Annotated in this window: 51 protein-coding genes; 13 read left to right on the top strand and 38 right to left on the bottom strand. The window is 72.6% G+C overall.

From position 1 onward, the window contains the following. Positions 1–94: 94 nt before the first annotated feature. Genes ACLQ21_RS01125 through pdhA form a run of 8 tightly spaced genes read right to left on the bottom strand, consistent with a single transcriptional unit; the run spans position 95 to position 9872 of the window. Positions 95–1264, bottom strand: a complete 1170-nt coding sequence (locus tag ACLQ21_RS01125; RefSeq protein WP_425661391.1) for an acyl-CoA dehydrogenase family protein — start codon at positions 1262–1264, stop codon at positions 95–97. A 50-nt stretch (positions 1265–1314) separates the two neighbouring features. Beyond that, the gene (locus ACLQ21_RS01120) at positions 1315–2142 is read right to left on the bottom strand and encodes an HpcH/HpaI aldolase/citrate lyase family protein (protein WP_425661389.1); all 828 of its coding nucleotides are present in this window, start codon (positions 2140–2142) and stop codon (positions 1315–1317) included. 26 nt (positions 2143–2168) lie between these two features. Further along, on the bottom strand, positions 2169–2672 hold the full coding sequence (locus ACLQ21_RS01115) for a MaoC family dehydratase (RefSeq protein WP_425660609.1): 504 nt from the start codon (positions 2670–2672) through the stop codon (positions 2169–2171). Next, positions 2669–4669, bottom strand: coding sequence for an acetyl/propionyl/methylcrotonyl-CoA carboxylase subunit alpha (locus ACLQ21_RS01110; protein WP_425660607.1), 2001 nt, complete (start codon positions 4667–4669; stop codon positions 2669–2671). The genes ACLQ21_RS01115 and ACLQ21_RS01110 overlap by 4 nt, the downstream gene beginning before the upstream one ends. After that, on the bottom strand, positions 4669–6378 hold the full coding sequence (locus ACLQ21_RS01105; protein WP_425660605.1) for a carboxyl transferase domain-containing protein: 1710 nt from the start codon (positions 6376–6378) through the stop codon (positions 4669–4671). Before ACLQ21_RS01105 ends, ACLQ21_RS01110 begins: the two co-directional genes overlap by 1 nt. 4 nt (positions 6379–6382) lie before the next feature. Next, positions 6383–7729 (bottom strand): dihydrolipoamide acetyltransferase family protein, encoded by a 1347-nt coding sequence (locus tag ACLQ21_RS01100; protein ID WP_425660604.1) that lies wholly within the window; start codon positions 7727–7729, stop codon positions 6383–6385. Beyond that, complete coding sequence (locus ACLQ21_RS01095; RefSeq protein ID WP_425660602.1) at positions 7726–8757, bottom strand: alpha-ketoacid dehydrogenase subunit beta; 1032 nt, start codon at positions 8755–8757, stop codon at positions 7726–7728. The genes ACLQ21_RS01100 and ACLQ21_RS01095 overlap by 4 nt, the downstream gene beginning before the upstream one ends. Continuing rightward, the gene (gene pdhA / locus ACLQ21_RS01090) at positions 8754–9872 is read right to left on the bottom strand and encodes a pyruvate dehydrogenase (acetyl-transferring) E1 component subunit alpha (protein ID WP_425660600.1); all 1119 of its coding nucleotides are present in this window, start codon (positions 9870–9872) and stop codon (positions 8754–8756) included. The genes ACLQ21_RS01095 and pdhA overlap by 4 nt, the downstream gene beginning before the upstream one ends. 175 nt (positions 9873–10047) lie before the next feature. Between pdhA and ACLQ21_RS01085 the strand changes: the two genes are divergently transcribed. Continuing rightward, the gene (locus ACLQ21_RS01085) at positions 10048–10521 is read left to right on the top strand and encodes an Lrp/AsnC family transcriptional regulator (protein ID WP_425660598.1); all 474 of its coding nucleotides are present in this window, start codon (positions 10048–10050) and stop codon (positions 10519–10521) included. A 100-nt stretch (positions 10522–10621) separates the two neighbouring features. Here ACLQ21_RS01085 and ACLQ21_RS01080 read toward each other — a convergent pair whose 3' ends face one another. Beyond that, positions 10622–11164 carry a cyclodeaminase/cyclohydrolase family protein gene (locus ACLQ21_RS01080; protein ID WP_425660596.1) on the bottom strand — a complete coding sequence of 181 codons (543 nt, stop codon included), beginning with the start codon at positions 11162–11164 and terminating at the stop codon, positions 10622–10624. 72 nt (positions 11165–11236) lie between these two features. Between ACLQ21_RS01080 and ACLQ21_RS01075 the strand changes: the two genes are divergently transcribed. Continuing rightward, positions 11237–12112, top strand: coding sequence for a VOC family protein (locus ACLQ21_RS01075; RefSeq protein WP_425660594.1), 876 nt, complete (start codon positions 11237–11239; stop codon positions 12110–12112). 187 nt (positions 12113–12299) lie between these two features. On the opposite strand, the gene ACLQ21_RS01070 is transcribed toward ACLQ21_RS01075, so the two are convergent. The 5 genes from ACLQ21_RS01070 to ACLQ21_RS01050 all read right to left on the bottom strand — a co-directional run bounded on the left by ACLQ21_RS01070 (position 12300) and on the right by ACLQ21_RS01050 (position 16811). Continuing rightward, positions 12300–12566 carry a hypothetical protein gene (locus ACLQ21_RS01070; protein WP_425660592.1) on the bottom strand — a complete coding sequence of 89 codons (267 nt, stop codon included), beginning with the start codon at positions 12564–12566 and terminating at the stop codon, positions 12300–12302. Positions 12567–12612: 46 nt separating this feature from the next. Further along, on the bottom strand, positions 12613–12963 hold the full coding sequence (locus ACLQ21_RS01065; RefSeq protein WP_425660590.1) for an MmcQ/YjbR family DNA-binding protein: 351 nt from the start codon (positions 12961–12963) through the stop codon (positions 12613–12615). 204 nt (positions 12964–13167) lie between these two features. Then, positions 13168–14712 carry an APC family permease gene (locus ACLQ21_RS01060; protein ID WP_425660588.1) on the bottom strand — a complete coding sequence of 515 codons (1545 nt, stop codon included), beginning with the start codon at positions 14710–14712 and terminating at the stop codon, positions 13168–13170. A gap of 26 nt (positions 14713–14738) precedes the next feature. Beyond that, positions 14739–16100 carry a flavin monoamine oxidase family protein gene (locus ACLQ21_RS01055; protein ID WP_425660586.1) on the bottom strand — a complete coding sequence of 454 codons (1362 nt, stop codon included), beginning with the start codon at positions 16098–16100 and terminating at the stop codon, positions 14739–14741. 93 nt (positions 16101–16193) lie between these two features. Beyond that, complete coding sequence (locus tag ACLQ21_RS01050; protein WP_425660584.1) at positions 16194–16811, bottom strand: TetR/AcrR family transcriptional regulator; 618 nt, start codon at positions 16809–16811, stop codon at positions 16194–16196. An 84-nt stretch (positions 16812–16895) separates the two neighbouring features. Between ACLQ21_RS01050 and ACLQ21_RS01045 the strand changes: the two genes are divergently transcribed. Together ACLQ21_RS01045 and ACLQ21_RS01040 are read left to right on the top strand one after the other, a co-directional pair. Next, the gene (locus ACLQ21_RS01045; RefSeq protein WP_425660582.1) at positions 16896–17921 is read left to right on the top strand and encodes an agmatine deiminase family protein; all 1026 of its coding nucleotides are present in this window, start codon (positions 16896–16898) and stop codon (positions 17919–17921) included. Continuing rightward, a complete protein-coding gene (locus tag ACLQ21_RS01040) occupies positions 17918–19837 on the top strand; it encodes an amidase (RefSeq protein ID WP_425660580.1) in 1920 nt (639 codons plus the stop codon). The genes ACLQ21_RS01045 and ACLQ21_RS01040 overlap by 4 nt, the downstream gene beginning before the upstream one ends. A gap of 9 nt (positions 19838–19846) precedes the next feature. Here the strand turns inward: ACLQ21_RS01040 and rsfS are convergent, their stop codons facing one another. The 10 genes from rsfS to rplU form a co-directional block, all read right to left on the bottom strand. Next, positions 19847–20233, bottom strand: a complete 387-nt coding sequence (gene rsfS, locus ACLQ21_RS01035; RefSeq protein ID WP_425660578.1) for a ribosome silencing factor — start codon at positions 20231–20233, stop codon at positions 19847–19849. A gap of 31 nt (positions 20234–20264) precedes the next feature. Next, entirely contained in the window at positions 20265–21374 is a 1110-nt protein-coding gene (locus tag ACLQ21_RS01030; RefSeq protein ID WP_425660576.1) for a hypothetical protein, read from the bottom strand. Continuing rightward, complete coding sequence (gene nadD, locus ACLQ21_RS01025; RefSeq protein WP_425661387.1) at positions 21371–21976, bottom strand: nicotinate-nucleotide adenylyltransferase; 606 nt, start codon at positions 21974–21976, stop codon at positions 21371–21373. The genes ACLQ21_RS01030 and nadD overlap by 4 nt, the downstream gene beginning before the upstream one ends. Position 21977: 1 nt before the next feature. After that, complete coding sequence (locus ACLQ21_RS01020; protein ID WP_425660574.1) at positions 21978–22157, bottom strand: hypothetical protein; 180 nt, start codon at positions 22155–22157, stop codon at positions 21978–21980. A 36-nt stretch (positions 22158–22193) separates the two neighbouring features. Then, entirely contained in the window at positions 22194–23447 is a 1254-nt protein-coding gene (locus ACLQ21_RS01015) for a glutamate-5-semialdehyde dehydrogenase (protein WP_425660572.1), read from the bottom strand. Positions 23448–23573: 126 nt separating this feature from the next. After that, the gene (locus ACLQ21_RS01010) at positions 23574–23984 is read right to left on the bottom strand and encodes a GNAT family acetyltransferase (RefSeq protein WP_425660570.1); all 411 of its coding nucleotides are present in this window, start codon (positions 23982–23984) and stop codon (positions 23574–23576) included. Next, positions 23981–24763, bottom strand: coding sequence for a glutamate 5-kinase (gene proB / locus ACLQ21_RS01005; protein ID WP_425660568.1), 783 nt, complete (start codon positions 24761–24763; stop codon positions 23981–23983). The genes ACLQ21_RS01010 and proB overlap by 4 nt, the downstream gene beginning before the upstream one ends. Beyond that, entirely contained in the window at positions 24760–26292 is a 1533-nt protein-coding gene (gene obgE / locus ACLQ21_RS01000; RefSeq protein ID WP_425660566.1) for a GTPase ObgE, read from the bottom strand. Before obgE ends, proB begins: the two co-directional genes overlap by 4 nt. Before the next feature lie 69 nt (positions 26293–26361). After that, on the bottom strand, positions 26362–26616 hold the full coding sequence (gene rpmA / locus ACLQ21_RS00995) for a 50S ribosomal protein L27 (protein WP_128189736.1): 255 nt from the start codon (positions 26614–26616) through the stop codon (positions 26362–26364). 12 nt (positions 26617–26628) lie between these two features. Beyond that, positions 26629–26937: a 50S ribosomal protein L21 gene (gene rplU / locus ACLQ21_RS00990; protein ID WP_425660564.1), complete on the bottom strand. Its 309-nt coding sequence runs from the start codon at positions 26935–26937 to the stop codon at positions 26629–26631. A gap of 156 nt (positions 26938–27093) precedes the next feature. Here rplU and ACLQ21_RS00985 point away from each other — a divergent pair, with 156 nt between their 5' ends. Then, complete coding sequence (locus tag ACLQ21_RS00985; protein ID WP_425660562.1) at positions 27094–27369, top strand: DUF4031 domain-containing protein; 276 nt, start codon at positions 27094–27096, stop codon at positions 27367–27369. A gap of 194 nt (positions 27370–27563) precedes the next feature. Here ACLQ21_RS00985 and ACLQ21_RS00980 read toward each other — a convergent pair whose 3' ends face one another. Then, a complete protein-coding gene (locus ACLQ21_RS00980; RefSeq protein WP_425660560.1) occupies positions 27564–30230 on the bottom strand; it encodes an Rne/Rng family ribonuclease in 2667 nt (888 codons plus the stop codon). Between the two features lie 188 nt (positions 30231–30418). Next, positions 30419–31102, bottom strand: coding sequence for a leucine efflux protein LeuE (gene leuE / locus ACLQ21_RS00975; protein WP_425660559.1), 684 nt, complete (start codon positions 31100–31102; stop codon positions 30419–30421). Positions 31103–31177: 75 nt separating this feature from the next. On the opposite strand from leuE, the gene ACLQ21_RS00970 reads away from it, so the two are divergent. After that, on the top strand, positions 31178–31795 hold the full coding sequence (locus tag ACLQ21_RS00970) for a vitamin K epoxide reductase family protein (protein WP_425660557.1): 618 nt from the start codon (positions 31178–31180) through the stop codon (positions 31793–31795). 84 nt (positions 31796–31879) lie between these two features. Here ACLQ21_RS00970 and ndk read toward each other — a convergent pair whose 3' ends face one another. From ndk to ACLQ21_RS00935, 7 genes are all read right to left on the bottom strand, one after another. After that, a complete protein-coding gene (ndk, locus tag ACLQ21_RS00965; protein ID WP_425660555.1) occupies positions 31880–32290 on the bottom strand; it encodes a nucleoside-diphosphate kinase in 411 nt (136 codons plus the stop codon). Positions 32291–32698: 408 nt separating this feature from the next. Continuing rightward, the gene (locus ACLQ21_RS00960; protein ID WP_425660553.1) at positions 32699–33076 is read right to left on the bottom strand and encodes a DUF4233 domain-containing protein; all 378 of its coding nucleotides are present in this window, start codon (positions 33074–33076) and stop codon (positions 32699–32701) included. Further along, positions 33073–34542, bottom strand: a complete 1470-nt coding sequence (locus ACLQ21_RS00955; RefSeq protein ID WP_425660551.1) for a bifunctional folylpolyglutamate synthase/dihydrofolate synthase — start codon at positions 34540–34542, stop codon at positions 33073–33075. The genes ACLQ21_RS00960 and ACLQ21_RS00955 overlap by 4 nt, the downstream gene beginning before the upstream one ends. Beyond that, entirely contained in the window at positions 34539–37868 is a 3330-nt protein-coding gene (gene ileS / locus ACLQ21_RS00950) for an isoleucine--tRNA ligase (RefSeq protein WP_425660550.1), read from the bottom strand. Before ileS ends, ACLQ21_RS00955 begins: the two co-directional genes overlap by 4 nt. A 196-nt stretch (positions 37869–38064) precedes the next feature. After that, on the bottom strand, positions 38065–38895 hold the full coding sequence (locus tag ACLQ21_RS00945; RefSeq protein ID WP_425660548.1) for a hypothetical protein: 831 nt from the start codon (positions 38893–38895) through the stop codon (positions 38065–38067). Beyond that, a complete protein-coding gene (locus ACLQ21_RS00940) occupies positions 38892–39584 on the bottom strand; it encodes a LuxR C-terminal-related transcriptional regulator (RefSeq protein ID WP_425660546.1) in 693 nt (230 codons plus the stop codon). Before ACLQ21_RS00940 ends, ACLQ21_RS00945 begins: the two co-directional genes overlap by 4 nt. Continuing rightward, on the bottom strand, positions 39572–40873 hold the full coding sequence (locus tag ACLQ21_RS00935) for a sensor histidine kinase (RefSeq protein WP_425660544.1): 1302 nt from the start codon (positions 40871–40873) through the stop codon (positions 39572–39574). The genes ACLQ21_RS00940 and ACLQ21_RS00935 overlap by 13 nt, the downstream gene beginning before the upstream one ends. Before the next feature lie 204 nt (positions 40874–41077). Between ACLQ21_RS00935 and ACLQ21_RS00930 the strand changes: the two genes are divergently transcribed. Both ACLQ21_RS00930 and ACLQ21_RS00925 read left to right on the top strand, forming a co-directional pair. After that, the gene (locus tag ACLQ21_RS00930) at positions 41078–41548 is read left to right on the top strand and encodes a hypothetical protein (protein WP_425660542.1); all 471 of its coding nucleotides are present in this window, start codon (positions 41078–41080) and stop codon (positions 41546–41548) included. After that, positions 41545–42399: an aminotransferase class IV gene (locus ACLQ21_RS00925; protein WP_425660540.1), complete on the top strand. Its 855-nt coding sequence runs from the start codon at positions 41545–41547 to the stop codon at positions 42397–42399. Before ACLQ21_RS00930 ends, ACLQ21_RS00925 begins: the two co-directional genes overlap by 4 nt. 39 nt (positions 42400–42438) lie before the next feature. Here ACLQ21_RS00925 and ACLQ21_RS00920 read toward each other — a convergent pair whose 3' ends face one another. Both ACLQ21_RS00920 and ACLQ21_RS00915 read right to left on the bottom strand, forming a co-directional pair. Next, positions 42439–43335 carry a hypothetical protein gene (locus tag ACLQ21_RS00920; protein WP_425660538.1) on the bottom strand — a complete coding sequence of 299 codons (897 nt, stop codon included), beginning with the start codon at positions 43333–43335 and terminating at the stop codon, positions 42439–42441. Positions 43336–43371: 36 nt separating this feature from the next. After that, positions 43372–43974, bottom strand: coding sequence for a TetR/AcrR family transcriptional regulator (locus ACLQ21_RS00915; protein WP_425660536.1), 603 nt, complete (start codon positions 43972–43974; stop codon positions 43372–43374). A gap of 77 nt (positions 43975–44051) precedes the next feature. On the opposite strand from ACLQ21_RS00915, the gene ACLQ21_RS00910 reads away from it, so the two are divergent. After that, positions 44052–45389, top strand: coding sequence for an MFS transporter (locus tag ACLQ21_RS00910; RefSeq protein ID WP_425660534.1), 1338 nt, complete (start codon positions 44052–44054; stop codon positions 45387–45389). 6 nt (positions 45390–45395) lie between these two features. Here the strand turns inward: ACLQ21_RS00910 and ACLQ21_RS00905 are convergent, their stop codons facing one another. Continuing rightward, the gene (locus ACLQ21_RS00905) at positions 45396–45719 is read right to left on the bottom strand and encodes a GNAT family N-acetyltransferase (protein WP_425660532.1); all 324 of its coding nucleotides are present in this window, start codon (positions 45717–45719) and stop codon (positions 45396–45398) included. Between the two features lie 79 nt (positions 45720–45798). Here ACLQ21_RS00905 and ACLQ21_RS00900 point away from each other — a divergent pair, with 79 nt between their 5' ends. Further along, positions 45799–46425, top strand: a complete 627-nt coding sequence (locus ACLQ21_RS00900) for an IMPACT family protein (RefSeq protein WP_425660530.1) — start codon at positions 45799–45801, stop codon at positions 46423–46425. Between the two features lie 7 nt (positions 46426–46432). Here the strand turns inward: ACLQ21_RS00900 and ACLQ21_RS00895 are convergent, their stop codons facing one another. After that, positions 46433–47218 carry a fructosamine kinase family protein gene (locus ACLQ21_RS00895; RefSeq protein WP_425660528.1) on the bottom strand — a complete coding sequence of 262 codons (786 nt, stop codon included), beginning with the start codon at positions 47216–47218 and terminating at the stop codon, positions 46433–46435. Between the two features lie 57 nt (positions 47219–47275). On the opposite strand from ACLQ21_RS00895, the gene ACLQ21_RS00890 reads away from it, so the two are divergent. From ACLQ21_RS00890 to ACLQ21_RS00880, 3 genes are all read left to right on the top strand, one after another. Beyond that, complete coding sequence (locus ACLQ21_RS00890) at positions 47276–47446, top strand: hypothetical protein (RefSeq protein ID WP_425660526.1); 171 nt, start codon at positions 47276–47278, stop codon at positions 47444–47446. Positions 47447–47551: 105 nt separating this feature from the next. Continuing rightward, the gene (gene valS / locus ACLQ21_RS00885) at positions 47552–50158 is read left to right on the top strand and encodes a valine--tRNA ligase (RefSeq protein WP_425660524.1); all 2607 of its coding nucleotides are present in this window, start codon (positions 47552–47554) and stop codon (positions 50156–50158) included. Further along, on the top strand, positions 50158–50388 hold the full coding sequence (locus ACLQ21_RS00880) for a hypothetical protein (RefSeq protein WP_425660522.1): 231 nt from the start codon (positions 50158–50160) through the stop codon (positions 50386–50388). Before valS ends, ACLQ21_RS00880 begins: the two co-directional genes overlap by 1 nt. 123 nt (positions 50389–50511) lie before the next feature. Here the strand turns inward: ACLQ21_RS00880 and ACLQ21_RS00875 are convergent, their stop codons facing one another. After that, the gene (locus tag ACLQ21_RS00875; RefSeq protein WP_425660520.1) at positions 50512–51306 is read right to left on the bottom strand and encodes a class I SAM-dependent methyltransferase; all 795 of its coding nucleotides are present in this window, start codon (positions 51304–51306) and stop codon (positions 50512–50514) included. Positions 51307–51445: the final 139 nt, after the last annotated feature.

Raw genomic sequence — 51445 nt, 5'->3', positions numbered from 1 at the left:
CCACCCCCCGTCCGCGGGGCGGGGCGGCCCCCCTGGGGGGGGTGCGGGGCGGTTGACCCCCACCCGGGGCCGCCAACCCTCAACCGGGGGCGGGTCAGCCGCCGAACGACTTCTCGAAGCCGAGCGCGCGGGCGATGATCGCCAGCTGCACCTCGGTCGATCCCTCGCCGAGCGTCAGGATGCGGCAGTCGCGCAGGTGCCGCGCCACGACGTTCTTGTTCATGAAGCCCTCGCCGCCCCAGATCTGCGTCGCGTCGTTCGCGTTCGCGACCGCGGCCTCCGAGCCGATGAGCTTGGCGAGCGACGCCTGCTCGGTGAAGGGCAGGCCCTGGTCGATGCGGCGTGCCGCGTCGTGCATCACGGCACGGGCGGCGTGCACGCGGGAGCGCATCCGCGCGATCGTGAATGCGATGTGCTGGTTGTCGCCGATGGGCCGACCGAAGACGACGCGCGTCTTCGCCCGCTCGATCGCTTGCTCGAGGCAGCCCTGCGCGGCGCCGACGCACAGCGCGGCGAACGCGACGCGGCCCTCGTCGAGCACCGACAGGAAGTTCGAGAATCCCTTGCCGCGCTCCCCCAGCAGGTTCCGCTCGGGCACTCGCACGTTGTCGAAGACGAGCGGATGCGTGTCGGACGTGTTCCAGCCGATCTTGTCGTAGGCGGGCAGCGCGGTGAAGCCGTCGATGGGCGTCGGCACGATGATCGTCGACAGCTCCGGCTTCTCGCGGCCGTCCCTGCCGACCTTGCGGCCCGTGACGCACGTGACCGTGACGACCGACGTGATGGGCGTGCCGGAGTTGGTGATGTACTGCTTCGTGCCGTCGATGCGCCACCAGCCGTCCTCGAGCACGGCCGTGGTCTGCGTCGCACCGGCGTCGCTGCCGGCCTGCGCCTCGGTGAGGCCGAAGGCGGCGAGCGCCTCGCCGCGCGCGAGCGCCGGCAGGTAGGTGCGCTTCTGCTCCTCGGTGCCGAAGCGCAGGATCGGCATGGCGCCGAGCCCGAGGCCGGCCTCGAGCGTGACGGCGATCGACTGGTCGACGCGCCCGAGCTGCTCGACGGCGACGCAGAGCGACATGTAGTCCTTGCCCTGCCCGCCGTACTCGGTGGGGATCGGCAGGCCGAACAGGCCCATCCTGCCCATCTGCGCGATGATCTCCATCGGCAGCCGGCGTGCGGTGTCGTACTCGTAGCTCGCGGGTGCGACGACCTCGTCGGCGAAGCGGCGCACGGTGCGCGCGAGCTCCTGGTGCTCCGCGCTCAGCATCTCGGTGCCGTCGACGACTTCGTCGACAGCGGGGTTCATGGCCGTGGTGGTCATCGGGTGCTCCCATTCGTGGTGGTGGATGCCCTCTCGACGACGCTTCTGGCGTGCCGGAGGATCGGTTCGTCGACCATGCGTCCCTCGAAGGAGAAGACGCCGGGGTTCTGCAGCGCCGCCGCAAGGATGCGGCGCGCGAGCTCGAGCTCGTCGTCCGTCGGCGCGAACGCCTGACGGTAGGGCTCGACGTGGTTGGGGTGGATGGCCGCCTTGGCGCCGAAGCCGGACGCCGCGGCGTCGACCGCCTCGGCGTGCGCTCCCGCGAGGTCGGCGATGTCGGTGCGGATGGCGTCGACCGCGGTGACGCCGTAGGCGCCCGCGGCGAGCAGGATCCGGCTGCGGGCGTGCGCGGCGACGTCGCGGTACGCGCCCGTCTCGTCGCGGCTCGACGTGCCGCCGAGCGAGGCGACGAGGTCCTCGGCGCCCCACATGATGCCGACGACCGCGTCGTGGGCCACAAGCGCCTCGGCGGCGAGCACGCCTCGGGCCGTCTCGCACAGCACGACGACGCGCGCGTCGGGCACGGCTGCGAGCACCCAGTCGACCTCGTCGACCGATTCTGCCTTCGCGAGCATGACGGTGCGGAACCGCGAGGCGGCGACCGCGGCGAGGTCGGCGTCGAAGCCCTCAGTGGATGCGGCGCTCACCCGCACGATCGTGCGAGCGGCGTCGAGGCGGGCGCCCACGACCGCCTCGCGGGCGGCGTCCTTCGCGTCGGGCCCCACGGCATCCTCGAGGTCGAGGATCACGGCATCGGCGCGGTCCGCGGCCTTCTGGAAGCGATCCGGCCGGTCGCCGGGGCAGAACAGCAGCGCCGGGCCCATGCCCAGCTGCTTCGCTCCCGCGGCGCTCACTGCTCCCCCTCGGGCGCGCTCTGCATGAGCACCTTCCGCACGGCGCGTGCGACGACGTCACCGTGCTGGTTGCGGGCGAGGTGCTCGAACGTCGCGATCCCCTGCCCCGGCCGCGACTTCGACGGCCGCTTCTCGAGCACGCGCGTCTCGCAGTAGATCGTGTCGCCGTGCCGCACGGGCGCGGGGAAGGTGATGTCGCTGAAGCCGAGGTTGGCGACGATCGTGCCGAGCGTCAGCTGGCCGACCGAGAGCCCGACCATGGTGGCGAGCGTGTGCATCGAGTTCATGAGCGGCTCGCCGAACTCGGTCGTCTCGCTGTACGCGCGATCCAGGTGCAGCGGCTGCGCGTTCATCGTGAGGGTCGTGAACAGCACGTTGTCGGTCTCGGTCATGGTGCGGCCGGGTCGGTGCTCGTAGACGACATGCTCCTCGAGCTCGTCGAACCACAGCCCGCGCTGCGTCACCCGGCGCTCCGTCACGGTCTCCGGCGTCTCGCTCATGCTGCTGCCTCCTCGGGGGTCACGGTTGCGAGCTCCTGCCCGCGCGTCACCTGCTCGCCGACCACGGCGTGCAGGCGCACGGTGCCGGCGACAGGCGCACGCAGCACGTGCTCCATCTTCATGGCCTCGACGCTCACGATCGCCTGGCCTTCGGTCACCGTGTCGCCGTCGGCGGCGTGCGCCGCCACGACGGTGCCCGGCATCGGGGATGCGAGGGTCGGCTCGGCGGCGGCACGGCCGCGGCGAGTGCGCGGCGGCGCTTCGACGAGCCAGTCGCCGTCGGGCGTCCACACCCACGTCCCATCGCCCTCAGCGGCGACCGGCACGCCCGTCGGCAGCTGCTCGAAGCGTTGCACCGTGCCGTCGGCGCGACGGACGAAGATGTCGACCTCGCGCGCCGCGGCGACACCAGGACTGGAGTCCCAGTGGTACGGCTGGTCCTCGGTGGCGCGGAGCACCTGCACCTCGGCGATGCCGTCGGCGTCGCGGAACCGCGCGCGGCGTCCGACCGCACCGCTCATCCGCCAGCCGTCGGGCGCCCACGCGCCGACCGCAGGCGGCACGCCTCGCTGCTGCGCCGCCGCGATCGCCAGCGCCTCCGCCGGCAGCTGCGCGCCCGCGATCCGTTCGCCCTCGCGGTCGATGAAGCCGGTGTCGAGGTCGCCCGCGCGCACGCTCGGCTCGTCGAGCAGCGCTCGGAGGAAGCCGCGGTTCGTCGTGACGCCGAGCACGCTCGTCTCGCGCAGCGCGTCGCGGAGCCGCTCGATCGCCTCGGCACGGTCGCCGCCGTGCGCGATGACCTTGGCGATCATCGGGTCGTAGCTCGAGCCGACGGTCGTGCCGTGCTCGACACCCGCGTCGACCCGCACGTGCCGGCCCGCTGGCCAGCGGAGATCGAGCACGGTGCCGCCGGTCGGCAGGAAGCCGGCCGCCGGGTCCTCGGCGTAGATGCGTGCCTCGATCGCGTGACCGGTGAGCGTCACGTCGTCCTGCGCGATCGCGAGCGGCTCCCCCGCGGCGATCCGCAGCTGCTGCTCGACGAGGTCGACGCCGGTGACCATCTCAGTGACGGGGTGCTCGACCTGTAGACGCGTGTTCATCTCCATGAAGAACGGCTCGTCGGGCCGGTCGGCGGCGACGATGAACTCCACGGTGCCGGCTCCGACGTAGCCCACCGACCGGGCCGTCTCGACGGCGGCGGAGCCGATGGACGCGCGCTGCGCCTCAGTGAGCAGCGGGCTCGGCGCCTCCTCGATGACCTTCTGGTGGCGACGCTGCAGCGAGCACTCGCGCTCGCCGAGGTGGATGACGTTGCCGTGCGTGTCGGCGAGCACCTGCACCTCGATGTGGCGCGGGTTGGTCACGAACCGCTCGATGAAGAGGGTGTCGTCGCCGAACGACGACTTCGCCTCGCGGCGGGCTGCCGCGAGGGCCGACGCCAGCTGCGCCGCCTCGTCGACGCGGTACATGCCCTTGCCGCCGCCGCCGGCGGCGGGCTTGATGAGCACGGGGAAACCGACCTGCTCGGCGCCGGCGATGAGCGCCGCGTCGTCGAGGCCGGGCTCGGCGATGCCCGGCACGGTGGCCACGCCGCGCGACTCGACCGCGTGCCGCGCCGAGATCTTGTCGCCCATCGTCTCGATCGCGGAGGCGGGCGGTCCGATGAACACGACCCCGGCATCCGCGCACGCCTGCGCGAACGCCGCGTTCTCGGAGAGGAACCCGTAGCCCGGGTGGATCGCCTGCGCGCCCGTGGCTCGCGCCGCCTCGATGACCTTCTCGATCGACAGGTACGTGTCGCGCAGCGGACCGGTGCCCAGCGAGATGACCTCGTCGAAGTGCGCGGGGTGCGGTGAGGGGTCGTCCTCGGCGCGCACGGCGACCGAGCGGATGCCGAGGTCACGGAGGGTGCGTGCGACGCGAATCGCGATCTCGCCGCGGTTGGCGACGAGCACGGTGTGGAACATGTCGGTGTCGAGCGTGTCGGGCATCTGCATCACATCCTGAAGACGCCGAAGCGTGGCTCGGGCAGCGGCACGGCGGTGACGACGTCGAGCGCCATGCCGAGGACGCGGCGGGTGTCTGCGGGGTCGATCACGCCGTCGTCCCAGAGGCGGGCCGACGCGTAGTAGGGGTTGCCCTGCCGCTCGTACTGCTCGCGCACGGGTCGCTCGAAGTCGGCCTGCGCGTCCGCCGACCACTCGTCGCCCGCGCCTTCGATCTGCTCGCGCTTGACGGTGGAGAGCACGGATGCGGCCTGCGGCCCGCCCATGACGCTCACGCGCGCGTTCGGCCAGAGCCAGAGGAACCTGGGGTCGTAGGCGCGGCCGCACATCGAGTAGGTGCCGGCGCCGAACGAGCCGCCCACCACGACGGTCAGCTTGGGCACTCGCGTCGTCGCGACCGCGGTCACCATCTTCGCGCCGTGCTTGGCGATGCCGCCGCGCTCGGCCTCCGAGCCGACCATGAAGCCGGTGATGTTCTGCAGGAAGACGAGCGGCACGCCCCGCTGGTCGCACAGCTCGATGAAGTGCGCGCCCTTCATGGCCGACTCCGAGAAGAGCACGCCGTTGTTGGCGATGATGCCGACGGTGTGGCCGTGCAGCTCGGCGAAGCCGGTGACGAGCGTCTCGCCGTAGCCGGACTTGAACTCGTGGAACTCGCTGCGGTCGACGATGCGGGCGATGATCTCGCGCGCGTCGTAGGGCGTCTGCAGGTCGGGCGGGATGGCGTCGTAGAGCGTCGCCGGGTCGACCGCGGGCGCGAGCTCGTCGTCGTCGTCCGCGGCGTCGAGCGGCACGTACGATCCCGTCCCGAACACACGGGTGCCGAACGACCGCGTCGGCGCCGGTACGGCGCCCGGCAGGGCGCGGTCGGTGTCGGGCAGGGCCGCCACCATGTCGCGCACGATCTCGAGCGCGTGCTCGTCGTCGTCGGCGAGGTGGTCGACGACGCCCGAGACCTCGGCGTGCAGCTGGCCGCCGCCGAGCGACTCCGCGTCGATGACCTCGCCGGTCGCGGCCTTCACGAGCGGCGGGCCGCCGAGGAAGATCGTGCCCTGCTCGCGCACGATCACCGTCTCGTCGCTCATGGCCGGCACGTACGCGCCGCCCGCGGTCGACGAGCCCATGACCGCCGCGAGCTGCGGGATGCCGAGGGCGGAGAGCTGCGCCTGGTTGAAGAAGATGCGGCCGAAGTGCTCGCGGTCGGGGAAGACCTCGTCCTGCATGGGCAGGAACGCGCCGCCCGAGTCGACGAGCGCGATGCACGGGAGGCGGTTCTCGCGCGCGATCTGCTGCGCGCGCAGGTGCTTCTTCACGGTGAGCGGGAAGTACGTGCCGCCCTTGACGGTCGCGTCGTTCGCGATCACCATCACGTGCCGGCCGTGCACGAGGCCGATCCCCGCCACGACGCCAGCAGAGGGCGCATCCTGACCACCGGTGCCGTCGACGTCCTTGCCGTAGACGCCCCACGCCGCGAGCGGCGCGACCTCGAGGAACGGGCTGCCTGGGTCGAGCAGCGTGTCGATGCGGTCGCGCGCGAGCAGCTTGCCGCGCGCGACGTGCCGCTCGCGCGACGACTCCGGTCCGCCGAGCGCGACGCGGTCGAGCCGCTCGCGCAGCTCCTCGACGAGCGCTTCCATCGCGGCGCGGTTGCTGCGGGCGGCCTCGCTGGCGGGATCGACGTGGGTGGTCAGGGCGTGCATGCCCCTACCGTGCCAGTGCCAGGCTGGGACGCTCGAGCACCGCGGCGACATCGGCGAGGAAGCCGGCCGCCTCGCGTCCGTCGAGCACCCGGTGGTCGAACGACACGGTCACGGTGCACACGTCGCGCAGCGCCACCTCGCCCTCGTGCGCCCAGGGCATCTTCCGCACCGCACCGAGCGCGAGGATGACCGACTCGCCGGGGTTCAGGATCGGGATGCCGCCGTCGACGCCGAAGACGCCGACGTTCGAGACGGTGATGTTCGACGAGGTGAGCTCGGCCATCGACAGCGAGCCCTCACGGGCGCGCGTCGCGCGGTCCTTGATCGCGGCGGTGAGCGCGACGGCATCCATCGTCTCCGCCTCGTCGACCGACGCGACCACGAGGCCGCGGTCGGTCGAGACGGCGATGCCGAGGTTGACGTGCGCGAACCGCTCGAGCTCGTTGGAGTCGGCGTGGAACGACGCGGTCACGTCGGGCCAGCGCTTGGCGGCGAGCAGGATCGCCCGGCACGCGAGCGCGAGGAACGACGCATCGCCCGAGCGGGCGAGCGCGAGCGTCTCGGTGACGTCGATCTGGTGCCAGGTGGCGGCGTGCGGCACGGTGAGCGCCGACTGCGTCATGGCGGCGGCGGTGTGCTTGCGCAGCCCCGTCACCTTCTCGCGCGTCGACGCAGGAGCCGCTGCCGGGGATGCAGCACTGCCGAATGCAGCACTGCCGGATGCGGTGGCGTGCGACTCGAGGTCGGCGCGCGTCACGAGGCCGTCGGCCCGCGACGGGCGCACCGACTGCAGGTCGATGCCGCGGTCCTTCGCGAGCTTGCGGACGGGCGGCATGGCGTGGTTGGTGCGCGCGGTCGCCCGCTCGGTGCCGGTCCGTTCTGGGCGCTGGAAGGGCTCGACGTCCCAGGTGCGCTTCGCGCGCACGGGCTTGCCACCATGGACGGTGATGGAGCCGACGAGCACCGAGACCTTCTCGGGCTTCGCCTCCGGCTCGACGGCCGTGGGCGTCTCCTCGATCGTGTCCTCGGGCGTGGCCACGGGCCCGGCCTCGGGCGACGGCGCGTCCTCCGACGACGTCTCGGGTGCCGGCGCATCCGCACGCGTGCTCTCGGAACCGGCGACGTCGAACTCGATGAGCGGCGCGCCGACGGCGACGGTCTCGCCCTCGGCCGCGTGCAGCTTCGTGATGACGCCCTCGTAGGGACTCGGCAGCTCGACGACGGCCTTCGCGGTCTCGATGTCGGCGAGCGGCTGGTTGAGCTCGACGGTGTCGCCCTCGGCGACGCGCCAGGCGACGACCTCGCTCTCGGTGAGGCCCTCGCCGAGGTCGGGCAGCAGGAACGTCTTCATCGGGCGGCTCCGGTCGTTGCGAGGGAGGTGTCGAGCTCGTCGCGCGAGCTGCGGCGGCCGAGCGTGCGGTCGACGGCGTCGAGGATGCGGTCGAGGCTCGGCAGGTAGTCGTGCTCGATCGCGGACGGCGGGTAGGGGGTGTCGTAGCCGGTGACGCGCTCGGGGGCGGCCTCGAGGCTCGAGAAGGCGCGCTCGACCACCGAGGTGATGAGCTCGCTCGAGACGGAGACCTCGCCGGGCGCCTCGTGGGCGACGACGAGCCGGCCGGTGCGGCGCACCGACTCGACCACGGTGTCGACGTCGAGCGGCGAGATCGAGCGCAGGTCGATGACCTCGATCTCGATGCCCTCATCGGCGGCGGCGATCGCGGCGCGCAGCGCCGTCTCGACCGTCGGGCCGTACGCGGCGACCGTGACGTCGCGGCCGGCGGCGACGACGTTCGCGGTGTCGAGGTCGCGCACGATCGAGCGGTCGACCTCGCCCTTCGTGTAGTACTTGCCCTTCGGCTCGAAGAACAGCACCGGGTCGTCGCTCGCGATCGCGGCGCGCAGCGTCGAGTACGCCTCCTGCGGCGTCGACGCGGTCACGACGCGGAGTCCCGCGGTGTGGGCGAAGTACGCCTCGGGCGACTCGGAGTGGTGCTCGACCGAGCCGATGGCGCCGCCGAACGGCACGCGGATCGTGAGCGGCACCTTGACGCGCCCCTTGGAGCGGAAGTGCAGCTTGGCGACCTGCGCGACGATCTGGTCGAACGCGGGGTAGATGAAGCCGTCGAACTGGATCTCGGCGACGACGCGGAAGCCGCGGTAGCCCATGCCGATCGCGGTGCCGATGATCGCCGACTCCGCCAGCGGCGCGTCCATGACGCGCTCCTCGCCGAAGCGGGCCTGCAGGCCGTCGGTGACGCGGAAGACGCCGCCGAGCTTGCCGATGTCCTCGCCCATCAGCAGCACGCGGTCGTCGCCCTCGAGCGAGTCGGCGAGCGCGGCGTTGACGGCCTTCGCGAGCGTGAGCGTCTCGGTGGTCATCGCTTCCCCTCGATGGATGCGGCGAACGCGCGGCGCTCCGCCTGCTGGCGCTGGATGCGCTTCGTCGGCTGGTCGTAGACGTGCTCGAAGATGGCGTCGGCGCTCGGCGCCTCGGCGTGCTCGGCGGCGGCGCGGAGCTCCTTCGCGAGCTCGTCGGCGCGGATCTTCGCCTCGGCGCGGACGGCGTCCATGTTGGCGCCCATCCGCTCGAGGGCGCGCTCGACGCGATCGATCGGGTCCTTCGCGGTCCACTCCTCGAGCTCTGCCTCGTCGCGGTAGCGCTTCGGGTCGTCGGTCGTGGTGTGCGGTCCGCGGCGGTAGGTGACGGCCTCGATGAACGTCGGGCCGCCGCCGGAGCGGGCGCGGTCGAAGGCGATGCGGGCGGCGGCGTGCATGGCGAGCACGTCGTTGCCGTCGACGCGCATCGACGGGATGCCGAAGCCGGTCGGGCGCAGCGCGAGCGGCGCGCTCGACTGCACGCGCACGGGCTCCGAGATGGCGTACTGGTTGTTCTGGCACAGGAAGACGACCGGGGCCTGGAACGCCGACGCCCACACGAGCGCCTCGCTCACGTCGCCCTCGCTCGTGGCACCGTCGCCGAAGCAGGCGAGCGCGACATCGTCGGAGCGGTCGAGCTTGGAGGCCATCGCGAAGCCGGTGGCGTGCAGGCTCTGCGCGCCGATGATGATCTGCGCCGGCGCCATGTTGATCTCGTGCGGGTCCCAGCCGGCGTGGGCGTACGCCTTCCACACGTGCGCGAACTCGGCGAGGTCGACGCCCTTCAGCAGCGCGAACGCGTGCTCGCGGTAGGAGCCGAACACCCAGTCGTCCTGTCGCAGCGCACGGGCCGGTCCGACCTGCGCGGCCTCCTGGCCGAGCAGCGGCGGCCACAGCACGAGGTGGCCCTGGCGGGTGAGGGCGAACGCCTCGGTGTCGAGGCGGCGCACGCGCACCATGTCGACGTAGAGGTTCGTGAGCGCCGACTCGTCGATGTCTGTCAGGTACGGGTCGAGCAGCTCGCTCGGCAGCCTGCTGCCGTCGAGGTCGAGCACGCGCAGCGGGCAGTCGATGCCGACGGCGAGCTCGGGGTCGGGGGCTGGCACGGTGATCGACACGATCGAACCTCCTTGTTCGAAGCGCCTCTTGAGCGCCGGTCGGCTCCGACGGACGGGTGCATCCGCAGAGCGTGGCTCGACGCTACCCCCGGGACGCAGTTCGCGCAATCAGCGACACGCATGCTGCGCGCCACGCCCATTCCGTGGCGCACGGCGCTGCGCTAGATTGCGCATCATGCGCATCGTCGATGACACCGACCGGAAGATCCTGCTCGAGCTGACGCGGCATCCCCGGATCACGAACGCGGCGATCGCCGAGCAGCTCGGCCTCGCCCGCAACACCGTGCAGTCGCGCGTCGCGGCGCTCGAGGCGTCGGATGCGCTGCAGGGCTTCGATCGCCGGTTCCACGCGGCGGCGCTCGGCTACCCGCTCACCGTGTTCATGGCGACGCACGTCGACCAGCCGCGCATCGACGGCGTCGTCGAGCAGCTGCGCGAGATCCCGGAGGTCGTGCAGGCGTTCGGCCTGTCGGGGCAGGCCGACGTGCTCGTGCGCGCGGTGTGCCGCGACGCGGAGGACCTCTATCGCGTGAACAAGCTCGTGCTCGCGTGCGACGGCGTCGTGCGCACCGAGACGTGGCTGTCGATGGGCGAGCTCATCCCCTTCCGCCTCGCGCCCGTGCTCGAGCGCGACCTGCAGTCGCGCTGACGCCGGCCGGGCCTCGCGCGAGCGGTCAGCGGACCCGAGATCGGCGGCCGGACCCTCGATCGGGGGTGCGCGTGCTGATCAGGGGTCCGCGAAGCGCGCGCTATCGGTCGAGCTGCGCCTGCAGTGCGCCGAGGCGCTGCCGGAGGCGAGCGGCGCCTGCCGCGCCCTGCTCCTCGAGCGTCGCGACGTTGAGCGCTGCCGCGCGCAGCGCCGCGCTGCCAGCGCCCCGCAGCAGGTCGCCGGCGGCGAGCGCGTCGCTCACGAGCTCGCGCTTCACGAGCGGCTCCGACGCCTCGGCGAGCTCGATCGCCGCGACGAGCGCCTCCGCCAGCTCGAGCGGCACGTCGGCCGCCGCCACCGTCGCCGCCTCGACGTCCCCGTCCGAGCCGCGCGCGTCGATGACCGCCGCGAACGCCTCGGCGTCACGGTCTGCGGCGGCGACCACCCGCTCGACGAGCGCCTCTCCCCTGCTGCGCAGCGCAGCGCATCCCTCGTCATCGGTGATCGTCAGCGCCTTCAGCACGAGTGCGATGCCGAACGCACCGGCGACCGCCGCGGCAGCGCCGCTGCCGGGCGTCGGCTCGGTCGACGACGTGCGGAGCAGCAGCTCGTCAGCCCGCGACGACCACACGCTCTCGCTCACGGTGCGTGAGCCTACCCGTGCGGGCCGAGCGTGGGCTCGGAATGCTCCCGACATCCGGACGTTGCATCTCGTATGACGACGATCGACCTGCTGCCCGACGCCACCGACATGGGCCCCGTGATGCTCAAGACCGCCGAGCTCGCACGGCTGGTGCACTGGTACACCGCCGGCGTGGGTCTCGAGCGCATCGCCGAGCGACCGGGCATCGTCGAGCTGGGCGTCGATGGCCGAACGATCCTCGTGCTCGAGGAGGCGCCCGACCTGCGCGGGCCGAACCCCGCCGACGCGGGCCTCTTCCACACGGCGATCCTCTACCCGACCCACGCGGCCCTCGCCGCAGCGGTCGTGCGCATGACCCAACTGCCGGATATCCAGTTCGCCGGCACCGGCGACCACCACGTCTCCGAGGCGTTCTACTTCGCCGACCCCGACGGCAACGGCGTCGAGCTCTACGTCGATCGGCCCCGCGACCAGTGGGTGTGGCAGGACGGGCACGTCTACATGACCACGGAGTTCATCGACCCGAACCGCTTCGTCAACGAGCACCTCGACCGCGGCACCTTCGGCCAGTCCTCCATCGCGCCCGTCGACGCCAAGGTCGGCCACGTGCACCTGCAGGTCGGCGACGTCGCGACCGCCCGCGCCTTCTACGTCGACGCGCTCGGCTTCGCGGAGACGACCTCGCTCGGCAACACTGCACTGTTCGTGAGCGCCGGTGGCTACCACCACCACATGGCGATGAACGTGTGGAACTCGCGAGGCGCCGGCCGTCGCGCCGACACGCTCGGCCTCGGCCGCGTCGAGATCCGGGTGCCCGACGCGGAGGCGCTCGGCGCCGCGCGCGAGCGCCTCACGGCGCGCGGCATCCCGGTCGCCGACGACGGCCAGAGCCTGCGCTTCGACGACCCGTGGGCGAACCTCATCACGCTCACCCCGGCGTCCGCCTAGCTCCCCTCATCCGCTCGTCGAGTAGCAGCCGAAGGCCGCGTATCGAGACGAGGCCGCACCCGCTCGTCGGATAGCAGCCGAAGACCGCGTATCGAGACGACCCCGCACCCGCTCGTCGAGTCGCTGCCGAAGGCCGCGTATCGAGACGACGTGCCCCAGAGGTCTCGATACGCGCGGCTCCGCCGTGCTACTCGACCAGCGGGGTGAAGGCCGCGTATCGAGACGACGCCCCACCGCTCGTCGAGTAGCTGCCGAAGGCCGCGTATCGAGACGACGCCCCACCGCTCGTCGAGTAGCTACCGAAGGCCGCGTATCGAGACGACGCCTCACCGCTCGTCGAGTAGCTCGGCCCGCTCGCAGTCGCGCTGGCGACGGCGCTCATGAGCGCGATCTGGGTCTCGGTCGTGCTGTGGACGGGCAGCGTCCGCTTCGACGAGCCCTGGGCGAACGCCATCAGGCTGACCCGACTGCCGCCGCGCAGCCGACCGCCTGGCCGCACGTCAGCGCTCGCCCGGCTGCCCGCTGACGAGATCGTACGAGCCGACCACCAGCGCTTCCACCAGGGACGCAGTGATGCCCTTGCCTGCGCCGACGCTCACCCAGTGGCGCTTGTCGAGGTAGCGGCCCGGCGTGATGGTGTCGTGGTCGTGGACGAGCGCGTCGGCATGATGCGGGTCGGCCTTGACCGTGATGATCTGCTCATCGGGGTCCTCGGTGACGATGAGGAACACCCTTCCGCGAGACTTGTACGCCCTGAGGCGCGGCGTGAACGGATACCCGGCTTCGGTGCCCTCGAGACCGGCCGCGGTGTCGCGGGCGATCCTCTGGATGCTGTCGCCGTCGATGCTCATCGCAGCGCGCGGCTCACTGCCTGCTGGCTCCGGCCATCCATGGGCAGGGTCCTTCCTCTCCGCGGCCGGCGACGTGCCGCAGACACGTACTCTCGCACGCACTCCTGATGGCAGCGTTCCGATACGAGGGGCGAAAGGCCGGTTGGCGACGTCAGGCCCGGTCCCCTCGGACTGGGCCTGACGCATCCGTGCACGGCTCAGCCGCTACTTGATGAACAGCGCCTTCGTGTCGAGGTCGCCCTTGTTGAAGCCCATCGGCAGCACCTCGCCGCGGAAGAACGCCGGGCGCAGCCTCCGCATGATGAGCATGAGCACGACGCCCAGCAGCAGCATGCCGATGCCGAGGATGCCCACGAGGCCGACGCCGCCGATCTCGGAACCCGAGCCGTAGGCCGGGTCGAGGCTGTCGATGAGCGTCTGCACGAAGAGCACGACGAGCATGACGCCACCGATGAGCGGGCTGAGCAGCTGGACGAGGAACGCCTTGACCGACGACGTGGACGTCTTCCGGAAGTACCAGACCGCGCTCAGCGCCGTGATGCCGTAGTAGAAGCAGACCATCATGCCGAGCGCCGTGATGGTGTCCCAGAGCACGTTCTCGCTCACGAATCGCATGACCGCGTAGAACCCGCTCGCCACGAGCGCAGCCACGATCGCGGCGAAGCCCGGCGTGCGGAACTTCGGGTGGACCGACGCGAACCGCGCAGGCACGGCGCCGTAGTGCCCCATCGCGAGCAGCGTCCTTGCGGGTGAGAGCGCGGTCGACTGCAGCGACGCCGCCGACGACGACAGCACCGCGAGCGAGATGAGCCAGGCGAGCGGGCCCATGATCGGGTCGGACAGGAAGAACAGCACGTTGTCCTGGATGTCGGGGTTGCCGAGACCGAGCCCGGTCTCGCCGTTGCCCGCGAAGACGAGCAGCGCGACCGCGAGCAGCAGGTAGAGGCCCAGCACGATGAGGATCGTGATCGCGGCGGCGCGACCGGGCGTGCGAGCCGGATCCTTCGCCTCCTCGTTCATGGTGAGCACGACGTCCCAGCCCCAGAAGATGAAGATCGACAGCGACAGGCCGGCGATCGCCGCGCTCACCGAGGGCGCCTGCAGCACGTCGAACCATGAGACGTCGATCGGTGTGTACGAGACCGCCTCGCCCGACGTCGCGCGCACGAGCGCGGTCACGCCGAAGACGACGAGCACGAGCAGCTGGAAGGCCACGAGGCCGAGCTGCAGGCGCTGGGTGGTCTCGATGTCGCGGTACGAGATGAACGTCGCCGCAGCCATGAACGCGAGGCAGGTGATGACGTTGATGAACGGGTTCGCCGCGAGCTCAGCGATGCTCTGGTTCCCGGTGATCTGCGCGAGCAGCAGGAAGAGGAAGTCGACCGCGATGCCGGCGAGGTTCGAGAGCACCAGCACGGTCGCGATCACGAGGCCCCAGCCGGCCATCCAGCCGACGTAGGGGCCGAAGGCGCGAGTCGCCCACGTGAACGACGTGCCGGCGTCGGGCATCGCGCGGTTGAGCTCGCGGTAGCCGAACGCGACCAGCAGCATCGGCACGAAGCCGAGCAGGATGATCGCCGGCACCTGCACGCCCACGGCGCTCACGGTCGGCCCGATCGCTGCCGTGAACGTGTAGGCCGGCGCGATCGTCGACACGCCGATCACCACCGCGCCGAGCACCCCGACGGTGCCGGGCGCGAGGCCCTTCGACGAGACCGCGGTCTCGCGCGTGCTGGTTGCAGTCACCATTGACTCCTCTGTCTGTTCTTGCTCGGTCAGGCGCCGCGCGCCTGGATGATCTCGTCGGCCGCAGCCCAGCCCCGTCGGATGGCGCCGTCGACGTGCTGGTAGCCCTCCGCCGCGATGTCGCTGCAGGCCCAGTGGAGCGGCCCGAGCGGCTCGCGCTGCATCGCCCCGTAGCGGGAGAGCCCGCCGATGTCGAAGCTGCCCGCGTACGCGCCGCGGGTCCACTCCTCCGCACCCCAGTCGGAGAGGAAGAAGACCTCGGGCTCGAGCGCGCGCGGACCGAAGTAGATCGCCAGCTGCTCGAGGATCGCCGCGCGCTGGGCGTCCGGACCGAGCCGGAACGAGGCATCCGCGTTGAGGTCGGAGATGAACGCGACGAGCGTGCCCTTGGCGTCCTCGTGGTTCGTGTTGTCGTAGACCTCGTGCACGGGGCTGTGCGGGGCGAAGACGGTGCCGGAGAGGCCGTCCTCGCGCCAGAACGGCGTGTCGTAGACCGCGTGCACCTTGATGACGAGGCCCAGCGAGACGTGCTGGTGCATCTGCTGGTGCAGCCTCGGCAGCGGCGGCTGGAAGTCGATGCGCGTGTAGAGGTTCGGCGGCACCGCGACGATCGCGCGGGTCGCGCGCACGACGACGTCGCCGTCCGCGTGCGCGACGACGCCATCGGCCGTGTGCTCGAGGCGCCGCACGGGCGCGTTCACGATCACCGAATCCCCCAGTCGCTCGGCGAGCCGCAGCGAGACCTGCTGCATGCCGCCGACGACCCGGCGGTCGAGGATGAAGTCCTCGTCGACGAGGTTCGCGAACCCGCCAGCGGAGGCCGCCATGAGCAGCGCCTGCAGCAGGCTGAACGAGTGGGCGGGCTTCGTCAGCATCGCCTCTGCCACGTAGATCGAGACGATCTCGCACGCGGATTCGTCGTCCGACTGGGAGCGGAGCCAGTGGTGCCAGGAGATCGCGTCGTACTCCGTGGCCTTCGGATGCGCCCACGGCGCCTGGGCGCCGACCTCGGTGGCGAGGGTGTCGAGGATCCCGATGAGGCGCTCGATCTCGGCCTCGGTCTGCGCACCGGCGGGGAAGATCTCACCGGTGTAGCGGTGCCGCTGCCCCTCGCGGTCGACGTAGATGCTCTCGCCGGAGCGGTAGCGCTCGAAGGTCTCGAGACCGAGCTGCTCGAGCGTCTCGAGCAGCGCCTCCTGGTCGGGCGAGACCCACTGGCCGCCGATCTCGAGCATCGCGCCGTCGATCTCGCGCGTCCAGGTGCGGCCGCCGACACGGTCGCGCGCCTCGAGCACCGTGACCGTCAGGCCGGCGTCGACGAGGCGGGTCGCGGCGCTCAGGCCAGCGGCTCCCGCGCCGATCACGACCACGTCGCAGGTGTGTTCCACCATGGTGTGCATCCCTCCGTCGCCGGCACTGCTCTGCGCCGTGCCAGCGACTATCGCACACTATTGGCCAGTTGATCAATAGGCGGTGGGCGCCAGCTATGGAGACAGGGTTTCGGCGGGGATGCCGAGGAGGCCGGCGACGGTCCGCATCACGTACTGCACGGTCTCCTCCTCGTACCCGGCCCACACGGCGGATTGCGCGCTCAGCCCATCAGTCGCGCCCACGACGAAGCGCGCGAGCGCGAGCGGGTCGGGTGCGCTGAACGCGCCGGACGCGTGGCCGTGCGCGAAGACCCCCGCGACGAAGTCCTCCCACGCGCGCGCCTCCGCGACGAGCGTCGACGCGAGCTCGTCGTTGCGTCGCGACAGGCTCCAGCCGTCGAGCCAGACGAGCGCGACGTCGCGGCGGTAGTCGCGGATCAGCCCATGCAGCAGCGCGAGCACCCGCTCGATGTCGCCGCCCTCGACCGCCTCGACGCTCGCCCGGACGCTCTCGAGCTCCTCGCTCGCGATGTCGTGGAAGATCTCGGCGACGAGCAGCTCCATGCGATTCACGTAGTGCGTGACGAGCGCGGGCGCGACGCCCACCCGCTCGGCGACGGCGCGCTGCGTGACGGCGCTCAGGCCGGATTCGAGCGCGATCGACCGCGCCGCGCCGTACACGTCGGCACGGCGCTCGTCGGGGCTCTTCCGCACGCGCTTGCTGGTGGTCATTGCTTCCTCGCCGGATCCACAGTAACTTGTCGATCCAGGTTATTGACCAAATGGTCAATACGTAGGCACGACGATGAGGTCCCGATGTCCTGGAGCATGCCAGTCGAGTCCGCTCCCCAGGAGCGCCTGTGGATGGCCTTCCCGCACGGCCCCAATGCCGGCGACTCGCCCGCCGAGGCCGCGGCGGCCCATGAGGCGTGGGCGGCTGTCGCGAACACCGCGAGCGACTTCGAGCCCGTCACGATGATCGTCGACCCGGCCGAGCTGGATGTCGCGCGCCGATCGCTCTCGAGCGCCGTGACGGTGGTCGAGGCGCCCCTCGACGACGCGTGGATGCGCGACATCGGCCCGACCTTCGTGCTCGACGACGAAGGCAGGCTCGGGGCTGTCGATTGGATCTTCAACGGCTGGGGCGCGCAGGACTGGGCGAGCTGGGAGCACGACGCGCAGATCGGGTCGATCGTCGCGGACCTCGCGGGCGCCACCCGCATCCCCTCCGAGCTCGTGAACGAGGGGGGCGGCTTCCACGTCGACGGTCTCGGCACGGTGCTGCTCACCGAGACGGTGCAGCGCGACCCGGGCAGGAACCCGGGCATCTCCCGGGCAGAGGTGGAGGCCGAGCTCGCGCGCACGATCGGCGCGACGCATCCGATCTGGCTTCCCCGCGGGCTCACGCGCGACTACGAGCGCTACGGCACGCGCGGCCACGTCGACATCGTCGCCTCGCTCGTCGGCGACGGCCGCGTGCTGCTGCACGTGCAGAGCTCCTCAGATCACCCCGACCACGCCGTCTCTCGCGAGATCGAGCGGGTGCTCGCCGACGCGGTCGACGCGAGCGGCGCCTCGCTCGAGGTAGTGCCGCTCGCGGCGCCGGCGACGCTCCGCGACGATGAGGGCTGGGTGGACTGGTCGTACGTCAACCACGTGATCGTCAACGACGGGATCATCGTGTGCGGCTTCGGCGATCCCGCCGCCGACCAGGCGGCGCGCGAGGTGCTCGAGTCCGTCTACCCGGGCCGCACGGCCGTGACGGTCGATGCCCGCGAGATCTTCGCGCGCGGCGGCGGCATCCACTGCATCACGCAGCAGCAGCCCCGGAGCAGCCGATGACCGGGCTCGTGGAGGCGAGCGTGCGCTCGCTGCGGACCGAGCTCGACGCGGGCCGCACGACCGCGACCGAGCTCGCTGCGCTCACGCTCGCCCGGATCGCCGCGTATGACGTGGCGGGCCCGCGCCTCAACGCGGTACCCGTGCTCGCGCCCGACATCTTCGCGGCGGCGGCGGCGGCCGACGAGCGGATCCGCGCCGGCCGGCCCGCGAGCCCGCTCGACGGCATCCCCTTCACCGCGAAGGAGAGCTATTCGGCGAAGGGCATGACGGTCTCGGCCGGCAGCCCCGCCTTCGAGCATCTCGTCGCCGGCGAGGACGCGTTCGCCGTCGAGCGGATGCGCGAGGCCGGTGCCGTGCTCATCGGGCTGACGACGATGCCCCCGATGGCGAACGGCGGCATGCAGCGGGGGCTGCGCGGCCGCGCCGAGAGTCCCTACAGCGCGGACTGGCTCACGAGCGCCTTCGGCTCGGGCTCGTCGAACGGCTCGGGCAGCGCGACCGGCGCCTCCATCGGCGTGATCGGGCTCGGCGAGGAGACGTGGTCGTCGGGCAGGGCGCCCGCGAGCTGCAACGCGCTGTGCGCCTACACGCCCTCGCGCGGCCTCATCTCGATGCGCGGCAACTGGGCGCTCGTGCCGACCATGGATGTCGTCGTGCCGCACACCCGGTCGATGGCCGACCTGCTCGACGCGCTCGATGTGCTCGTCGTCCCCGACGCGCGCACCGACGGCGACTTCTGGCGGCAGCAGCCGTGGCTTCAGCTGCCGAGCGTGCAGGATGTGCGGCCCACGTCGTTCGCCGCGCTCGAGCCCGCGCCGCTCGAGGGCCTCAGGATCGCGGTGCCGCGCATGTACATCGGGGCCGACGACGGCATCCGCTCCCCCATCGCCACGCGGGCGAGCGTGCTCGAGCTGTGGCGGGCGATGGCCGACGACCTCCGCGCCGCGGGTGCCACCGTCGTCGAGACCGACCTGCCGCTCGTCTCGAACTACGAGGGCGACCGCGACGGCGCGCCCGACATCCTGAGCCGCGGCATCGTGCCGCCGCGGTTCATCGAGAGCGAGCTGCGGGAGCTCGCCGTGTGGGCGTGGGAGGGCTTCCTGCAGCGCAACGGCGATCCCGCGCTGCTCCACCTCCGCGACGTCGACGGCGACCGCATCTTCCCGCATCCGCCCGGCACGCTCCCCGACCGCTTCGAGCGCGACTCCCCCGCCTTCGAGCCCGCCGCGCGCATCCAGCTGGCCGAGTTCCCGTCGCTGCCCGTCCCTCGGCTCGAGGAGATCCCGGCGATGGCCGAGGGTCTCGCGGGGCTCGAGCAGACCCGCCGCCTCGACTGGGACGACTGGCTCGACGAGCACGGCATCGACGTCGTCGTGATGCCGACGCTCGCGGATGTCGGCCCGGCGGACGCCGACACGGATCCGGCCTCCGCGCGGCTCGCGTGGCGCAACGGCACGTGGGTGGCCAACGGCAACCTCGTGTGGCGCCACTTCGGCATCCCCACGGTCACGGTGCCGATGGGCACGATGGTCGACATCGGCATGCCCGTCGGGCTGACGATCGCCGGGCGGGTCTACGACGACGAGCGCCTGCTGCGGATCGGGCTGGCGATCGAGGCCCAGCGCGCGCGGCGGACCGCGCCTTCGCGGACGCCCGAGCTGCCGGCGACGCGCTGGACCCCGCTGGGCGCAGCGCACTCCGGTGCGCCGAGCATCGAGCTGCGCGTCACCCGCGACGGCGACGCGCTGACCATCACGGGTCGGGCCGACGGCGACGCCGTCGCGCTCTGGATCGACGGGGCGCAGCCGCAGCTCACCGTCGACGGCGACCGGTTCTCCGCTCGCGCGAGCGGCAGCATGGTGGTCGCGCTCGCGCGCAGCGCCGACGGCGACGCCGGGGCGTTCGCGAAGGCGTGACCCGTCGGGTCAGTCGACGATCGTGGCGCTCGGCGCCTCGGGCAGCTGCAGGTCGATGACGCCCGCATCGCGCCAGAGCCGCTCGAGCTGGTAGTACGTGCGCTCCTCCTCGTGGAAGATGTGCACGACGATGTCGGAGAAGTCGAGCAGCACCCACCGGCCGTCGGCGCGGCCCTCGCGGCGCACCGGCTTCGCACCGTCGAGGATGAGCGCATCCTCGATCTCGCGCGCGATCGCGCTCACCTGGCGCTCGTTGCGGCCGGTCGCGATGAGGAAGACGTCGGTCAGCGGCAGCTGCCCCGAGACGTCGAGCCCCACGAGATCGACGGCGAGCGCCTTGTCGGCGGCGCGAGCCGCGGCACGGGCGAGCTCGACGGCCCGCTGGTCGGCGCTCATCGAGCGCCCTTGATGTGCAGAGCCATACAGGTCAGAGAATCCCTTGGGTGAGCGCCCACACGAGGAACCCCGTGACGGCGACGGCGAATCCGCCCGCGCCGACGCCGATGGCGACCGGCCAGACGTTCGAGCGCTGCTTCTGCGGTGCGATCTGCACGCGAGCGTTGGCGTAGGACGAGACGGCCTTCGAGGCGCGCACCGGCGCGGCGTCGGGGCTCGCGACTTCGCCCTCGGCGACGTCGGCGTCGACGTCGCTCCCGTCGATGGAGGCACTGCCGCGGCCGGAGGACGCGAAGCCCTCGGGCACGTCGATCGAGCCCGTGACGAGCAGTCCGTCGTCGCCCTCGAGCTGGAAGTCGGGCGAGTCGGTGCCGGCAGGCAGCACGAGCGCGTTCGCCGTGATCGACGAGGTCGAGGAGCCGCCGTTGCCGGCGACGCCCTGCTCGCGCAGGTCGGCGATGTGGTGCTCGGAGGTGTCGGAGACGACGTTGACGATGACCGGGAGCCGCTGCGACTGGCCGCGCGAGGGGCCGGTCAGGACGAGCTCCTCAGCGGCCTCGGCGGCGCGGCGGTCCTCGAGCTCTGCGGGCGTCGACTCGGCGATCCGGCGCGACGAGACGCGCGGCAGCTCGACGATGACCTCGTCGATCTCGACGTCGTCGACCTGCGAGTCGTCGACGGTGTCGAGGCCCTGCACGTCGTCGACCTGCACGCTCGAGCGGCGGGCGGAGGACGGCGCGGGCACGGATGCGTGCGGCGGGTCGGGCTGCGTGAACTCGGCCTCGATGACGTCGAGCTCGTCCGACTCGTCGAGGTCGATGCGCTCCATCGAGACGGTCGCCTCGAGCGCCGGCGCGGCGTCGGCGACGGGCGCGTCCTGCTTGGCCTTCCTGCGGCCGAAGAAGCGGCCGGTCGGCTTCGCGAGCTCCTCGTCGTCGACGATCGGCTCGATGGGCTCGCTGGCGGCGGGCGCGCTCGGCGTCGAGTGCCGACCCTCTCGGATCGGCGCTTCGCTCAGGCGCTGCTCGGGCTCCTCGTCGGGAACCGGCGGTGTGCCGCCCGTGCTGGCGAGCTCTGCAGCGCGCTCGAGCTCTCGAAGCTGCCGTCGCGTGAGCGGGCGGCCCTCGTTCGCATCGGTCATGCTGTCAGTCTCCGGTACAAGTCGTGCTTGCTGATGTATTGAACCACCCCGTCGGGCACGAGGTACCAGACGGGATAACCGGCGCGGACGCGCGCACGGCAATCCGTCGAGGATATCGCAAGTGCGGGGATCTCCAGCAGTGAGACCCGGTCAGCCGGGAATCCGGATGCCGAGAGCTGGTGCCCTGGTCGCGTGACGGCGACGAAGTGGGCGAGCCGCCAGAGCTCGTCCTGGTCCTTCCACTCCACGATCGAGGCGAACGCATCCGCCCCCGTGATGAAGAACAGCTCCGACTCGGGATGCAGGTCGCGCACGTCGCGCAGCGTGTCGATCGTGTACGTCGGACCGCCGCGGTCGATGTCGATGCGGCTCACCCGGAAGCGCGGGTTCGAGGCAGTCGCGACGACCGTCATGAGGTAGCGGTGCTCGCTCGGCGAGGCGCTGCGCTTCTGGTACGGCTCGCCCGTCGGCACGAACACGACCTCGTCGAGGTCGAAGTGCTGCGCGACCTCGCTGGCGGCGACGAGGTGGCCGTGGTGGATCGGATCGAACGTGCCGCCCATGATGCCGAGGCGCGGCCGACGCTCCGGCACGTCGGCGATGTTAGGCGTTGCCGTGGACGTCGTGGCGTCCGCCGCGGTGCGCGACGTCGCGGAACGAGCGCAGCACGATGGCCGAGATGAGGAAGATGGCCGCGGCGATGCCGCCAGCGATGTACGGGCCCGCGCCCGCCGCCTCTTCCGCGTGCTCAGCCGCGGCAGCGAGGAGTGTCAAGGTCGTCATGGGTGTGCCTCCGATCCGGTCCAAGCCTAGCGCGGCTCAGGCGCGCACCTGGCCCGTGCCACGCACGATCCACTTGGTGCTCGTGAGCTCCGGGAGCCCCATCGGGCCGCGCGCGTGCGCCTTCTGCGTCGAGATGCCCACCTCGGCGCCGAACCCGAACTCGCCGCCGTCGGTGAAGCGGGTGGATGCGTTGTGCATCACGACCGCGGAGTCCACCTCCGCGAGGAACCGGCCGGCCGCATCCGCATCATCCGTCACGATCGTGTCGGTGTGGTGGGTGCCGAAGCGGTTGACATGGTCGATCGCGGCGTCGAGGTCGTCGACGACGCCGATGGCGACGTCCATCGAGAGGTGCTCGGTCGACCAGCCGCCCTCGCCGAGCGGCTCGACCGCGTCGATGCCGGGCAGCGGGCCGTCTGCGTGGATCGTCACGCCCGCCTGCTGCAGCGCGAGCGCGATCGCCGGCACGGCGGCGTCGGCGATGTCGCGGTGCACGAGCACCGTCTCGAGCGCGTTGCAGACGCTCGTGCGCTGGGTCTTCGCATTGAGCACGATCTCGAGCGCCATCGGCAGGCTCGCGGCACGGTCGATGAACGCGTGCACGACGCCGGCGCCCGTTTCGATGACCGGCACGGTCGACTCGGTGACGACGCGCTCGATGAGGGCGGCGCTCCCCCGCGGCACGAGCAGGTCGACGAGCCCGCGTGCGCGCATGAGCCTGCCCGCGCCGTCGCGGCCGAAGCGGTCGATCGTCTGCACCGACTCGCGGGGCAGCCCCGCGCGCTCGATCGCGCCCTGCATGGCGTCGACGAGCACGGCGTTCGTCCGCTCGGCGGCCGAGCCGCCCCGCAGGACGACGGCGTTGCCCGAGCCGAGCGCGATGCACGCGAGGTCGACGGTGACGTTGGGCCGAGCCTCGTAGATGACGCCGATGACGCCGAACGGCACCCGCACCTCCGAGAGGTCGAGCCCGTTGGGGAGCGTGCTGTGGCGCAGCACCTCGCCCACCGGATCGGGCAGCTCGGCGAGGGCGCGGGCGGCGGCGGCGAGCCCGGCGATGCGCCCCTCGTCGAGCAGCAGCCGGTCGAGCAGACCCGCCGCGAGGCCGGCGTGGCGGCCGCGCTCGAGGTCCTCCGCATTCGCGGCGAGGATCTCGTCGGTCGCGCCCTCGATCGCGGTCGCGATGCCGGCGATGGCCGCGTGCCGCTGCTCGGCGTCGGCGACGCCGAGCGCCCGGGCCGCCCGCTGGGATGCGGTCAGGAGCGCGTCGAAGTCGTCGAGGTCAGCCATGCCTCGATCCTAGGCTCGCGCGGGTCGCGCATCGGCGCACGTCCGCCCCGCCAGAGCGGGCACCCGGACGCATAGTGCGCTCGCGTGCCCGCTCGCGCGGGATGAGCGCAGGCGGGCAGTGACGCGTCAGAGCCGACGGCCGAGGACCGTGACGTCTTGCACGTCGTAGCCGAGCGCGCGGTAGAAGCCGATGGCCGCGGCGTTGTCCGCGCGCACCATGAGCTGCGCCTTTGGGATGTCCGCGTCCGCGATCCAGGACTCGGCCCCGCGCACGAGCATGGCGCCGATGCCGCGCCGTCGTCTCGCGGGCGCGACCGCCACGTAGTAGAGCCAGCCCCGATGGCCGTCGTGGCCGACCATCGCGGTGCCGATGAGGACGCCGTCGTCGCGGACGCCGAGCACCGTCGACGCGGATCCGGCGACCGCTCGGTCGAAGTCCGCGCGCGGCGCGTTCCACGGCCGCACGAGTCCCGCCAACTCCCAGAGCGCGACGGCTTCCGCTGCGTCGACGGAGCCGAGCGCGAGGACGCCGCTCACGGCCGGGCTGGCGTGGGGTTCGGCTCGAACTCGGTGCCGAGCCGGTCGCCCGCGATGAGGCGATCGAAGAGCGGCGTCGCCGTGACGGTCACGCGCACGCCGGCGTCGGCCGCGAGTCGCGCGGCATCGACCTTCGTCATGGCGCCGCCGGAGCCGATGTGCGAGCCGCTCGCGCCGAGGCGCACGCCGTCGAGCGGGTCGCCGTAGGGCACGTGCTCGATCGGCTGGGAGCCGGGCTCGTCGGGCGGCGCGGTGCGCAGCGAGGCGATGTCCGAGAGCAGGATCAGCCGGTCGGCGCGCACGAGCCGCGCGACGAGCGCCGCGAGCCGGTCGTTGTCGCCGAACCGGATCTCGTGCGTCGCGACCGTGTCGTTCTCGTTCACGATCGGCAGCATCCGCAGCTCGAGCAGCCGCTCGAGCGCGTTCCGCGCGTTGACGCGGTGCGAGTCCATGTCCATGTCGGATGCGGTGAGCAGGATCTGCGCCGCGACCAGCTCGTGCCGGGTGAGGCTGCGCTGGTACCGGTTCATCAGCACGTTCTGGCCGACGGCGGCCGCCGCCTGCTGCATGGGCAGGTCGATCGGACGCGCGTCGAGGCCGAGGAACGGCATGCCGGTCGAGATGGCGCCGGAGGAGACGAGGATGACCTCGCCCGCGCGGTGCAGCCGTGCGAGCCCGTCGACGAGCGGCTCGATCTGGCCGCGCCGCTCCCCCGAGATCGACGACGACCCGACCTTGACGACGACCCGCTCGCCGGCGGCAAGGTCGAGGCTCGTCATGCGTGCTCGTCCCAGCGCTGGACCTCGAACCCCTCGTCGTCGGTCCACACGCCGGCGGCCCGCTCGCCCCTGAGGTCGTCGCGCGCGGCCTGCTTGGCGTTCATGCGCTCGTGGTACTCGCGGCGCCGCTCCTCGGTCGTGCGGCGGTCGTTCTGGTCGAGTCGAGGGTCGGTGCCGCGGTTGCCGACGAGCTCTGCGGCGGATGCGATGGTCGGCTCCCAGTCGAAGACGATGCCGGCGCCGGGGCCGATGACGACCGTTGCGCCCGCGACCGCGCCCGCCTTGAGCAGCGCATCCTCGGTGCCGAGCTTCGCCAGCCGGTCGGCGAGGTAGCCGACGGCCTCGTCGTTGCGGAAGTCGGTCTGCGCGACCCAGCGCTCGGGCTTGGCGCCCAGGATGCGGTACACCGGCCCCTCGTGGCTGCCCTCGACCTTGACGACGAAGCCGTGGTCGTCGATGGCCTTCGGCCGCAGCACGATGCGCTCGGCGACCGGCTCGGCGGCCTTCGCCGCGCGGTCGGCCTCGACGAGCCCGGCGAGCGCGAACGACAGCTCGCGCAGGCCCGTGTGGGCGATCGTCGAGATCTCGAAGACGCGGTAGCCCATCGCCTCGAGCTCCGGCCGCACGAAGTCGGCGAGCTCGCGCGCCTCGGGCACGTCGATCTTGTTGAGGGCGATGAGCTGCTGGCGCTCCAGCAGCGGCGTCTGGCCCTCGGGCACGGGGTACGCCTCCAGCTCGCGCAGGATGACCTGCAGGTCGCTGATGGGGTCGCGGCCGGGCTCGAGCGTGGCGCAGTCGATGACGTGCAGCAGCGCAGAGCAGCGCTCGACGTGGCGGAGGAACTCCAGGCCGAGGCCCTTGCCCTCGCTCGCGCCCTCGATGAGGCCGGGCACATCCGCGATCGTGTAGCGCACCTGGCCCGACTCGACGACGCCGAGGTTGGGGTGCAGCGTGGTGAACGGGTAGTCGGCGATCTTCGGCCGCGCGGCCGACATGGCGGCGACGAGGCTCGACTTGCCGGCGCTCGGGAAGCCGACGAGCGCGACATCGGCGACCGTCTTCAGCTCGAGCGTGATGTCGCCCTCGAAGCCGGGCGTGCCGAGCAGCGCGAACCCGGGTGCGCGGCGCTTCTGGCTCGAGAGCGCGGCGTTGCCGAGCCCGCCCTGGCCTCCGGCAGCGACGACGAGCCGCATGCCCGCCTGGTTCAGATCGGCCAGCTGCTCGCCCGACGCATCCGCCACCACGGTGCCGACCGGCACGGGCAGCTCCAGGTCCTTGCCGGAGGTGCCGGCCTTGTGGTCGCCCTGGCCCGGCTGGCCGTTCTCGCTCGAGCGGTGCGGCGAGCGGTGGTAGCCGAGCAGCGTCGTCACCTGCGGGTCGGCGACGAGCACGATGTCGCCGCCGTCGCCGCCGTTGCCGCCGTCCGGGCCGCCGAGCGGCTTGAACTTCTCGCGCTTGACGGAGACGCAGCCGTGGCCGCCGTGCCCTGCGCGCAGGTGCAGCGTCACCTGGTCGACGAATGTCGCCATGAACTGTCTCCTTCGATACGAGAACGGGGCGAGCCGAAGCCCGCCCCGTTCATCGGATGTCTGTGTTCGTCAACCTGCGGCGACGATGTTGACGACCTTGCGGCCGCCCTTCTGGCCGAACTCGACAGCGCCGGCCTCGAGGGCGAACAGCGTGTCGTCTCCACCGCGGCCGACGTTCGCGCCCGGGTGGAAGTGGGTGCCGCGCTGGCGGACGATGATCTCGCCGGCCTTGACGACCTGGCCGCCGAAGCGCTTCACGCCGAGGCGCTGCGCGTTCGAGTCACGGCCGTTGCGGGTGGACGATGCGCCCTTCTTGTGTGCCATGTCTGTGGCCCCTTACTTGATCTCGGTGACCTTGAGGCGCGTGAGCTCCGAGCGGTGGCCCATGCGGCGCTTGTAGCCGGTCTTGTTGCGGTAGTGCTGGATGCGGATCTTCGGGCCGCGCAGGTCGGTCACGACCTGAGCCGTGATCTTGACCTTGGCGAGGGCGTCGACGTCGGTCGTCACCTTGTCGCCGTCGACGAGCAGCACGGGGGCGAGCTCGACGTTGCCGTTGTCATCGCCGGCGATGCGGTCGACGACGAGCACGGTGCCCACCTCGACCTTCTCCTGCCGACCGCCGGCGCGCACGATTGCGTACACCACGTTGGATCCTCACTGTTGGAACGACTCCCGGCCCAGCCGGGACGAAGCTTGTGGCGCGCGCGGAGCCGCGACTTGCGCCAGCGAACAACGATACAGGCTGTCGGCGCACTCGGTCAACATGACCGGGGCCCGCGTGGCGCGCACTACCGTTGGCGGATGGCGATCCTGGTCGACGAGCCGCTCTGGCCGAACCACGGCACGATGTGGGCGCACCTCGTGAGCGACGCGTCGCTCGACGAGCTCCACGACTTCGCTCGCGCGGCCGGCATCCCGGCGCGCGGCTTCGACCACGACCACTACGACGTGCCTGCCGAGCGGATCGACGCGCTCGTCGCGATGGGGGCTCAGCAAGTGGCACCCAAGGAGCTCGTGCGGCGGCTCATCGCGAGCGGCCTGCGCGTCAAGGAGCGCGACCGCCGCCCTCCGCGCTGAGCCGCGCTCGGGCGCTCACCGCGTCGGCGGACCGGCAGCCGACGAGTGTCGGCTCCGGGCACGAGTGTCGCGACACTTCGACCACAGGTCGACACTCCCCTGTCGGCCCGCGGACGAGTGTCGGGCTGCGGCCCGAGTGTCGTGACACTCGGGCAGCAGCCCGACACCCGTCGAACGTGGTCAGGCCGAGCGGGTCAGCGCTGCTCGTCCGGCTTCGCCGTGATGACGCCCGAGGAGGCGCGGCGCGAGCGGCGAGCCGCCTTGCCGGTGCCCGGCGCGGGCGTCGAGAGCGCGTCGAGCGCGCTGCCGAGCAATCCGTCGAGGTCGTCGCGCGACGCCTTCGGTGCGGCGGACTCCTGCACGGGAGCGACGGGGATGTCGAGGATCGTCACGACCGGCTCGGCGGCGACCGCCTCGACGGCTGCCTTCGACGGCGTGACGATGCCGCTGGGCAGCTCGGCGGCCTGCTCGCCGGCCTGCTCGCTCGGCTGGCCGCTCGCCTGGGCGGCGGGCTGCTGCTCGCCCTCGGGCTTGCCCTTGCCGGCCGCGGCGATCTGCGAGAGCCCCTTGCGGAGGTCCTCGGTGATCGCGTGCGTGCCGCCGGTGGGCTGCTGGTGCTGGTGCTGCTCGGGCTGCTGCGACTCGGACTGCTTGCCGCGGCCGCCGCGACGGCTGCGGCCGTTGCTGCCGCCGTTCTCGGCCTGCTGCTGGCGCTGCGGCTTCGAGATGGGCTCGTGGTGCACGATCACGCCACGGCCGGCGCACACCTCGCACTGCTCGGAGTACGACTCGAGGAGCCCGAGGCCGAGCTTCTTTCGCGTCATCTGCACGAGGCCGAGGCTCGTGACCTCCGCCACCTGGTGCTTCGTGCGGTCGCGGCTGAGGCACTCGATCAGGCGGCGCTGCACGAGGTCGCGGTTCGACTCGAGCACCATGTCGATGAAGTCGATCACGATGATGCCGCCGATGTCGCGCAGGCGCAGCTGGCGAACGATCTCCTCGGCCGCCTCGATGTTGTTCTTGGTGACCGTCTCCTCGAGGTTGCCGCCGGCGCCCACGAAGCGGCCCGTGTTGACGTCGACGACGGTCATCGCCTCGGTGCGGTCGATCACGAGCGAGCCGCCGGAGGGCAGCCACACCTTGCGGTCGAGCGCCTTGTCGATCTGCTCGGAGATGCGGAAGTGCGAGAACGGGTCGTCGGTGCCCTCGTAGGCCTCGACGCGGTCAAGCAGGTCGGGCGCGATGGCCTCGAGGTACTCGCGGATCGTCGTGAGCGCCTCGGAGCCCTGGATGACGAGCTTGTGGAAGTCCTCGTTGAACACGTCGCGCACGATCTTCACGAGCAGGTCGGGCTCGGCGTGCAGGCGCTGCGGGGCGGTGCCCGTCTTCACCTGCTGCTGGATGCGCTCCCACTGGCGCGTGAGTCGCTCGACGTCGCGCGTGAGCTGGTCCTCGGTCGCGCCCTCGGCGGCGGTGCGCACGATGACGCCGACGCCCTCGGGCAGCACCTGCTTCAGGATCTTCTTCAGGCGGGCACGCTCGGTGTCGGGCAGCTTGCGGGAGATGCCGTTCATCGAGCCGCCGGGGACCGACACGAGGTAGCGACCGGGGAGCGAGATCTGGCTTGTGAGCCGGGCGCCCTTGTGGCCCACCGGGTCCTTCGTCACCTGCACGAGCACCGTGTCGCCGGGCTTGAGCGCGAGCTCGATCTTGCGCGGCTGGCCCTCGAGCTCCGCCGCATCCCAGTCCACCTCGCCGGAGTACAGCACGGCGTTGCGGCCGCGGCCGATGTCGACGAACGCGGCCTCCATGCTGGGGAGCACGTTCTGCACCCGCCCGAGGTAGACGTTGCCGATGAGGCTCGACTCCGACGCCTTCGCGACGTAGTGCTCGACGAGCACGCCGTCCTCGAGCACGGCGAGCTGCACACGGTCGTGCTTCGAGCGCACGATCATCTGGCGCTCGACGGCCTCGCGGCGGGCGAGGAACTCGGTCTCGGTCACGACCGTGCGGCGGCGGCCGGCGTCGCGGCCCTCGCGGCGGCGCTGGCGCTTCGCCTCGAGCCGAGTGGAGCCGCGCACCTTCTGCGGCTCGGTGATCAGCGGCTTCTCGTCCTCGGGCTCTCGCGAGCCCGAGTCGCGCGAGCCGGAGTCGCGGGACCCCTGGCGGGTGCGCGACCTGGTGCGGCGCGAGCGGCGCGCGCCCTGCTGCTGGTCGTCGTCGTCGTCCTCGTCGTCGTCATCGTCGTCGACGCGCAGCGACGGCAGCGCGGGCAGCGACGCGAGGTCGGGCGCGTGGAACACGAGGCCGAAGGGGCTGGTCGGCAGCTCGGGCAGCGAGAGCGCGGCCGCACGGGGATCGTCGGCGGGCTCGTCCGCGCCGACGTCGGAGGCGGGCGCTTGCGCGCCGGGGTCGGTGAGGCCGGGCTCGTGGCCGGGCTCCGCGGGCTGCTCGGACGCGGGCACGGTCGCCTGCGGTTCGGCGGCCTGCTGTCCGGCAGCCGGCTGCTCGGCGGACGGCGTGTCAGTGCCCTGGGTCCCCGAGGCCGACGCCTGAGCGTCCTGCGCCTCAACGTCCTGGGCCTCCGTGGCCGGCGCCGGAGCGTCCTGAGCCTGCGGGTCCTGCACGTCGACCGGCGCCTGCGACGCGTCCGCGACCACGGCATCCGCCGTCTGCTTGTGCGTCGTCGCCCGCTTGCGCTTCGGCCGCGAGGGCGCCTCGGCCGCAGCCTCGGTGCCCTCAGTCAAGGCGTCACCGCCGTCGACGCGAGCGTCGTCGGTCGGTGCGTCGGTCCGTGCTTCGTTGCCCTGTGCCTCGTCCGCGGGAATCTCGGTCGGGAGGGTTGTGTCGTTGTCCACCATCGCTGGCGCGCTCCTGCCGCAACCGGCGCCGCCGGTCGCCATCTCGCTCGCGACCGGGCGCACCCGGCGCGAATCCTTCCTGACACCCCCTCGCGGGGGTGGCCCGGGCTAGTCGTGCTGCCCGGAAAACCTTGGCGTGCGCCCATCGGGCGCGCTGCGGGGAAGTCTACCGCACGCGCGCCGAGCGCTCATGGCAGCACGACCCGCACGGCGAGCGCGACGAACGCGGCCGCGGCGACGAGCGTCGCGACGATCGCGAGCCAGCCCTGCGGCTGGACGCTGCGCCCCACCCTCGCGCCGATCAGCACGACGCCCGTCAGGTACATCGCGGATGCCGCCTCGAGGATCAGCATGAGCACGAGCAGGTCGCTGAGCGGGGTCGGCGAGGCGGGGTCGATGAACTGCACGAAGAACGATGCGAAGAACAGGATCGCCTTCGGGTTGAGCACGCTCGTGACGAGTGCCGTGCGGAACGGCGCGAGGCGCGGCTGGGCGATGATCGGGTTGGGCGCGGTGAGCGGATGCGTCGGGTTCTCACTGGGCGCGGGCTCGGCCGCGCGCCGCTGCTTCGCGCGGATGCGGGCGACGGCGCTGCGCACGAGGCCAATGGCGAGCCAGCACAGGTACGCGGCGCCCGCCCACGTGAGGATCCGGAACACGATCGGGTTCGACGACAGCGCCTGCGCCGACAGCACGGCGAGCACCATGAGGATCGCGTCGCCGAGGAACACGCCGAGCGTCGCCCGGAAGCCGGCCCGCCTGCCGGCGCGCAGCGCCGTCGTCGCGACGTACAGGCTGTTCGCTCCAGGCAGCAGCACGATCACGATGACGCCGGCCGTGAAGGCCGCGAGCGTCGACCCGTCGAGGCTCATCGCCGGGTGGTGCTCGGAGGCGCCGCAGGGCGGATCGACTGCGCCGGGCTGGTTGGATGGTGCCCAGGAGGCTCCATGAACACCGCTCGTCCCGCCCATATCGCCGCGCCCGTGTGGCTCGGTGTGGTGCTCATCATCACGGGCCTCCTCGGCCTGCTGGGGGCGTTCTCGCTCTCGGTCGAGCGCATCGAGCTGCTGCTGCACCCGGAGGAGGCGCTCGGCTGCGACCTCAACCCGTTCCTCTCGTGCTCCGGGGCCATCCAGTCGGACCAGGGCGAGGTGTTCGGCTTCCCGAACCCGTTCCTGGGCCTCATGGCCTTCCCCGCTCCGATCATCATGGGCGCCCTCACGCTGGGCCGCGTCGCGATGCCGCGCTGGGTATGGACGGTCTTCTCGATCGGCGTGCTCGGCGGGCTCGTGCTGGTGCTGTGGCTCGCGCAGCAGTCGATCTTCGTGCTGGGCTTCGTGTGCCCGTGGTGCTTCCTGGTGTGGATGGCGATGTACGCGATGGCGTTCCCGCTGTGGACGTGGGCGCTCGGCGCCGGTGGGCTGCCCGCGCCCGCCGGCCTCCGCCGCACGGCCGCGCGCTTCTCGTCGTGGGGCTGGGTGCTCTCGCTCGCGCTCGCCGTGATCCTGGTGGTGACGATCATGGTCGTGCTGCCGGGCATCCCCCGCTACCTCTTCGCCTTCTAGCCGCGGACCCCATCCGCGAACTTCCCCGAACGGCGGGTCCTCGGCGCGAGAACCCGCGGTTCAGGGAAGTTCGGGGTCCAGGGGTCAGGCGAACCAGAGCGCGAGCTCGCGCGCGGCCGACTCCTCGGAGTCGGAGCCGTGCACGAGGTTCTGCTGCACCTTGAGGCCCCAGTCGCGGCCGAGGTCGCCGCGGATCGTGCCGGGCGCCGCGGTCGTCGGGTCGGTGGTGCCGGCGAGCGAGCGGAAGCCTTCGATGACGCGATCGCCCTCGAGGCGGATCGCGACCGACGGGCCGGAGAGCATGAACTCGACGAGCGGCTCGAAGAAGGGCTTGCCCTGGTGCTCCTCGTAGTGCTCCTCGAGCAGCGAGCGCTCGGGCTGCACGAGCTTGAGGTCGGTGACCACGTAGCCCTTCGCCTCGATGCGGGCGAGGATGACGCCGGTCAACTGGCGCTGGACGCCGTCGGGCTTGATGAGGACGAGGGTGCTCTGCATGCCGCCAACCCTACCGAGCCGGCTGGAGCCTCCTGGGCGCTGGGTGAGCGCCGCGCGGGACTCTGAGTGGCGCCTTCCGCACCTGAGTGGCGCCTCCCGCATCCGAGTGGCGCCTCCGGCACCCGAGTGGCGCCTCCCGCATCCGAGTGGCGCCTCCTGCATCCGAGTGGCGCTTGCCGTATCTAGCGCCCGAAGCATCCGTTCGTCACCATGCGATCCCGGTCGGCCCGCGCCGAAGGTGCGGACCATGGTCAAGAAATCTCCGGGATGCGCCGCTCACCCACGGAAGGCGCCACTCACCCACGAGAAGCGCCCCTCACCCGCGGAAGGCGCCCCTCACCCGCGGAAGGCGCCACTCACGTGCGGGAGGCGCCACTCACATCGTGCTGCTCGATCGGCGGGATCGCCTCAGGTGCCCGGCGCTCCCCGGGGGTCGAGGCCGCGCGCGCGACGCTGCCGCTCGATCTGCCGCGCCTTCCAGTAGCAGAAGATCCACAGCCCGACGAGCACGAACGCCACGACGCCCCACACCGGCTCGATCCAGGTGAGCGACGCGAGCGCGACCTGCAGGACGAGGCTCACGACCCAGCCCCAGGTGTGTCGCTGCAGCGGCATCGTCGCGATCAGCAGCACGCCGACGACGCCGAACGCCAGAGGACCCGGCCAGTCACGGGTGACGCCCCAGACGGCGAGCGCGCCGAAGGCGATGCCGGCGGCCTGCAGGCCGTGCACGATGCGCAGCAGCGACTCCATCGCGCCGCGCTCGGGGCGCTGACGCGGGCTCACAGCTGCTCCTCGTCGGTGATCTCGACGGTCGCGGCCTGCCTGCGCGCATCGGGGCGCCGCAGCCAGCCCTCCTCGCGGGCGTGCCCCAGCACGTCTCCGAGCAGCGTGATCGAGCCCGTCACGACCACGGCGCCGTCGCGGTCGGACGCCGCCTCGCGGGCCGCCTCGACGGCGGTGCCGAGCTCGGGCTCGACGAGCACCCGGTCGGCACCGAGCACCGCGACGGCCTGCGCGGCGAGCTCGTCGGCGGGCAGCGCCCGCTCCGACGTCGACTGCGTGACGACGAGCTCGTCGATGAGCGGCTCGAGCTCGGTGAGCACGCCCGTGACGTCCTTGCCGGCGAGCACGCCGAGCACGAGCGTGATGCGCTCGAGGCCGAACACCTCGCCGAGCGCGACGCGCAGCGCTGCCGCCCCGTGCGGGTTGTGCGCGGCGTCGAGCACGACGAGCGGATGCGCGCCCACGACGTCGAGGCGGCCCGGCGACGTGGCGGCGGCGAAGCCCTCGGCGAGCACTTGGGCGGTGAGCGGCTGAGAGCCGCCGCCGAGGAACGCCTCGACCGCGACGAGCGCGAGCGCCGCGTTCGCGCCCTGGTGCGCGCCGAGCAGCGGCACGAGCTGGTCGATGTACTCCGCGGCGAGCCCGCGCACGGTGATGAGCTGACCGCCCACGGCGACGGCCTGCGAGGCGAGCGCGAAGTCGCGGCCCTCGACGAGCAGCCGAGCCCCGACCTCCTCCGCGCGCGCCTCGAGCACGGCGAGCGCCTCGGGCTCCTGCGCCGCCGAGACGGCGATCGCGTCGGGCTTGATGATGCCGGCCTTCTCGCGCGCGATCGCCTCGACGGTCGTGCCGAGGCGGTTCGTGTGGTCGAGCGCGATCGGGGTGATCACGGCGACGTCGCCGTCGGCGACGTTCGTGGAGTCCCAGGTGCCGCCCATGCCGACCTCGACCACCGCGACGTCGACCGGCGCATCCGCCATGGTCGCGAACGCGAGCACCGTGAACGCCTCGAAGAACGTCAGCCGGCGCTCGCCCTTCGCCTCGAGCTCGGCGTCGACGAGCTCGAGGAACGGCGCGATGTCCTCGTAGTTGCGCGCGAACGCCTCGTCGCTCACCGGCTCGCCGTCGATGGCGATGCGCTCGTTGACGCGCTCGAGGTGCGGGCTCGTCAGCAGCCCGGTGCGGAGGCCGTGCGCGCGCAGCAGCGCGTCGGCGACGCGCGCGGTCGATCCCTTGCCGTTCGTGCCGGTGATGTGGATGACGCGGAACGCGCGCTGCGGATCGCCCAGCAGCTCGACGGCACGCCTCGTCGCCTCGATGCGCGGCTCGACGGCCGCCTCCCCCGCCCGCTCGAGCAGCGCGCGGTAGGCGGCCTCCGCCGCCTCGCGGTGCTCGAGCGACTCGAGGATGCGGTCGTCCACGTTCTCGCTGTCGTCGGACGGTCCGTCCAGGAATCCGTCGGTCATGCGTCCACCTTCTCGATCGCGATCGCTAGCGGCGAGCCGTCGCCCACGCGGTGCGCGGTGCGGCCGTCGGCCAGCTCGCCCATCGTGTCGTCCACACGGTCGAGCTCGAGCTCCGTCGCGAGCGTCTCTCGCGCCACGAGCTCGCGGTTCGCCTCGAGCGCGGCCACGCCGTGCGCGTCGGAGCCGAGCGTCAGGCGGATGCGGTCGGACACGTCGAGCCCGGCCTCCTTGCGCGCCTGCTGCACGGCCCGCACGACGTCGCGAGCGAGCCCCTCGGCCTCGAGCTCGGGCGTCGTCGCGGTGTCGAGCACGACGAAGCCGCCGCCGGGCAGGAACCCGACCGCCGCGGTCTCGTCGGCGACCTCGAGCGCGAGCTCGTACTCGCCCGCCTCGAGGGCGATGCCGCCGGCGACGACGGTCTCGGCGCCATCCGCTCCGGCCACCGTCTGCCAGTCCCCCGCGCGGGCGGCCTGAATCGCCCGCTGCACGTCCTTGCCGAGGCGCGGTCCCGCCGCACGGGCGTTCACCTGCAGTCGGCGGGAGATGCCGTAGCGCTCGAGCGCGTCGGGGCCGGCGGCCTCGAGCACGACCTCGCGCACGTTGAGCTCGTCTTGCAGGACGGCAGCGAACGGCGCGACGTCGACGTCGCCGACGACGGTGAGGGTCGGCAGCGGCAGCCGCACGCGCTTGCGCGCCTGCTTCCGAAGCGCGTTGCCGACGCTCGCGATGGCGCGCACCGCGTCCATCTGCGCGACGAGCGCGTCATCGGCGGGCAGGTCCGACGCATCCGGCCAGTCCGTCAGGTGCACCGAGCGTCCGCCGGTGAGGCCCTTCCAGACCTGCTCGGTGACGAGCGGCGCGAGCGGGGCAGCGAGGCGCGAGAGCGTCTCGAGCACGGTGAAGAGCGTGTCGAAGGCGTCGGCACCGCTGCCGTCCTCCGCGACGCCGACCCAGAAGCGGTCGCGCGATCGGCGCACGTACCAGTTCGTGAGCACGTCGAGCAGCTCGCGCACGGCGAGCGTCGCGCCGGTCGCGTCGAGCCGGTCGAGGCTCGCCGTCGCCGTCTCGACGGTCGCGCGGAGCTTCGCGAGGATGTAGCGATCGAGCACATCGGTCGAGGCGGTCGAGCGCTGCGCGAGGTACGGCTGCCCGCCGCGCGCCCGGTTCGCGTAGGTGGCGAAGAAGTACCACGTCGACCACAGCGGCAGGTGGAACTGCCGCAGCGCCTCGCGGATGCCCTCCTCCGAGACGATGAAGTTGCCGCCGCGCAGGATGGAGCCCTGCAGCAGGTGCCAGCGCACCGCATCCGACCCGTAGGCGTCGAACGCCTCGTTCACGTCGGGGTAGTTGCGGCGCGACTTCGACGCCTTGAAGCCGTCGTCGCCGAGGATGATGCCGTGGCTGATGACGTTCTCGAACGCCGGGCGGCCGAACAGCGCGACCGAGAGCACGTGCATGACGTAGAACCAGCCGCGCGTCTGGCCGATGTACTCGACGATGTAGTCGGCCGGGCTGTGCTCCTCGAACCACTGCTCGTTCTCGAACGGGTAGTGGAACTGCGCGAACGGCATCGAGCCGGAGTCGAACCAGACGTCGAGCACGTCGGGGATGCGCCGCATCGTCGAGCGACCGGTGGGGTCGTCGGGGTTCGGGCGGGTGAGCTCGTCGATCGCAGGCCGGTGCAGGTCGGTGGGGCGCACGCCGAAGTCGCGCTCGAGCTCGTCGAGCGAGCCGTACACGTCGACGCGCGGGAAGTTCGGGTCGTCGCTCTTCCACACCGGGATCGGGCTGCCCCAGTAGCGGTTGCGGCTGATCGACCAGTCGCGGGCGCCCTCGAGCCACTTGCCGAACTGGCCGTGCTTCACGTTGCCGGGCACCCAGTTGATCTGCTCGTTCGCGGCGAGCAGGTCGTCCTTGAACTCGGTGACGCGCACGAACCAGCTCGAGACCGCCTTGTAGATGAGCGGGTTGCGGCAGCGCCAGCAGTGCGGGTACGAGTGCACGTACGACGCCTGGCGCAGCACCCGGCCGGCGTCCTTCAGCAGCTTCGAGAGCGGCTTGTTCGCGTCGAACACCTGCATGCCCGCGACGGGCGCGACCGCGTCGAGGAAGCGGCCGCCGTCGTCGACGGAGATGATCGTGGGGATGCCGGCGGCCGTGCTGATGCGCTGGTCGTCCTCGCCGTAGGCGGGCGCCTGGTGCACGATGCCGGTGCCTTCGCCGGTGGCGACGTAGTCGTCGACGAGGATCTGGAAGGCGTGCTCGGTGCCCCAGACGGATGCGTCGGCGTAGAAGTCGAAGATCGGCTCGTACCGCACGCCCTCGAGCTCGGCGCCGAGGAGCGTGCGCTCGACGGCGCCGACGGCGTCCTCCGCGGAGCCGTAGCCGAGGTCCTTGAAGTAGCCGGCGATGGTCGCGGTCGCGAGCAGGAACGGGCCGTCGCCCGCGGTGGTGCCCTCGGGACCGGCGGGCACGACGGCGTACTCGACCGCGGGGCCCGCCGCGAGCGCGAGGTTCGTCGGCAGCGTCCACGGCGTCGTCGTCCAGGCGAGCGCGCTCACGCCCGTCAGCGCCAGCGCATCCGCCCGCTCCCCCGTGAGCGGGAACGTGACCGTCAGGGTGGTGTCCTGGCGGTCCTGGTAGACGTCGTCGTCCATGCGCAGCTCGTGGTTCGACAGCGGCGTCTCGTCGCGCCAGCAGTACGGCAGCACGCGGTAGCCCTCGTAGGCGAGGCCCTTCTCGTGCAGCGTCTTGAACGCCCAGATGACGCTCTCCATGTAGGTGAGGTCGAGCGTCTGGTAGCCGCCCTCGAAGTCGACCCAGCGGGCCTGTCGGGTGACGTAGTCCTGCCACTCGCCGACGTACTGCAGCACCGACTCGCGAGCCTTCGCGTTGAAGACGTCGACGCCCATCGCCTCGATCTCGGCCTTCTCGGTGATGCCGAGCTGCTTCATCGCCTCGAGCTCGGCGGGCAGACCGTGCGTGTCCCAACCGAACACGCGCGGCACGAGCTTGCCGCGCATGGTCTGGAAGCGGGGGAAGACGTCCTTTGCGTAGCCGGTGAGCAGGTGCCCGAAGTGCGGCAGGCCGTTCGCGAAGGGCGGGCCGTCGTAGAACACCCACTCGGTGCAGCCCTCGCGCTGCTCGAGCGACGCCTTGAAGGTGTCGTCGCCCTTCCAGAAGGCGAGGATGCCCTGCTCGATCGCCGGCAGGTTCGGGCTGGCGACGACGGCGGCGTCGCCGGAGAGCGGATAGCGGGTGCCGGTCAGCGCTTGCTCGCTCGGCGTCTCGCTCAGGGTCTGGTCGGTCACGCTGGTCTCCTGCATCCTCGAACCTTCGGATGCGGGGACGCTCTCGCGCGGTACCACCCCGCTTGCGACCCGGACGGGCCGCCGCTCTTCGCCTGCCACCTGCACAGGCCTCCGGCTGTGACGGGCCTGCCCCGTTCGGATCTACTGGGCGTCGCCGCCGTTCTCCCGACCGCTCCCCGGTGATGGCCGGATCGATGCGTGTATGCCGATCCTACCGCGTCTCGCCGCGGAGCGAGATGCTCCCGGCGCTCACCTGCACGTCGATCGTCGACGCTGCGTCGCGGTCGTCGTCGACGTCGATCGTCGCGTCGCCGGCAGAGACATCCTGCGTCACGGCGTAGGCGCCGTCGGGGATCGAGAGCTCGATGCTGCCGGCGCTCACGTCGGCGGTGATCGATGCGGGCTGCTCGCCCGTCAGCGCGCCGATCACTCGGCCGGCGCTCACCTGCATGGTGACGTCGCCCGCAGTGGCGAGGTCGAGCCGCGCCTCGCCGGCCGACACCTCGAGGCCGAGCGACTCCGCGTCGCCCGCGAGGGCGACGCTGCCGGCGCTCAGCTGCACGAGAGCGGTACCCCAGTCGGCGTCGGCGTCGAAGCTGCCGGCGGCGACGTCGACGTCGAGGTCGAGGCCCGCGCGCTCGAGCGCTGCCGGGAGGGTGAGCACGACGTGCTCCTCGCCGTTCCGGCCGCCGAACCAGCCGCCGAAGCCGAACCAGCCCCAGCGGTGCTCGGCGTCGACCCGCAGGGTCGCGCCGTCGCGCTCGAGCCGCCAGGACTGCACAGGGCCGCCGTCGGTCGACGCGTCGAGGCGGGCCTCGTCGATGTCGTCGAAGCGCACCTCGAAGCCGGCAGCGGCGGTGTCGACGCTCAGCGCCTCCACGCCATCGACGGGCGCCGACCAGGACTGGCTCGTGGCGCTGTGCGCGGCGACGCCGCGCACGACGCCCCCGCCCACGGCGAACACGAGGCCGATCGAGCCGAGCACGACCAGCAGGATGCTGATCCACCTGCCGGGACGACGGTTGAGAGCGGTGGTGGTCATCGGATGCCTCCGGGTTCGGTGGATGCGCTGTGCGGGTCAGAGGGACCCGGCGCGTCGAGGTGGGCGAGCACGGCGAGGACCCGGCGGTTGCCGTCCTCGGGTTCGAGCTCGAGCTTCTGGAAGACCGCGGAGATGTGCTTCTCGACACTGCCCGCGGACACGTAGAGGCGGTCGGCGATCGTCTGGTTCGACGAGCCCTCCGCCATGAGGGCGAGCACCTGGCGCTCGCGCGGGGTGAGCCGCTCCATGCGGGCGTCGCGGCGGCGCCGAGCGAGCAGCTGGCTGACGACCTCAGGGTCGAGCACCGTGCCGCCGGAGGCGACCTGCTCGACCGCGCTGAGGAAGTCCGAGACGTCGGCCACGCGGTCCTTGAGCAGGTAGCCGAAGCCGGCGGGGCCGCTCGCGATGAGATCGGCGGCGTAGCGCTCCTCGACGTACTGCGAGAGCACGAGCACCCGGGGGCGGTCGCCGCGGCTGCGGATGCCGATCGCGGCGAGGATGCCCTCGTTGGTCCGCGTCGGCGGCATCCGCACGTCGAGGATCGCGAGATCCGGGTCGGTGGCGGCGATGGCGGCCTCGAGCGCGCTCGCGTCCGGCAGCTGGGCGACCATGTCGTGGCCGGCGTCCGTGAGCAGGCGGGCGATGCCCTCCCGGAGCAGGACGCTGTCCTCGCAGATCAGGATGCGCATGGGACCGTCACCTCGATCGCGGTCGGGCCCCCGGCGGGGCTGGTCAGGGTGAGCGTGCCGCCGACGCCGGCGACGCGGTGGGCGAGGCCGTCGATGCCCCCGCCGATCTGGCGCTCGGCGCCGCCGATGCCGTCGTCCTCGATGCGCGCCCAGAGGGTCGCGTGAGGGTGCGCGGCCGGCACCGTGCCGGGTTGCGCTTGCGCGACCTGGCCCTGCGCATCCGTCGGTCCGTCCGGCTCCTGCCGAGTGCGGATCGCGACGCGGATGCGGCTGGCGCGGGCGTGCTTCTGGGCGTTCGTGATCGCCTCGGCGATCGCGAAGTAGACGGCCGTCTCGGCGTCGCGGGAGCAGCGGCGGTCGAGCCGCGCGTCGACCTCGACGGGGATGGGGCTGCGAGCGGCGAGTGCGGAGACTGCGGCGTCGAGGCCGCGGTCGTCGAGCACGGCGACGTGGATGCCACGGGCGAGCTGGCGCAGCTCGGTCACCGCCGACTTCGACGAGGCGTGCGCCTCCTCGATGAGCGCCTTCGCGCCCTCGGGGTCGGCCTCGATGCGGTCGCGGGCCATGCCGAGCTGCATCGCGATCGACACGAGCCGCGGCTGCACGCCGTCGTGGAGGTCGCGCTCGATGCGCGTGCGGTCGAGGTCGGCCGCGCGCACGGCGCCGTGGCGGCGGTCGCGCTCGTCGCGGGCCTGCTGCTCGAGGCGCTCGCGGTCGTCCGGCACGAGCAGGCCGACCGTGACGTTGCGGTGCGCGATGGCGAGGCCGATCGTGCCGGCGACGCCGGCCGCGAGGGCCAGGATGCCGAGCAGCGGCGCCCACTCCACCGGAGCGGCGAAGCTCGTGAGCGGGATGGTGACGGTCTCTGCGGCGCCCAGGCCGGCGAGCGCGAGCGGCACGCCGAGGCCGACGAGGCCCAGCAGCGGCAGCGTGATGCCGCCGAAGACGCTCGCGAGGAAGAAGCTGAGGATCGCCCGCCAGTGCTGCCCGTCGGTGACGATGCGCAGCAGCCGGTGCGGCACGCGCAGCCAGTCGGTGCGCGGGGAGTCGCGGAAGACGGCGGGCGGCACGGGCGCGCGGTAGAGCCCGGCGATGCGCTCTCGCTCGAACCACGCGACGGCGAACATCAGCAGCAGCGCGAGCGCGAGCAGCAGGAAGCCGACGAGCACCACGAGAGTGCCGATGCCGGTCGCGGTGAGCACGACGATCGTGATGAGGACGGGGATGCCCATCGAGCCGAGCAGCGCGAGGTGCGCGACGGTCGCGAGGATGGTGCCGGTTCGTTGCATGGCTCCACGCTAGGTCCGCGGGTGGCCGCGCACCCGGCGGATCCCCGGAAGGCTTGCGGGGGCTATCCCCCACCCCCGTCGCCCTCCCGCCGCCCTCCGTCCGCCCCCTGCCGGTCGAGCCGCTCCGCGCGCTTCGCGCAGAGCGGGTCGAGACCACCCAGTCGCCGAGCCCCTCCCCATAGCCCCCGGCGGTACCCTCTGCGCATGATCGAGCACCGCATCCGCTCCGCCGCAGCGGCCCTCGTGGTCGCCGCCGGCCTCGTCGTGACGGGCTGCGCGAGCACCCCGCCGCCCGTCCCGACCCTCGAGTCGCCGACGCCGACCGCCGAGGAGCGCTCGCAGGCCGAGCAGTGCGCCCAGCTCGTGTCGGATGTGCAGGGCATCGCGGGCGATGTGCCGCGCGTCGCCGAGATGCTCGGCACCGACCCGTTCGGCGCGCTCGCGCTCGTCGGCGACATCTCGAACCGCGTCGGGCAGCTGCACGTGCGGATCACCGACCCAGAGCTGCTGCAGCGCATCGCGCAGATCCAGGCCGACTGGGACGCGATCGTGCAGGACGCGACCGACTCGCTCGGCTCGGGCGATCTCACGGCCATCGAGCGCATCGGCGCGTCGCTCTCGGAGCTCGGCCAGCGGGTATCCGAGCTGCAGCAGCTCTGCGTCGGCACGCCGTGAGCGCGCCGCTGCTCGCCCTGCTCGACGGCACGCTCGCCGATGTGACCGTGCCGCTCGTGCGCGCCGACGACCTCGGCGTCGTGCGCGGCGACGGCGTCTTCGACGCCACGCTCGTGCGCCGCGGCTCCGACGGCGCCGTGCACGTGCGCGACCGCGACGCCCACCTCGACCGGCTGGAGCGCTCGGCCGAGATCTTGCACCTGCCCGAGCCGGACCGCGCGGGCTACGAGCGGGCGATCGACGCGCTCGTCGCCGCGTGGGACTTCGACGCGCGGCCGGAGGCCCTCATCCGGCTCGTGCTGACCCGCGGGCCGGAGTCGGGCGGCGACCCGACGGCCTTCGCGCTCATGGCGCCGCTGTCGGCATCCGCCATCGCGGAGCGTGAGCGCGGCGTCGCCATCACGCTGCTCGGGCGCGGGCACGACGGCGACGAGGTGGCCGCGATGCCGTGGCTGCTGCCCGGCGCGAAGAGCCTGTCGTACTCGATCAACATGGCGGCGAAGCGGCACGCCGTGCAGCACGGCTTCGACGACGTGGTGTTCGTCGCGCCCTCCGGAGCGCTGCTCGAGGGGCCGACGTCGACCCTCGTCATCGACCGCGGCGGGGCACTGCTGACGCCCGCGCAGGACGGCATCCTCGCCTCGATCACGCTCGAGCACCTGATGCGCGACGCCGCCGCAGCGGGGCTCGACGTCTCGTTCGCGCCGCTGCGGCCCGACGATCTGCGCGCCGCGGACGGCGCCTGGCTGCTGTCGTCGGGCAGGCTCGTCGCCCACATCACGAGCGTCGACGGCCGACCGCTGCCGCGGTCGCCGCTCGACGCGGACATCCGCCGCATCCTCGACGTCTGAGCGGACGCGCCGCTCAGCGCGCGCCGCTGGGCCGGCGGCTCAGGAGAGCGCCGCCCGCTGCGCCGCGACGAGCGCCGTGACGGCCTCGGGCGGGGCGCCCTCGTGCACCACGCCGACGAGCAGCACGCCCACGCTGGTCGCGTCGGCGACGAGCGACTTGCCTCCGCTCTCGAGCACCACCGTGGCCGAGAGCAGGGGCACACCGCTGCCGAGCGTGCCCTCGGCGGTCTCGACGCCCTCGCAGGCCACGCCGATCGTCTGCAGCCCTTCGACGGCGGAGGCGGCGGCAGCAGCGCTCGGGTAGCGCACCAGCACGAGGTCGACAGGGCTGCCGGGCATCGTCTCGACCGCGAGTGAGATCGCCGCGGCCTCGATCGCCGCGCCGTCGCCGGCGGCGGCCACGGCAGCACAGTCGCCGCCCGCGGAGCGCGCCGCGGCGACGTGCGGCAGCGCCGCGGCGGGAGCGAGCTCGCCCGGGCCCGCCACCTCTAGCCACGGGGCGGTGTGCGAGGCGCCGGTGCTGTCGTTCCAGGTGAGCGGGGAGAGGCCCTCGGCTCGCCGCAGGAGCGCGGCGACCGTGACGGGCGCGGGAGTCGACGACTGGCTCGGTGCGGCGGAGGGGGTCGGCGCCGCCGAGGCCGTGGGAGCCGCGGATGGGGTCGGCGGCCGCGACGCGGGCGGGCTCGGGTCCGCCGTGCGTGACGGGGTGTAGTGCGCGGTCGCCACGGGAGCCTCGGGATCCGCGACGGGTGCGGCGATCGTCCCTCGCGGGGGCGCCGGTGCGGCGGCGGGCGATTGCGAGGCGGGCGACTCGGCCGTCGTGCCCGTGTCGACCGGCAGCTCCGCGGGGGCGACGCAGCCGACGAGGCCCGCACCGACGAGCGCCGCGCCGAGCACCAGCGCGGCGACGACCCCGGGGCGAGCAGCGCGCGTCATGGGCATCATGATGTGCCCTGAAGTCGCTGAACCGACTCAGCCTCGGCGATCGTTGCCGAACCGTGACGCGGCGGCGAGCGGCTCGAGCGCGGCCCGCACGACGTCGGCCGCCGGTGCACGACCGGGAGTGCTCGCCCAGGCGACGAGTGCGGCGCACGCGGCGGCGACGAGCGTGACGGGCGCGACCGCCGCGTCCGCCGACTCGGGCAGCGCGTCACGCTCGAGCGCGAGCGACAGGGCGGCGCGCTCGACGAGCGGCTGCAGCCTCGCGGCAGCGCCGTCGCGCAGCGCCTCCTCCGCCCGCATCGCTCGCGCGTCGCGGAGCACCGTCGGCGGCGTGGCGCCCCACGGCTCGACGGCGCTCGCGATCGCCGCGACGAGCCGGTCGACGGCGGCGGGCCCGCCGCCGTCCATCGCCGCGACGGCCCGCGAGATGGCCGCGTCGAGCTCGACCCACAGAGCATCGGCCTTCGAGTCGCAGTAGGTGAAGACGGTGCCGCGGGAGACGCCCGCCCGGCGAGCGATGTCGTCGACGCTCACCGCGTCGTAGCCCTGCTCGAGGAACAGCTCGAGCGCGGCCTCGTGGATCGTGGCGGCGCTCGAGGCGCGCGGTCGCCCCGGCCCCTTCTTCGCTCCCATGGGAATCCCCCTCCGGCACTATTGTTGCACTCGGTATGACAACCCGCGCCGCTGCCCGGCGCCTCCGAGGAGCTTCCGTGACCACCACATCCGCGCCCCGCACATCCACCTCGAGGGTCGCCGCCGCGGCCACGGTGGGCACCGCGCTGGAGTCCTACGACTTCTACACCTACTCGTACTTCGCCGCCTTCTTCGCCGGCCCCTTCTTCTTCTCGGCGCTCGGCTCCACGGGCGCGCTGCTGGCCTCCTTCGCCACAATCGGCATCGCCTTCGTCGTGCGGCCGATCGGAGCGGTGCTGTTCGGGCACCTCGGCGACCGCATGGGGCGCCGCAGGACGCTCATCGTCACCATCACGCTCATGGGTGTCGCGACCGGCGTCGTGGGACTGCTGCCCACCGGTGAGGGCTGGGCGATGTTCGGCGCCGTGGCGCTCGTGCTGCTGCGCATCGTGCAGGGGCTCTCGCTCGGCGGCGAGTGGGGCGGCGCCGTGCTGCTCGCGACCGAGCACGCCGACGCCAGGCGCCGGCCGTTCTTCGCGTCGCTGCCGCAGCTCGGCTCCCCCATCGGCTCGGTGGCGGCCGGCGGGCTCATGCTCGCGATGTTCTTCGGCATCGGCCCGGAGGCGATGGCCGCGTGGGGCTGGCGCATCCCGTTCCTGCTCGCCATCCCCCTCATCGCCGTCTCGCTCTACCTGCGCTGGTCGGTCGACGAGACGCCGGTGTTCAAGGCGATCGCCGCGCGCGGCGAGCGCGAGCGCAACCCCGTCTGGGCGGCGATCCGCACACAGCCGGCCGCCTTCGGCGTCGCGATCCTCGTGGCGCTGCTCGGCATCGGCTCGTACTCACTCATGAACACCTACACGATGGGCTACGGCGTCACCCAGCTCGGCTACGACGAGATGCAGCTGCTCACGGCGGCGACGATCGGCGGGCTGCTGCAGTTCGTCACCGTGCCGTTCTTCGGCTGGCTCGCGACCCGGATCGGCTCCGCGCGCGTCGTCGCGCTCGGCGCGGTCGGCACGCTGCTCATCGCGTTCCCGATCTACTGGCTGCTCGGCTCGGCGACGTTCGCGGTGCTCGTCGTGCTCATGGTCGTCGGCGGCATCCTGCCGACCGCGTCGTGGGCGGCGCTCGGCGGCACGATGCAGGAGCTCTTCCGCGGCCGCCACGCCTACTCGGCGCTCTCAGTCGCGTACGCGCTCGCCGCGGTCGTCTCCGGGTTCATCCCGTTCCTCACCGACGCGCTCGGCGTCGCGAGCGGCGGGGCGTGGTGGCACCCGGGCATCGTGCTCGCGGCGCTCTCGGCGCTCACGCTCGTCGGCGCGATCGCGGCCCAGCGGATGCGGCACCTCGGCGACGAGGATGCAGACGCCGCGCAGGCGGTCGTCGAGGACCGCGTGCCGGCTCCCGCCTGACGCGCATCAGAGCTTCGGCGGCAGCAGCTCCAGCTCGGCGGGCGTCACGCGGTCGACGCTCGCCGCCCACTCGTCGGCGTGCTTCTCGACGTACGCCTTCACGAGCGGGCACACCGCGACGATCCGCATCCCCTCGTCGCGCGTCGCCGTGAGGGCGCGCCGGATGACCTCGCTCGCGAGGCCGTGGCCCGAGAACTGCTGATCGACCACGGTGTGGAAGAAGAGGCGGCGGCCGTCGTGGTCGAAGAACTGCGCGAAGCCCGCTGCGGCGCCGTCGGCGGTGATGACGAAGCGGTCGGGGCCGGTCTGCTTGGTGACGGAGGTCTCCATGCCTCAACCCTGGCACTGCCCTCCTCGACCGGCCAGACCCGGTCGAGCCGCACGCGCTGCGGAGCGGGAGGATGGGACGGTGAGCCGGCCCACGATCGCACGGACCGCGAGCGCCGAGACGGAGATCTCGCGCTCGCGCTTCCTGGCGACCGCCCAGCGCATCGATGGGCTCGACGAGCTGGCCGAGCTCGTGCGAGCCGCGCGTCGCGCGCATCCCGATGCCCGGCACGTCTGCAGCGCCGCCGTCGCCGGTCCGCACGGCGAGGCGAGCCGGTCGAACGACGACGGCGAGCCGGGCGGCACCGCCGGCGCGCCGATCCTCTCGGCGATCGGCCACCGCGAGCTCACCGACGTCGCCGTGCTCGTCGTGCGCTGGTTCGGCGGCGTGAAGCTCGGCACCGGTGGCCTCGTGCGGGCCTACGGCGGCATCGCGTCGGCCGCGCTCGACGCCGCCGGCACGCTCGAGCGCGTGCCCGCGACCGAGCTCATCGGCCGGGTCGCGGCCGGTGATGCCCAGCGCCTCGAGCACGCGCTGCGCGCTGCGGGGCTGCTGCCGACGCTCGACTACGGCGACGGCGCCGTGCGGCTCTCGCTGACCGTCGACGACCGCCGCCTCGCCGAGGCGCGGTCGCTGCTCGCCCGCCTGGCCGTGCCGCACGAGGTGCGCGGCGGACTCGTGCTCGAGCGACCGGCCGGGGGCGCATGACCCGCGGTCAGCCGAGCGAGCGCGCCACCTCGACCGCGCGCCCCGCGTAGCCGCCGCCGAACAGCAGCGTGTGCACGAGCAGCGGCTGCAGCTGCTGCATCGGGATGCGCTCGCGCCACCCCTCGGCGAGCGGTGCCGCCTCGTCGTAGGCGGCCAGCACCGTGTCGAGGTGCGGCAGCCCGAACAGCGCGAGCATCGCGAGGTCGGTCTCGGCGTGCCCGCCCTGCGCGTGCGGGTCGATGAGCACCGCGCCGGTGTCGACGTCGCTCCAGAGCACGTTGCCGCTCCACAGGTCGCCGTGGATGCGCGCGACCGGTGGCACGCCCGCCGGTTGCGGCGCGTCGAACGCACCGTCGGCCATCCGGTCGACCGCCCGTGCCAGGGTGGCGGCTTCGTCGTCGCCGAGCCGGCCGCGCTGCACGCAGCGCTCGAGGATCGGGCGCACCGAGATGGTCGCCCAAGCCTTGCCCCACGACTCCCCTGTCGGCAGCGGCGCCAGCCGGGTGCGCGAAGAGCCGATCTCGAACGGCTCGCCCGCGCCGGGCGGCGGGCAGCAGTGCCACGGAGCGCCGCTCGCGTGCAGTGCCGCGAGGCTGCGGCCGAGCGCCTCCGCCCGCGCCGGCGTCGCCGCCGCCTCGGCCACCCGGGCGATGCGCAGCACAGCCCCGTCGAGCCAGGCCCGGGCGATGCGCGTGCCCCCGGCAACCTCGCCCTCGGCGAGCCATGCCAGCCCCGCCGCCTCCATCGCGAGCGCGTGCGGCGCCCCGGCCGGCGCCCGCTTCACCACGTCCATGCCGACACCCTGCCACCCGCCGCGAGCGCGGGCGATCGCGGCCGATAGCGTCGAGGCATGGCCATCTCGCGCAAGCCCGCCCCGCTCTGGATCTGGATCGTCGCGGCGGTGTGCTTCGCGCTCGCCGCGATGCTGCAGCGCGACGTGCTCAGCCAGGTGCTCTTCGGTGTCGCCGCCGCAGCACTCGCCCTCACGGCCGTGCTGCAGTGGCGGACGCGCCAGCGATGACGGCATCGCCGTAGACTTGAGCCCAGCACAACCAGGCATCAAGCCGAGGCCTCGGCCCGAGGATCCGGCGAGACGCGATGCCGCGCACATCGAAAGCGAGACGCCATGAGCGCCATGCCCACGTCCGGGATGCCAGCCACCCCAGGAATGCCGGACCGCCCCGCCCTCGAGGGGCTCGAGGCCAAGTGGGGAGAGCGCTGGGAGGCGTCGGGCACCTACCGCTTCGATGCCGCCGACCTCGACCGCGACGCGATCTACTCGATCGACACGCCGCCGCCCACCGCATCGGGCTCGCTGCACGTCGGCCACGTGTTCTCGTACACGCACACCGACCTCGTCGCGCGCTTCCAGCGCATGCGCGGCAAGCACGTCTTCTACCCGATGGGCTGGGACGACAACGGCCTCCCGACCGAGCGCCGCGTGCAGAACTACTACGGCGTGCGCGTCGACCCGACGCTCGCGTACGACCCCGACTTCACGCCCCCGCAGCACGGCGGCGAGGGCAAGAGCTCGAAGGCCGCCGACCAGCAGCCGGTGTCGCGCAAGAACTTCATCGAGCTGTGCGAGCGCCTCACCGAGGAGGACGAGGAGCGCTTCGAGCACCTCTGGCGCACGCTCGGCCTCTCGATCGACTGGTCGCAGACGTACCGCACCATCTCCGACGACGCCCGCCGCACCTCGCAGCTCGCGTTCCTGCGCAACTTCGAGCGCGGCGAGGCGTACCAGGCGGATGCGCCCACGCTGTGGGACGTGACGTTCCGCACCGCCGTGGCGCAGGCCGAGCTCGAGGACAGGGAGCAGCCCGGCGCGTACCACACCATCGTCTTCACGAGCCGGGACGGCGACCTGCGCGTCGACACCACGCGGCCCGAGCTGCTGCCCTCGTGCGTGGCCGTGGTCGCGCATCCGGACGACACCCGCTACCAGCACCTGTTCGGCACCACCGTGACCACCCCGGTGTTCGGCGTCGAGGTGCCGTTCGTCGCGCACGAGCTCGCCCAGATCGACAAGGGCACCGGCGTCGCGATGATCTGCACCTTCGGCGACGTCACCGACGTCACCTGGTGGCGCGAGCTGCAGCTGCCGAACCGCTCGGTGATCGGCTTCGACGGCCGCTTCGCCGCCGAGGCGCCCGACGCGCTCTCGAGCGACGCCGCGCGGGCCGCGTACGCGCAGCTCGCCGGCAAGACCGTCTTCAGCGCGAAGAAGGCCATGGTCGAGCTGCTGCAGGAGGCGGGCCGCACGATCGGCGACGCGAAGCCGATCCAGCACCCGGTGAAGTTCTACGAGAAGGGCGACAAGCCGCTCGAGATCGTCTCCACGCGCCAGTGGTACATCAAGAACGGCGGCCGCGACGAGGCGCTGCGCGAGCGGCTCGTCGAGCTCGGCCGCGAGATCGCCTGGCACCCGGAGCACATGCGCACCCGCTTCGAGAACTGGGTGCACGGCCTCAACGGCGACTGGCTCATCTCGCGCCAGCGCTTCTTCGGCGTGCCGATCCCCGTCTGGTACGCGCTCGACGACGAGGGCCAGCCGGACTACGACCGCGTGCTGCTGCCGACGCCCGACCAGCTGCCGCTCGACCCGACGAGCGACGTGCCCGAGGGCTACGACGAGTCGCAGCGCGGCGTGCCCGGCGGCTTCGCCGGCGAGGTCGACATCATGGACACCTGGGCGACCTCGTCGCTCACCCCGCAGCTCGCGGGCGGCTGGGCTGCCGGCGCCGACCTGTGGGAGAAGCTGACGCCCTTCGACCTGCGCCCGCAGGGCCAGGACATCATCCGCACGTGGCTCTTCTCGACGCTGCTGCGCTCGATGTTCGAGGACGGCAGGGCGCCGTGGAAGCACGCGGCGCTGTCGGGCTGGATCCTCGACCCCGACCGCAAGAAGATGTCGAAGTCGAAGGGCAACGTCGTCACGCCGCTCGGCATGCTCGAGGACCACGGCTCGGACGGCGTGCGCTACTGGGCCGCGTCGTCGCGGCTCGGCGTCGACGCGACGCTCGACCCGCAGAACCCGAAGATGATCAAGATCGGCCGCCGCCTTGCCATGAAGGTGCTGAACGCGGCGCGCTTCGTGCTCTCGATGGAAGGCGAGCCCGGCGAGGTCACCGAGCGGCTCGACCGCGAGATGCTCGCGGAGCTCGCCGCGGTCGTCCGCACCTCGACGCGCGCGTTCGAGGGCTACGACCACGCGAAGGCGCTCGAGACGACCGAGGCGTTCTTCTGGACGTTCTGCGACGACTACCTCGAGCTCGTCAAGGAGCGCGCCTACTCGGGCGACCCGACCGGCCGCGGCTCCGCGATCGCGGCGCTGCGCACGGCGATCGACGTGCAGCTGCGACTGCTCGCCCCGTTCCTGCCGTTCGCGACCGAGGAGGTCTGGTCGTGGTCGCACGACGACTCGATCCACCTCGCCGCGTGGCCCGAGGCGAGCGAGCTCGCCGCGGTGCCCGGCATGACGGATGCCGGCGCGACCGGCATGCTGTCGGCCGTCGGCCAGGCGCTCATCGGCGTGCGGCGCGCGAAGACGGATGCGAAGGCGAGCCAGAAGACGGCCGTCGCCTCCGCGGTGATCGCCGTCCCCGCGGCGCTGCGCGAGCACCTCGAGGCCGCCGCGGACGACCTCAAGGCCGTGGGACGCATCCGCGACCTGTCGATCGTCGAGGGCGAGTCGCTCGCGGTCGGCGAGATCGTGCTCGAGGAGTTCTGATGCAGATCGGGACCCGCTGGTCGGTCGGCGGCGAGGCGCCGCAGTCGGTGCCGCTCGCGATGCGCGCGGCGATCGACGACGAGGAGCGCACGCTCGCCGAGCTGGGCGCCGACACGTCGAGCTGGCGCTGGACCCTCACGTGGCTCGAGGGGCAGCCGGTCGTCGAGCTCGACGACGGCACCACGATCCGCCTCGACGGCGACGACGTGCTGGTGACGCGAGCCGACTGACACCCGCCTCGCCGCCGGCACGCGTGGCCGCAAGAGTGGCGGGTAGTCGCAGTCGTGGCGCGCCACTCGTGCAACAGCCCGCCCCTTTGGTTGCGCGGGGCGGGTGGCCGGAGCGGGCGGGGATCAGCCGCTCGCGAGGATCCAGCCGTGCAGCATGGCCATCCATCCGTCGTCGTCAGCCGCCCATGCGGCCCACGCGGCCGAGATCGCCTCCCGCTCGCGCGCATCAGCGAGCCCGTGCCGCTCCGTGCCATCCGCGAACGCGGAGTGGAGCGCCCGCTCCCGCCATTGCCCGCCCCAGAACGCCCTGCCGGCGGGCGACTCGAAGCACCACGTCTCGACATCGGTCTCGATCTGGGCGAAGCCCGCGGCCCGCGCCCAGGCCTTGAGCTTCGCGCCAGCGTCGCCGTCGCCGCCGTTCGCCGCCTGCAGCGTGCCCATCAGCTCCCGCCAGCGGGCCAGCTCGGGGCTGAGCGGATGGATCGTCGTCGCCGAGTAGACGACCTCCCGTGCCGCCACGACGTCGCCGATCGCCCTCCACGCGACGAGCGCTGCGACGGGGTCTCCGAGGTGCTGCAGCACCTGGTGCGCGTGCACGACGTCGTACCGCTCCCCCGGCGCCGGGGCGTAGGCGTCGCCGACTCGGAACTCCACATTGGTCACGCCCGCCGTCGCCCCGGCCTCCCGCGCGGTCTCGACCACCTCCGCGCTCGCGTCGATGCCGACGACGGTGCCGCCGCTGCCGACGCGGCGCGCGAGGTCGATCGTGATCGAGCCGGGTCCGCAGCCCACGTCGAGCACGCGCATCCCCGGCCGCAGCAGCGGCGATAGGTACGCCGCGGAGTTCGCGACCGTGCGGGCGGCGTGCGCGCCGACGACGCTCGCGTGATGGCCGTGGGAGTAGGTGACCTGCGCCATGGCGCGAGTCTAGGACTGCCCGATCCAGCAGGATCCTCAACGTCGCGGGGGGGGGGGGGGGGGCGACCAGGGGCCGCGACACCCCCCCCCCCCCTGTGTTCGCGTGCCGGGGTTGGGGGGGGGGCGGTGCGAACCCCGA

Origin of the sequence: Agrococcus sp. DT81.2 (assembly GCF_049844935.1) — a bacterium.
Lineage (GTDB): Bacteria > Actinomycetota > Actinomycetes > Actinomycetales > Microbacteriaceae > Agrococcus.
Note: the sequence above shows the minus strand (reverse complement) of the source record. Positions and strands in the feature narration are given on the sequence as shown.

Bases quoted from the DNA above. Each gene is read 5' to 3' on its own strand.
- ACLQ21_RS00880 (WP_425660522.1), top strand. From the start codon at position 50,158: ATGCAGATCGGGACCCGCTGGTCGGTCGGCGGCGAGGCGCCGCAGTCG.
- ACLQ21_RS00915 (WP_425660536.1), bottom strand. From the start codon at position 43,974: ATGGGAGCGAAGAAGGGGCCGGGGCGACCGCGCGCCTCGAGCGCCGCC.
- ACLQ21_RS00985 (WP_425660562.1), top strand. From the start codon at position 27,094: ATGGCGATCCTGGTCGACGAGCCGCTCTGGCCGAACCACGGCACGATG.
- ACLQ21_RS01045 (WP_425660582.1), top strand. From the start codon at position 16,896: ATGTCCTGGAGCATGCCAGTCGAGTCCGCTCCCCAGGAGCGCCTGTGG.
- ACLQ21_RS00905 (WP_425660532.1), bottom strand. From the start codon at position 45,719: ATGGAGACCTCCGTCACCAAGCAGACCGGCCCCGACCGCTTCGTCATC.
- ACLQ21_RS01020 (WP_425660574.1), bottom strand. From the start codon at position 22,157: ATGACGACCTTGACACTCCTCGCTGCCGCGGCTGAGCACGCGGAAGAG.
- ACLQ21_RS01105 (WP_425660605.1), bottom strand. From the start codon at position 6,378: ATGCACGCCCTGACCACCCACGTCGATCCCGCCAGCGAGGCCGCCCGC.
- ACLQ21_RS00930 (WP_425660542.1), top strand. From the start codon at position 41,078: ATGATCGAGCACCGCATCCGCTCCGCCGCAGCGGCCCTCGTGGTCGCC.
- ACLQ21_RS01085 (WP_425660598.1), top strand. From the start codon at position 10,048: ATGCGCATCGTCGATGACACCGACCGGAAGATCCTGCTCGAGCTGACG.
- ACLQ21_RS01095 (WP_425660602.1), bottom strand. From the start codon at position 8,757: ATGACCACCGAGACGCTCACGCTCGCGAAGGCCGTCAACGCCGCGCTC.
- ACLQ21_RS01075 (WP_425660594.1), top strand. From the start codon at position 11,237: ATGACGACGATCGACCTGCTGCCCGACGCCACCGACATGGGCCCCGTG.
- ACLQ21_RS01055 (WP_425660586.1), bottom strand. From the start codon at position 16,100: ATGGTGGAACACACCTGCGACGTGGTCGTGATCGGCGCGGGAGCCGCT.
- proB (WP_425660568.1), bottom strand. From the start codon at position 24,763: ATGACGAGCCTCGACCTTGCCGCCGGCGAGCGGGTCGTCGTCAAGGTC.
- ndk (WP_425660555.1), bottom strand. From the start codon at position 32,290: ATGCAGAGCACCCTCGTCCTCATCAAGCCCGACGGCGTCCAGCGCCAG.
- leuE (WP_425660559.1), bottom strand. From the start codon at position 31,102: ATGAGCCTCGACGGGTCGACGCTCGCGGCCTTCACGGCCGGCGTCATC.
- ACLQ21_RS01120 (WP_425661389.1), bottom strand. From the start codon at position 2,142: ATGGGCCCGGCGCTGCTGTTCTGCCCCGGCGACCGGCCGGATCGCTTC.
- ACLQ21_RS01040 (WP_425660580.1), top strand. From the start codon at position 17,918: ATGACCGGGCTCGTGGAGGCGAGCGTGCGCTCGCTGCGGACCGAGCTC.
- ACLQ21_RS01100 (WP_425660604.1), bottom strand. From the start codon at position 7,729: ATGAAGACGTTCCTGCTGCCCGACCTCGGCGAGGGCCTCACCGAGAGC.
- ACLQ21_RS01070 (WP_425660592.1), bottom strand. From the start codon at position 12,566: ATGGCGTTCGCCCAGGGCTCGTCGAAGCGGACGCTGCCCGTCCACAGC.
- obgE (WP_425660566.1), bottom strand. From the start codon at position 26,292: ATGGCGACATTCGTCGACCAGGTGACGCTGCACCTGCGCGCAGGGCAC.
- ACLQ21_RS00980 (WP_425660560.1), bottom strand. From the start codon at position 30,230: ATGGTGGACAACGACACAACCCTCCCGACCGAGATTCCCGCGGACGAG.
- ileS (WP_425660550.1), bottom strand. From the start codon at position 37,868: ATGCAGGAGACCAGCGTGACCGACCAGACCCTGAGCGAGACGCCGAGC.
- ACLQ21_RS01060 (WP_425660588.1), bottom strand. From the start codon at position 14,712: ATGGTGACTGCAACCAGCACGCGCGAGACCGCGGTCTCGTCGAAGGGC.
- ACLQ21_RS00945 (WP_425660548.1), bottom strand. From the start codon at position 38,895: ATGACCACCACCGCTCTCAACCGTCGTCCCGGCAGGTGGATCAGCATC.
- ACLQ21_RS00920 (WP_425660538.1), bottom strand. From the start codon at position 43,335: ATGACGCGCGCTGCTCGCCCCGGGGTCGTCGCCGCGCTGGTGCTCGGC.
- ACLQ21_RS01115 (WP_425660609.1), bottom strand. From the start codon at position 2,672: ATGAGCGAGACGCCGGAGACCGTGACGGAGCGCCGGGTGACGCAGCGC.
- ACLQ21_RS00895 (WP_425660528.1), bottom strand. From the start codon at position 47,218: ATGGACGTGGTGAAGCGGGCGCCGGCCGGGGCGCCGCACGCGCTCGCG.
- ACLQ21_RS00875 (WP_425660520.1), bottom strand. From the start codon at position 51,306: ATGGCGCAGGTCACCTACTCCCACGGCCATCACGCGAGCGTCGTCGGC.
- ACLQ21_RS01125 (WP_425661391.1), bottom strand. From the start codon at position 1,264: ATGCTGAGCGCGGAGCACCAGGAGCTCGCGCGCACCGTGCGCCGCTTC.
- ACLQ21_RS00955 (WP_425660551.1), bottom strand. From the start codon at position 34,542: ATGACCGACGGATTCCTGGACGGACCGTCCGACGACAGCGAGAACGTG.
- ACLQ21_RS01110 (WP_425660607.1), bottom strand. From the start codon at position 4,669: ATGCAGATGCCCGACACGCTCGACACCGACATGTTCCACACCGTGCTC.
- ACLQ21_RS00940 (WP_425660546.1), bottom strand. From the start codon at position 39,584: ATGCGCATCCTGATCTGCGAGGACAGCGTCCTGCTCCGGGAGGGCATC.
- ACLQ21_RS00970 (WP_425660557.1), top strand. From the start codon at position 31,178: ATGAACACCGCTCGTCCCGCCCATATCGCCGCGCCCGTGTGGCTCGGT.
- ACLQ21_RS01050 (WP_425660584.1), bottom strand. From the start codon at position 16,811: ATGACCACCAGCAAGCGCGTGCGGAAGAGCCCCGACGAGCGCCGTGCC.
- ACLQ21_RS01030 (WP_425660576.1), bottom strand. From the start codon at position 21,374: ATGACCGATGCGAACGAGGGCCGCCCGCTCACGCGACGGCAGCTTCGA.
- ACLQ21_RS01065 (WP_425660590.1), bottom strand. From the start codon at position 12,963: ATGAGCATCGACGGCGACAGCATCCAGAGGATCGCCCGCGACACCGCG.
- ACLQ21_RS01015 (WP_425660572.1), bottom strand. From the start codon at position 23,447: ATGGCTGACCTCGACGACTTCGACGCGCTCCTGACCGCATCCCAGCGG.
- rpmA (WP_128189736.1), bottom strand. From the start codon at position 26,616: ATGGCACACAAGAAGGGCGCATCGTCCACCCGCAACGGCCGTGACTCG.
- ACLQ21_RS00890 (WP_425660526.1), top strand. From the start codon at position 47,276: ATGGCCATCTCGCGCAAGCCCGCCCCGCTCTGGATCTGGATCGTCGCG.
- ACLQ21_RS00935 (WP_425660544.1), bottom strand. From the start codon at position 40,873: ATGCAACGAACCGGCACCATCCTCGCGACCGTCGCGCACCTCGCGCTG.
- rsfS (WP_425660578.1), bottom strand. From the start codon at position 20,233: ATGAGCGCCGACCAGCGGGCCGTCGAGCTCGCCCGTGCCGCGGCTCGC.
- valS (WP_425660524.1), top strand. From the start codon at position 47,552: ATGAGCGCCATGCCCACGTCCGGGATGCCAGCCACCCCAGGAATGCCG.